Annotated in this window: 52 protein-coding genes (2 of these 52 only partly in view); 24 read left to right on the top strand and 28 right to left on the bottom strand. The window is 50.9% G+C overall.

Features of this window, described 5'->3' with window-relative positions; genetic code table 11:
- Positions 1-1298: the 5' portion of an LPS biosynthesis-modulating metalloenzyme YejM gene (gene yejM / locus ACK8NJ_RS08310; protein ID WP_000256203.1), read on the bottom strand. It extends 463 nt beyond the left edge of the window; the window shows 1298 of its 1761 coding nt (coding positions 1-1298); the start codon lies at positions 1296-1298; the stop codon falls past the left edge of the window.
- A gap of 19 nt (positions 1299-1317) precedes the next feature.
- Complete coding sequence (locus tag ACK8NJ_RS08315) at positions 1318-1545, bottom strand: YejL family protein (protein ID WP_001135667.1); 228 nt, start codon at positions 1543-1545, stop codon at positions 1318-1320.
- A 181-nt stretch (positions 1546-1726) separates the two neighbouring features.
- Between ACK8NJ_RS08315 and yejK the strand changes: the two genes are divergently transcribed.
- Complete coding sequence (gene yejK / locus ACK8NJ_RS08320; RefSeq protein ID WP_000050789.1) at positions 1727-2734, top strand: nucleoid-associated protein YejK; 1008 nt, start codon at positions 1727-1729, stop codon at positions 2732-2734.
- A 138-nt stretch (positions 2735-2872) separates the two neighbouring features.
- Here the strand turns inward: yejK and rplY are convergent, their stop codons facing one another.
- Together rplY and ACK8NJ_RS08330 are read right to left on the bottom strand one after the other, a co-directional pair.
- Entirely contained in the window at positions 2873-3157 is a 285-nt protein-coding gene (gene rplY, locus ACK8NJ_RS08325; protein ID WP_000494186.1) for a 50S ribosomal protein L25, read from the bottom strand.
- A gap of 124 nt (positions 3158-3281) precedes the next feature.
- Positions 3282-5042 (bottom strand): DEAD/DEAH box helicase, encoded by a 1761-nt coding sequence (locus ACK8NJ_RS08330; RefSeq protein WP_328180728.1) that lies wholly within the window; start codon positions 5040-5042, stop codon positions 3282-3284.
- Positions 5043-5191: 149 nt separating this feature from the next.
- On the opposite strand from ACK8NJ_RS08330, the gene rsuA reads away from it, so the two are divergent.
- From rsuA to ACK8NJ_RS08345, 3 genes are all read left to right on the top strand, one after another.
- Entirely contained in the window at positions 5192-5887 is a 696-nt protein-coding gene (gene rsuA, locus ACK8NJ_RS08335) for a 16S rRNA pseudouridine(516) synthase RsuA (RefSeq protein ID WP_001234850.1), read from the top strand.
- 27 nt (positions 5888-5914) lie between these two features.
- Entirely contained in the window at positions 5915-7105 is a 1191-nt protein-coding gene (gene bcr, locus ACK8NJ_RS08340; RefSeq protein WP_411962338.1) for a multidrug efflux MFS transporter Bcr, read from the top strand.
- Positions 7106-7437: 332 nt separating this feature from the next.
- Complete coding sequence (locus ACK8NJ_RS08345; protein ID WP_000202798.1) at positions 7438-7782, top strand: YejG family protein; 345 nt, start codon at positions 7438-7440, stop codon at positions 7780-7782.
- A 3-nt stretch (positions 7783-7785) separates the two neighbouring features.
- On the opposite strand, the gene yejF is transcribed toward ACK8NJ_RS08345, so the two are convergent.
- The 10 genes from yejF to yeiP all read right to left on the bottom strand — a co-directional run bounded on the left by yejF (position 7786) and on the right by yeiP (position 20225).
- Complete coding sequence (gene yejF, locus ACK8NJ_RS08350; protein ID WP_000194914.1) at positions 7786-9375, bottom strand: microcin C ABC transporter ATP-binding protein YejF; 1590 nt, start codon at positions 9373-9375, stop codon at positions 7786-7788.
- A gap of 1 nt (position 9376) precedes the next feature.
- Complete coding sequence (locus tag ACK8NJ_RS08355) at positions 9377-10402, bottom strand: ABC transporter permease (RefSeq protein ID WP_000088901.1); 1026 nt, start codon at positions 10400-10402, stop codon at positions 9377-9379.
- Entirely contained in the window at positions 10402-11496 is a 1095-nt protein-coding gene (locus tag ACK8NJ_RS08360; RefSeq protein WP_000501604.1) for a microcin C ABC transporter permease YejB, read from the bottom strand. The genes ACK8NJ_RS08355 and ACK8NJ_RS08360 overlap by 1 nt, the downstream gene beginning before the upstream one ends.
- Positions 11497-13311 carry an extracellular solute-binding protein gene (locus tag ACK8NJ_RS08365; protein ID WP_001590365.1) on the bottom strand — a complete coding sequence of 605 codons (1815 nt, stop codon included), beginning with the start codon at positions 13309-13311 and terminating at the stop codon, positions 11497-11499. It abuts the gene before it with no gap.
- Positions 13312-13392: 81 nt separating this feature from the next.
- Positions 13393-14949 carry a cyclic di-GMP phosphodiesterase gene (locus tag ACK8NJ_RS08370; RefSeq protein ID WP_000470598.1) on the bottom strand — a complete coding sequence of 519 codons (1557 nt, stop codon included), beginning with the start codon at positions 14947-14949 and terminating at the stop codon, positions 13393-13395.
- Positions 14950-15129: 180 nt separating this feature from the next.
- Complete coding sequence (gene mepS / locus ACK8NJ_RS08375; protein ID WP_000241011.1) at positions 15130-15696, bottom strand: bifunctional murein DD-endopeptidase/murein LD-carboxypeptidase; 567 nt, start codon at positions 15694-15696, stop codon at positions 15130-15132.
- A 411-nt stretch (positions 15697-16107) separates the two neighbouring features.
- A complete protein-coding gene (lpxT, locus tag ACK8NJ_RS08380) occupies positions 16108-16821 on the bottom strand; it encodes a Kdo(2)-lipid A phosphotransferase (RefSeq protein ID WP_001468970.1) in 714 nt (237 codons plus the stop codon).
- Between the two features lie 38 nt (positions 16822-16859).
- Positions 16860-17846: a zinc-binding GTPase YeiR gene (gene yeiR, locus ACK8NJ_RS08385; RefSeq protein WP_000198813.1), complete on the bottom strand. Its 987-nt coding sequence runs from the start codon at positions 17844-17846 to the stop codon at positions 16860-16862.
- A gap of 117 nt (positions 17847-17963) precedes the next feature.
- Positions 17964-19430 carry a mannitol dehydrogenase family protein gene (locus tag ACK8NJ_RS08390; protein ID WP_411962340.1) on the bottom strand — a complete coding sequence of 489 codons (1467 nt, stop codon included), beginning with the start codon at positions 19428-19430 and terminating at the stop codon, positions 17964-17966.
- 222 nt (positions 19431-19652) lie between these two features.
- The gene (gene yeiP / locus ACK8NJ_RS08395) at positions 19653-20225 is read right to left on the bottom strand and encodes an elongation factor P-like protein YeiP (RefSeq protein ID WP_001136827.1); all 573 of its coding nucleotides are present in this window, start codon (positions 20223-20225) and stop codon (positions 19653-19655) included.
- 154 nt (positions 20226-20379) lie between these two features.
- Between yeiP and ACK8NJ_RS08400 the strand changes: the two genes are divergently transcribed.
- A complete protein-coding gene (locus tag ACK8NJ_RS08400) occupies positions 20380-20634 on the top strand; it encodes a YkgJ family cysteine cluster protein (RefSeq protein WP_000389030.1) in 255 nt (84 codons plus the stop codon).
- Here the strand turns inward: ACK8NJ_RS08400 and setB are convergent.
- Positions 20631-21812 (bottom strand): sugar efflux transporter SetB, encoded by a 1182-nt coding sequence (gene setB, locus ACK8NJ_RS08405; RefSeq protein ID WP_000551973.1) that lies wholly within the window; start codon positions 21810-21812, stop codon positions 20631-20633. The genes ACK8NJ_RS08400 and setB overlap by 4 nt on opposite strands.
- A gap of 367 nt (positions 21813-22179) precedes the next feature.
- Between setB and fruB the strand changes: the two genes are divergently transcribed.
- The 6 genes from fruB (at position 22180) to ACK8NJ_RS08435 (ending at position 29591) form a co-directional block, all read left to right on the top strand.
- Positions 22180-23310 carry a fused PTS fructose transporter subunit IIA/HPr protein gene (gene fruB, locus ACK8NJ_RS08410; RefSeq protein WP_000487246.1) on the top strand — a complete coding sequence of 377 codons (1131 nt, stop codon included), beginning with the start codon at positions 22180-22182 and terminating at the stop codon, positions 23308-23310.
- On the top strand, positions 23310-24248 hold the full coding sequence (gene fruK / locus ACK8NJ_RS08415) for a 1-phosphofructokinase (protein ID WP_000091263.1): 939 nt from the start codon (positions 23310-23312) through the stop codon (positions 24246-24248). The genes fruB and fruK overlap by 1 nt, the downstream gene beginning before the upstream one ends.
- 16 nt (positions 24249-24264) lie before the next feature.
- Positions 24265-25956 carry a PTS fructose transporter subunit IIBC gene (fruA, locus tag ACK8NJ_RS08420; protein WP_000854453.1) on the top strand — a complete coding sequence of 564 codons (1692 nt, stop codon included), beginning with the start codon at positions 24265-24267 and terminating at the stop codon, positions 25954-25956.
- Between the two features lie 423 nt (positions 25957-26379).
- Positions 26380-27321, top strand: a complete 942-nt coding sequence (locus ACK8NJ_RS08425; RefSeq protein ID WP_097342749.1) for a pseudouridine kinase — start codon at positions 26380-26382, stop codon at positions 27319-27321.
- Positions 27309-28247, top strand: coding sequence for a pseudouridine-5'-phosphate glycosidase (psuG, locus tag ACK8NJ_RS08430; RefSeq protein WP_062875539.1), 939 nt, complete (start codon positions 27309-27311; stop codon positions 28245-28247). The genes ACK8NJ_RS08425 and psuG overlap by 13 nt, the downstream gene beginning before the upstream one ends.
- Positions 28248-28340: 93 nt before the next feature.
- Positions 28341-29591 carry a NupC/NupG family nucleoside CNT transporter gene (locus ACK8NJ_RS08435; RefSeq protein ID WP_000353878.1) on the top strand — a complete coding sequence of 417 codons (1251 nt, stop codon included), beginning with the start codon at positions 28341-28343 and terminating at the stop codon, positions 29589-29591.
- Between the two features lie 67 nt (positions 29592-29658).
- Here ACK8NJ_RS08435 and ACK8NJ_RS08440 read toward each other — a convergent pair whose 3' ends face one another.
- Positions 29659-30357 carry a transcriptional regulator YeiL gene (locus ACK8NJ_RS08440; RefSeq protein WP_328117016.1) on the bottom strand — a complete coding sequence of 233 codons (699 nt, stop codon included), beginning with the start codon at positions 30355-30357 and terminating at the stop codon, positions 29659-29661.
- 129 nt (positions 30358-30486) lie between these two features.
- On the opposite strand from ACK8NJ_RS08440, the gene rihB reads away from it, so the two are divergent.
- On the top strand, positions 30487-31428 hold the full coding sequence (gene rihB / locus ACK8NJ_RS08445) for a ribosylpyrimidine nucleosidase (RefSeq protein WP_328117014.1): 942 nt from the start codon (positions 30487-30489) through the stop codon (positions 31426-31428).
- 99 nt (positions 31429-31527) lie between these two features.
- On the top strand, positions 31528-32778 hold the full coding sequence (locus tag ACK8NJ_RS08450) for a NupC/NupG family nucleoside CNT transporter (RefSeq protein ID WP_000382942.1): 1251 nt from the start codon (positions 31528-31530) through the stop codon (positions 32776-32778).
- A gap of 55 nt (positions 32779-32833) precedes the next feature.
- Here the strand turns inward: ACK8NJ_RS08450 and ACK8NJ_RS08455 are convergent, their stop codons facing one another.
- The 3 genes from ACK8NJ_RS08455 to ACK8NJ_RS08465 all read right to left on the bottom strand — a co-directional run bounded on the left by ACK8NJ_RS08455 (position 32834) and on the right by ACK8NJ_RS08465 (position 35905).
- Positions 32834-33922: a sugar kinase gene (locus ACK8NJ_RS08455; protein ID WP_328117012.1), complete on the bottom strand. Its 1089-nt coding sequence runs from the start codon at positions 33920-33922 to the stop codon at positions 32834-32836.
- Positions 33923-33924: 2 nt separating this feature from the next.
- A complete protein-coding gene (gene nfo, locus ACK8NJ_RS08460) occupies positions 33925-34782 on the bottom strand; it encodes a deoxyribonuclease IV (RefSeq protein ID WP_000873876.1) in 858 nt (285 codons plus the stop codon).
- Positions 34783-34855: 73 nt separating this feature from the next.
- Complete coding sequence (locus ACK8NJ_RS08465; protein ID WP_411962341.1) at positions 34856-35905, bottom strand: YeiH family protein; 1050 nt, start codon at positions 35903-35905, stop codon at positions 34856-34858.
- 98 nt (positions 35906-36003) lie between these two features.
- On the opposite strand from ACK8NJ_RS08465, the gene yieE reads away from it, so the two are divergent.
- The 3 genes from yieE to cirA all read left to right on the top strand — a co-directional run bounded on the left by yieE (position 36004) and on the right by cirA (position 40831).
- Positions 36004-36885 (top strand): DNA-binding transcriptional regulator YeiE, encoded by an 882-nt coding sequence (yieE, locus tag ACK8NJ_RS08470; protein ID WP_411962342.1) that lies wholly within the window; start codon positions 36004-36006, stop codon positions 36883-36885.
- A gap of 204 nt (positions 36886-37089) precedes the next feature.
- On the top strand, positions 37090-38559 hold the full coding sequence (gene lysP / locus ACK8NJ_RS08475; RefSeq protein ID WP_411962343.1) for a lysine-specific permease: 1470 nt from the start codon (positions 37090-37092) through the stop codon (positions 38557-38559).
- 292 nt (positions 38560-38851) lie between these two features.
- A complete protein-coding gene (gene cirA, locus ACK8NJ_RS08480) occupies positions 38852-40831 on the top strand; it encodes a catecholate siderophore receptor CirA (RefSeq protein WP_000489254.1) in 1980 nt (659 codons plus the stop codon).
- 30 nt (positions 40832-40861) lie between these two features.
- Here cirA and yeiG read toward each other — a convergent pair whose 3' ends face one another.
- Positions 40862-41698: an S-formylglutathione hydrolase gene (gene yeiG / locus ACK8NJ_RS08485; protein WP_275877600.1), complete on the bottom strand. Its 837-nt coding sequence runs from the start codon at positions 41696-41698 to the stop codon at positions 40862-40864.
- A gap of 257 nt (positions 41699-41955) precedes the next feature.
- On the opposite strand from yeiG, the gene folE reads away from it, so the two are divergent.
- The 6 genes from folE to mglC all read left to right on the top strand — a co-directional run bounded on the left by folE (position 41956) and on the right by mglC (position 48865).
- Positions 41956-42624: a GTP cyclohydrolase I FolE gene (folE, locus tag ACK8NJ_RS08490; protein ID WP_001139613.1), complete on the top strand. Its 669-nt coding sequence runs from the start codon at positions 41956-41958 to the stop codon at positions 42622-42624.
- 16 nt (positions 42625-42640) lie between these two features.
- Positions 42641-43798: a DUF418 domain-containing protein YeiB gene (gene yeiB / locus ACK8NJ_RS08495; protein WP_001551362.1), complete on the top strand. Its 1158-nt coding sequence runs from the start codon at positions 42641-42643 to the stop codon at positions 43796-43798.
- A gap of 141 nt (positions 43799-43939) precedes the next feature.
- Positions 43940-44980, top strand: coding sequence for an HTH-type transcriptional regulator GalS (gene galS, locus ACK8NJ_RS08500; protein ID WP_000628658.1), 1041 nt, complete (start codon positions 43940-43942; stop codon positions 44978-44980).
- Positions 44981-45259: 279 nt separating this feature from the next.
- Positions 45260-46258, top strand: coding sequence for a galactose/glucose ABC transporter substrate-binding protein MglB (gene mglB / locus ACK8NJ_RS08505; protein ID WP_001036964.1), 999 nt, complete (start codon positions 45260-45262; stop codon positions 46256-46258).
- A 60-nt stretch (positions 46259-46318) separates the two neighbouring features.
- On the top strand, positions 46319-47839 hold the full coding sequence (mglA, locus tag ACK8NJ_RS08510) for a galactose/methyl galactoside ABC transporter ATP-binding protein MglA (RefSeq protein WP_000255032.1): 1521 nt from the start codon (positions 46319-46321) through the stop codon (positions 47837-47839).
- Between the two features lie 15 nt (positions 47840-47854).
- Complete coding sequence (mglC, locus tag ACK8NJ_RS08515; protein ID WP_033869760.1) at positions 47855-48865, top strand: galactose/methyl galactoside ABC transporter permease MglC; 1011 nt, start codon at positions 47855-47857, stop codon at positions 48863-48865.
- 70 nt (positions 48866-48935) lie between these two features.
- Here the strand turns inward: mglC and preA are convergent, their stop codons facing one another.
- The 8 genes from preA to ACK8NJ_RS08555 all read right to left on the bottom strand — a co-directional run bounded on the left by preA (position 48936) and on the right by ACK8NJ_RS08555 (position 55976).
- Positions 48936-50171 carry an NAD-dependent dihydropyrimidine dehydrogenase subunit PreA gene (gene preA, locus ACK8NJ_RS08520; protein ID WP_000956070.1) on the bottom strand — a complete coding sequence of 412 codons (1236 nt, stop codon included), beginning with the start codon at positions 50169-50171 and terminating at the stop codon, positions 48936-48938.
- Positions 50165-51403, bottom strand: a complete 1239-nt coding sequence (preT, locus tag ACK8NJ_RS08525) for an NAD-dependent dihydropyrimidine dehydrogenase subunit PreT (protein ID WP_033869761.1) — start codon at positions 51401-51403, stop codon at positions 50165-50167. Before preT ends, preA begins: the two co-directional genes overlap by 7 nt.
- 318 nt (positions 51404-51721) lie before the next feature.
- Positions 51722-51961, bottom strand: a complete 240-nt coding sequence (locus ACK8NJ_RS08530) for a DUF2542 family protein (RefSeq protein ID WP_000383096.1) — start codon at positions 51959-51961, stop codon at positions 51722-51724.
- Positions 51962-51963: 2 nt separating this feature from the next.
- Positions 51964-52683 carry an outer membrane permeability protein SanA gene (gene sanA, locus ACK8NJ_RS08535; protein ID WP_000920064.1) on the bottom strand — a complete coding sequence of 240 codons (720 nt, stop codon included), beginning with the start codon at positions 52681-52683 and terminating at the stop codon, positions 51964-51966.
- 149 nt (positions 52684-52832) lie between these two features.
- Entirely contained in the window at positions 52833-53717 is an 885-nt protein-coding gene (cdd, locus tag ACK8NJ_RS08540) for a cytidine deaminase (protein WP_000553553.1), read from the bottom strand.
- Between the two features lie 129 nt (positions 53718-53846).
- Positions 53847-54542 (bottom strand): CidB/LrgB family autolysis modulator, encoded by a 696-nt coding sequence (locus tag ACK8NJ_RS08545; protein ID WP_000968208.1) that lies wholly within the window; start codon positions 54540-54542, stop codon positions 53847-53849.
- Positions 54539-54937, bottom strand: coding sequence for a CidA/LrgA family protein (locus ACK8NJ_RS08550; RefSeq protein WP_001295452.1), 399 nt, complete (start codon positions 54935-54937; stop codon positions 54539-54541). Before ACK8NJ_RS08550 ends, ACK8NJ_RS08545 begins: the two co-directional genes overlap by 4 nt.
- A 130-nt stretch (positions 54938-55067) precedes the next feature.
- Positions 55068-55976: a LysR substrate-binding domain-containing protein gene (locus ACK8NJ_RS08555; protein WP_000024648.1), complete on the bottom strand. Its 909-nt coding sequence runs from the start codon at positions 55974-55976 to the stop codon at positions 55068-55070.
- 126 nt (positions 55977-56102) lie between these two features.
- On the opposite strand from ACK8NJ_RS08555, the gene mhbT reads away from it, so the two are divergent.
- The gene (mhbT, locus tag ACK8NJ_RS08560) at positions 56103-57461 is read left to right on the top strand and encodes a 3-hydroxybenzoate transporter MhbT (RefSeq protein WP_000194234.1); all 1359 of its coding nucleotides are present in this window, start codon (positions 56103-56105) and stop codon (positions 57459-57461) included.
- A gap of 11 nt (positions 57462-57472) precedes the next feature.
- Positions 57473-57671: the 5' portion of a gentisate 1,2-dioxygenase gene (gtdA, locus tag ACK8NJ_RS08565; protein WP_000131693.1), read on the top strand. The gene runs 830 nt beyond the window's last position; only the first 199 of its 1029 coding nucleotides appear in the window; the start codon lies at positions 57473-57475; the stop codon falls past the right edge of the window.

Below are 57671 nucleotides of genomic sequence, written 5' to 3' on the forward strand. Positions count from 1 at the left end.
GCATTGAGCACGCGGTTGATCTGGTCATCGACATTGCCTGCCGCCCGGCTATATTTCCGTGCAAATGCCTGCTGATTGCTGTCGTCAATGTTAGTGCCATTGAAAGAAACCCACGAGAACCAGCGGTTATCTTCTTGTGCGTAGCGGCCCAGCCAGTTGATCCACTGCGTGGCGGTCTGCTCGTCGGATTGGGTGCGTACGCTCGGCATCGAGAAATCTGACAATAATGCCTGACGATACAGCGGGCTGGTAAAGCCATCTGACGAGAATAACCCCAGCTGATAGCCTTGCTGATTAAGCGCAGTAATTAACGCCGCAGGCGTACGGGTCGACAGAATACCGTCCATATAGCTCGGCGAGATGCCATAGAACAGGCCAAAGATGCCGTTGTCTGTAGTGTTGCCGGAGCTCATATGGCGCGTGAACGAAATATTTTGCTCAGCAAAACCTGCCAGCGCAGGCATCTGCTTCTCGAAGCGTGAGTAGTTCAGGCCATCGACAGTAATCAACAGCACATTCTGCCCGGTGCCCATATCGCGATAGCGCAGTTCGCTTAACGGATACTGAACGGAAACGGCGTCTGGATTACCCTGCTCAATGAGACGGCGTTGATATTCCTGCGCATCAAGCAGGCCATGCTTCTCAAGAAAACGTCGCGCCGTCATCGGGTACGAAAGCGGCAGGTTAGCGCGCTGCATGGTGATCGGGCGATAGAAGTTGGCATCGGCCCAGATATACACCACATGCGAGGCGATAAAGGCGATAAATAAGAATGCGGCCAGCGGGCGCGCGAAGCGTCGACGACGCGTCAGGCTTCGCAGCTTTTGCCAGCTCCACGTCGCAAACACCAGTTCAAGCAATAAAATAACCGGCACGCTGATGAACATCAGCTGCCAGTCGCGCGCCATCTCATTTTCGTCAGGGTTGATAACCAGCTGCCAGACGATGGGATTAAGATGGAGATGGAAACGAGTAAAGACTTCGCTATCGATCAGTAATAGCGTCATTCCCGCCGTTGCCAGAATGACGGACAAAAACCTCATCAGCCTCTGGGAGCCGACGATAAAGGTCAGCGGGAAGAGGATCAGCAAGTAGGTGGCGAACACCAGGAAGCTGAAATGGCCGATAATGCTTACGTAGGAATAAATGCGACCAGCAAGCGTTGTCGGCCAGTCGGCGATAAACAGGTAACGGCTGCCAATGACGAGCGAAAGCAGAATATTGAACAGTGCAAACCAGTGCCCCCAACTGACCATCTGGGAGACTTTTTCACGGTAGCGCTGACGATGAGTTACCATAACCTGTTATCTGTTTCCCTTAGTGCGCTTTGTCTTCGTTGATAGAGGACTGTAAGGCGCGGGCAAAAGAGTTGGCAATTGCCTGGCGTTGGGCCGGGGCAATGCTGGTGTTGATAAGGTTAGTGACCATGTTGCCTAACACCATCAGGGAAAGGTCGGTCGGAGCCTTATGTTTTTCCAGTACGTTGAGCAGCTCTGCGAGCAATTGTTCAACCTGTTCATCACTGTAGCGGGAAATTTGTGGCATAAATCGAAATCAGTTAGTTGATGAAAGGGCAACATATTACCGTAGCAACGGTTTTTTTTCTGCTTTTTTATGCGTTAAATCATTCTCGTTACGCCGCCTTCTGTAAAATGACCGCCATCTTTTATTGCGTCGCTTAACCGGCGGTGGTTGAATACCGCCCGGTCTTAAAGGAGAGTTTATCATGAGTCTGGATATCAACCAGATTGCTCTGCACCAGCTTATCAAGCGTGATGAGCAGAACCTTGAGCTGGTGTTGCGCGATTCATTGCTGGAACCGACAGAAACCGTCGTTGAGATGGTGGCAGAACTGCATCGGGTCTATAGCGCCAAAAATAAAGCTTACGGCTTGTTTAGCGAAGAGAGTGAACTGGCGCAGACGCTGCGCTTACAGCGTCAGGGCGAAGAGGACTTTCTGGCATTTAGCCGCGCGGCAACCGGTCGCCTGCGTGACGAATTAGCGAAATATCCTTTTGCTGACGGTGGATTCGTGCTGTTTTGCCACTATCGCTATCTGGCGGTGGAGTATCTGCTGGTGGCAGTCCTGAGCAACCTGAGCAGTATGCGCGTTAACGAAAATCTCGACATCAACCCAACCCATTATCTTGATATCAATCATGCAGATATTGTTGCGCGTATCGATTTAACCGAATGGGAAACCAATCCAGAGTCGACCCGCTATCTCACTTTCCTGAAAGGGCGAGTAGGGCGCAAAGTGGCAGATTTCTTTATGGATTTCCTCGGTGCCAGCGAAGGGTTAAACGCGAAAGCGCAAAACCGTGGGCTGTTGCAAGCGGTCGATGATTTCACTGCCGAAGCACAACTGGATAAAGCAGAGCGACAGAACGTGCGCCAGCAGGTTTATAGCTACTGTAATGAGCAGCTACAGGCAGGTGAAGAGATTGAACTGGAATCGCTGTCGAAAGAGCTGGCAGGCGTCAGCGAAGTGAGCTTCACGGAGTTTGCGGCTGAAAAAGGCTACGAACTGGAAGAGAGCTTCCCGGCAGACCGTAGCACACTGCGTCAGTTGACGAAGTTTGCCGGTAGCGGCGGTGGCTTGACTATTAACTTTGATGCGATGCTGTTAGGTGAACGCATCTTCTGGGATCCAGCAACCGATACCCTGACCATTAAAGGCACGCCGCCGAACCTGCGCGATCAATTGCAGCGCCGGACGTCCGGCGGCAATTAATCGGTTTTGTGATCTGAATGCCAGATGCGGCGTGAACGCCTTATCTGGCCTGCAAAAAATAGCAATACCGTAATCAGGCATAATTTGCAGAGACAAAAAACCCCGCCGGAGCGGGGTTTTTTACAACTTATTCAGCAATTAAGCGCGAACGAAGTCGATGTGCAGCAGCTTCGGTTTGTACGGGTGACGCTGTACGTCCTGAGCTTTAACTTTGATTTCTTTACCGTCAACAACGATGGTCAGAACTTCGCTGTAGAATTCAGCTTTAACTTGCATGTTCATGACTTTGTCGTGATCCAGTTCGACAGCCAGCGGCGCTTCTTTGCCACCGTAGATGATTGCCGGGAACTTGTTAGCGGCACGCAGGCGGCGGCTCGCACCCTTACCCTGCTCTTTACGTACTTCTGCGTTGATAGTAAACATTTCTTTCTCTCTTAAATTAATCCTGCTACAGGCGACCCAGCAACAGGTAAGTGATCTGCTTTGCGTATGCAAAAGCGGGCGAGATTCTATACTCAATCGCCTTATACATCAATCAAAACTACCATTAACCGCGTAATTCGTGCGCCCGACGAAAACGACCTTCGTAATCGAACACTTTTTCACGCACTTGCCAGTACTGACCTTTCATGCGGGCGACGACAAAATCCGGGTGTCGCAGTAATGCTTGCTGGGCGAGGATATCAGCGGCGGTGATCCAGCGCAGAGGGATGCCCGGTGTGCGCGTATGCGGGCGGATAAAAAGCTGCTCGAAGGCGGTACGCTGGGCGGGCGTTTGCAGACGGAAACGCTCACTCACATCCGCGCCGTCTTCATCGTAATAGGTGATTTTCAACCATTCGCCTTTCTCGTCGTGCCCATGCTGCAAAGACATGCCGCTACAGCGTAATACCAGCGCGTCTTTCAGTCGTAGCGCCGCTTTTAACATATCATCCGGATCAACCAGTACGGTGTCACATTCGCGGCAGCGGCGGGCGGCAATATCGTTTTCCGCGTTACATTGCGGGCAATTTTTAAAACGGAAACGGAAGTCACATTGTTCGCGATGACCGTCGTCATCTTCAAACCATCCCTGACAACGACGACCAAAGTGTTCAATCAATGTCCCGTCGGCGGTCGTTTTCCCCCAAAAGGTGTTGGCAAAACCGCAGGCAGGGCAGAAAACTTGTACCGGGACGTTGTCACTTTTGCCTTTCGGTGTACCAACTTCCGGCGCGTAGAGATCGTGAGGATTACCCGCATAATCAAGAATTAAGCAATCAGTCTTGCCAGGAGCGAGACGCAGACCGCGCCCGACAATTTGTTGGTAAAGACTCACTGATTCGGTAGGGCGCAGAATGGCGATAAGATCGACGTGCGGGGCGTCAAATCCGGTGGTCAGTACCGCGACGTTGACCAGATAGCGAAAACACTGGGCTTTAAAATCTTCAATTAACACATCGCGCTCAGCGCCGGGTGTGTCGCCAGTAATCAGTGCTGCATCTTCGGCAGGCAGCAGTCCCACTATCTCCTTGGCGTGTTCAACGGTGGCGGCGAAAATCATCACTCCTTTACGCTTTTCGGCGAACTCCATAATCTGGCTGATGATGTGCGGGGTAATACGTTGCTGTTTTTTCAGCTCGCGGTTGAGATCGGCTTCGCTGAAAAGCCCGTTACTCTGTGCCTGCAAGCGGCTGAAATCGTATTGCACTACCGGCATATCCAGCCGTTCTGGCGGCGTCAGATAGCCGTGTTTAATCATATAACGCAGCGGCAGCTCATAAATGCAGTCACGGAAAAGGGCTTTCTCATCCCCGCGTACCATGCCGTGATAATGGAACTGATAAATCCAGCCTTTGCCCAGTCGAAAAGGCGTGGCAGTCAGCCCCAGCAGGCGTAAGTGGGGATTCACTTTGGTCAGGTGAGTGAGGATTTGCTGATACTGGCTCTCTTCATCGTCACCAATACGGTGACATTCATCGACAATCAACAGCGAGAATTCACCCTGAAAGGCATCAAGATTACGGGCGACCGACTGCACGCTGCCAAATACCACTTTACCGTGGCTCTCTTTGCGCTTTAGCCCGGCGGCAAAAATATCGGCTTCCAGCCCCAGCGCCTGATATTTTGCATGGTTTTGCGCCACCAGTTCTTTAACGTGTGCCAGCACCAGCACGCGACCACGAGCCAGCCGCGCCAGTTCCGCTATCACCAGGCTTTTACCTGCACCGGTGGGCAGCACGATGACGGCAGGGGTTTTATGACGACGAAAATGGTTGAGCGTGGCATCCACGGCTTCTTGCTGATATGGGCGGAGTGTAAAAATCATGGTCTCGCGTAGGTAGATTATTCTGCTAATAGTATGCCACGGATCTTTTTCCCTTGAGGGAAGTTATTAGACCGCTATACTGGGCAGACAACAGTTCAGATTTTCGGGTCATTACCCGACCTCCGTTTTTTACAGGCAAAATCACACACATGCGACTTGATAAATTTATCGCACAGCAACTCGGCGTTAGCCGTGCTATTGCCGGGCGTGAAATCCGCGGCAATCGTGTCACGGTCGATGGCGAAATCGTCCGTAATGCAGCGTTCAAACTGCTCCCTGAACATGATGTCGCTTACGATGGCAACCCGCTGGCGCAGCAACACGGTCCACGTTACTTCATGCTCAATAAGCCTCAGGGCTATGTTTGCTCCACGGACGACCCGGATCACCCAACGGTGCTCTATTTTCTGGATGAACCGGTAGCGTGGAAACTGCACGCCGCAGGGCGTCTGGATATCGATACCACCGGTCTGGTACTAATGACAGATGATGGTCAGTGGTCGCACCGCATTACTTCCCCGCGCCATCATTGCGAGAAGACCTATCTGGTGACGCTGGAATCACCCGTAGCTGACGATACGGCAGAGCAATTTGCTAAAGGCGTGCAGCTGCATAACGAAAAAGATCTCACTAAGCCGGCGGTGCTGGAAGTGATTACCCCAACGCAGGTTCGTCTGACCATCAGCGAAGGGCGTTATCATCAGGTGAAACGTATGTTCGCCGCCGTGGGTAACCATGTGGTTGAGCTGCATCGTGAACGTATTGGCGGCATTACGCTGGATGCTGATTTAGCCCCCGGTGAATATCGTCCGTTAACTGAAGAAGAAATTGCCAGCGTCGTCTAACTTTTCAATGACTTTCAGGAGCCCGTTGTGACCACCCGACAGCATTCGTCGTTTGCTATTGTTTTTATCCTTGGCCTGCTGGCCATGTTGATGCCGCTGTCGATTGATATGTATCTGCCTGCGCTACCGGTAATTTCAGCTCAGTTTGGCGTACCGGCGGGCAGTACGCAGATGACCCTCAGTACTTATATTCTGGGCTTTGCGTTGGGGCAGTTAATCTACGGGCCGATGGCAGACAGCTTCGGGCGTAAGCCGGTGGTTCTTGGCGGTACGCTGGTGTTTGCCGCCGCCGCGGTGGCGTGTGCGTTGGCACAAACTATCGAGCAGCTGATTGTGATGCGTTTCTTCCACGGACTGGCGGCTGCTGCGGCCAGCGTGGTTATCAACGCTTTAATGCGTGATATCTACCCGAAAGAAGAGTTCTCGCGGATGATGTCGTTTGTCATGCTGGTGACGACCATTGCACCGCTGATGGCACCGATAGTTGGCGGCTGGGTACTGGTGTGGCTGAGCTGGCATTACATCTTCTGGATCCTCGCCGTGGCGGCGATTCTGGCTTCGGCAATGATCTTCTTTCTGATCAAAGAAACCTTACCACCGGAGCGTCGCCAGCCTTTTCACATTCGTACCACTATTGGTAACTTTGCGGCGCTGTTCCGTCATAAGCGTGTCCTGAGTTATATGCTGGCCAGCGGTTGCAGCTTTGCCGGGATGTTCTCGTTCCTGAGCGCCGGACCGTTTGTCTATATTGAAATTAACCACGTCGCTCCGGAAAACTTTGGTTATTACTTTGCGCTAAACATTGTTTTCCTGTTCGTGATGACCATCTTTAACAGCCGCTTCGTCCGCCGAATTGGCGCGTTAAATATGTTCCGCTCGGGGTTGTGGATACAGTTTATTATGGCGGCGTGGATGGTCATCAGTGCGCTGCTGGGGCTGGGATTCTGGTCGCTGGTGGTTGGCGTTGCGGCGTTTGTGGGCTGCGTGTCGATGGTGTCATCTAATGCGATGGCGGTCATTCTTGATGAGTTTCCCCATATGGCGGGAACGGCATCTTCGCTGGCAGGAACCTTCCGTTTCGGCATAGGGGCAATTGTTGGCGCATTGCTTTCTCTTGCGACCTTTAACTCTGCATGGCCGATGATTTGGTCAATTGCATTCTGCGCAACCAGCTCCATTCTCTTCTGTCTGTACGCCAGTCGGCCGAAAAAACGGTGATCTATTGCACAACGAGGAAGCTAAAAGGCTTCCTTTGTTGATGCATGTCAACCACAAATCTATCATTCCCCCGATATATGTTTATTTTATGTAAAATCAATTTATGTAAAAAGTCACATCATTGTAGTTAAAAAGGTTGAGTTAGATCGCAGAAACGGGTACATATAGCCCCGCAAACGTGACCACGCCTGCAGATATTATTTAAATCAGAGCCATAGAGGCCACGCAGGCGAGGCATCAATCTTTACGATCTGTATAAAGACGGATTGTTGATGATGTGTTAAAATTGATGTAAATAAATTGTGAAGTAAATGTGCTTCCGGGGAAAATAAGTGACTTCATTACAACTCTCAATCGTCCATCGACTGCCGCAGAACTATCGCTGGTCTGCTGGTTTCGCAGGTTCGAAGGTTGAACCGATTCCGCAAAATGGACCGTGCGGTGACAACAGCCTGGTGGCGCTTAAATTGCTTAGCCCGGATGGTGATAATGCATGGTCGGTGATGTACAAACTAAGCCAGGCGTTAAGCGACATCGAAGTTCCATGTTCGGTGCTGGAGTGTGAAGGTGAGCCGTGCCTGTTTGTAAATCGCCAGGACGAGTTTGCAGCAACATGCCGATTGAAAAATTTTGGTGTGGCAATTGCCGAACCCTTCTCAAACTACAATCCTTTTTAAGCGTCAGCTCAACGCCAGTAGCTGACGCGTATACTCCTGCTGCGGTGCGGCAAACACGCGCGCGCACGGTCCTTGTTCCACTACTTCCCCTTGTCGCAGTACGATAACCTGATGACATAACGCGCGGACAACGTGCAAATCGTGGCTGATAAACAAATAGGCCAGTTGATGCTTTTGTTGCAATGATTTCAATAGCGTCAATATTTGCGCCTGTACCGTTTTGTCGAGCGATGATGTTGGTTCATCAAGAATGATCAGCGAGGGCTTAAGAATTAACGCCCTGGCAATCGCAATACGTTGCCGCTGACCACCAGAGAACTCCGCCGGATAACGGTGGCGTGTTTCAGGATCTAATCCCACTTCATGCATCACGGCTATCACTTGTTGTTCGCGTTGTGCGGCAGAAAGCGTCGGCTGGTGAACCCGTAAGCCTTCCTCAATAATCTGCAAAACGTTGAGTCGTGGGTTGAGCGAGGAGTTTGGATCCTGAAATACCACCTGAATGCGATGACGAATAGGTAACAGCTGGCGACGATTTAAATTTTGCAGTGGCTGACCGTCAAAGATAATGCTGCCCTGAGAGTTAATCAGTCGCAGCAGCGCCAGTCCCGTCGTGCTTTTCCCGGAACCTGACTCGCCTACTAAACCCAGTGTTTCACCCGCTCGTAGCGTAAAACTGATGTTTTTCACCACCACATTATGATCCACAATGCGCTTCAAAATCCCTTTGCGAATGGGGAAGGCAACCTGAAGCTGTTCAACATCCAGCAACGTTGAGGCAGGTTCTGGCAATGGTACCGGGTCGCCTGACGGTTCACTGTTGAGTAGCTTTTGTGTGTAAGGATGAGTGGGTGAGGCAAATAGCGTAGCGGCGTTATTTTGCTCGACACAGCGACCGTTTTGCATTACCGCCACGCGATGGGCCAGTTTTCTGACAATGCTGAGGTTATGAGTAATAAACAGCATACCCATATTCAGCTCGCCTTGCAGTTCGCGCAACAGCTGTAAAATCTGCGCCTGGACAGAGACGTCCAGTGCGGTGGTTGGTTCATCGGCAATTAATAATTCCGGTCGCGTTAACAGCGCCATCGCAATCATCACCCGCTGGCGTTCGCCGCCGGAGAGCTGATGCGGATAATCTGTCAGCCGTTTTGCCGCCTGGCGGATACCGACGCGATCAAGGCAGTTAAGAATTTCGCCACGAGCCGCTTCCCGACGCATCCCGCGGTGGAGTGAAAGCACTTCATAAAGCTGTTTTTCCAGGGTATGCAATGGATTTAATGACACCATCGGCTCCTGAAAAATCATGGCGATCTTATTACCGCGTACACCGCGCAACGTTTGATCGCTGGCATGAAGCAGCGATTCGCCATGAAAACGAATATCGCCGGAGAGATATTCAACCGGCGGGGAAGGGAGCAGGCGTAAAATTGACAGCGCGGTAACGCTCTTACCTGAACCAGACTCACCCACCAGCGCCAGCGTTTCGCCAGCCTCAATCTGTAGTGAAACATCATTGACTACTGTGCGTACGGTTTGCTGATGGCGAAAACCCACCGACAAATTTTCAATCGCTAACAGAGTTTGCGTCATGCTACACCGCCTTATTAGGATCAAATGCGTCGCGGACGGCTTCACCAATAAAGATCAGCAAAGACAACAATATCGCCACCGACAAGAAGGCGGTGATCCCAAGCCACGGGGCCTGAAGGTTATTTTTCCCTTGTAACAGCAGTTCACCGAGTGACGGTGAACCGAGCGGCAGACCGAAGCCGAGGAAATCGAGCGAGGTCAGGGTGGTGATCGAACTACATAAAATAAACGGTAAAAAAGTGAGGGTAGCGACCATGGCATTTGGCAACATATGACGCAGGATGATACTGCGATCGCTGACGCCAAGCGCCTGCGCCGCGCGGATGTAGTCGAAATTACGGGTACGTAAAAACTCCGCCCGCACCACGCCGACCAGACTCATCCAACCAAACAAGACGGTAATTGCCAACAGCCACCAGAAGTTAGGCTGTACGACGCTGGAAAGTAAAATAATCAAAAACAGCGTCGGCATCCCCGACCATACTTCAATAAAACGTTGCCCCCAGAGATCGACTTTACCGCCGTAATAGCCTTGTAGCGCCCCCGCCAGCACGCCCATCACGCTGGAGCAGAGGGTCAGCATCAGGCCAAACAGAACTGAGATCCGCGTGCCATAGAGAATGCGCGCCAGCACATCGCCGCCATTGGCATCCGTTCCCAGCCAGTTTTGCCGGGAGGGTGGGGAGGGGAAGGGCTTGTCGGTAGAAAAGTTGATACTGGTAGCGCCAAAGCGAATCGGTGCCCACAGTACCCAGCCTTTATCTTCCAACCGCTGTTTCAGCCACGGGTCCTGATAATCAGCCTGGCTTGCCAGCGGGCCGCCAAAATCGCTTTCGCTGTAGTTTTTCAACAACGGGAAATACCAACTGCCGTCATAACGCACCAGCAACGGTTTATCGTTGGCGATCAGTTCAGAACACAAACTCAAACCAAACAAAACGAGGAAAATCCATAACGACCAGTAGCCGCGACGGTTATGACGAAAACGCGCCCAACGGGCCTGATTGACGGGGCTGAGTCGCGACATTAACGTCCCTCAAAATCTATACGCGGATCGACCAGCGTATAGCTGATATCACTGACAATATTCAGCAGCAGGCCAATCAGGGTGAAAATATACAAAGTACCAAACATTACAGGATAATCGCGCGAGACGGTCGCTTCGTAGCCCAGTAAGCCAAGACCATTGAGCGAAAACATTACTTCAATCAGCAGCGAGCCGGTAAAAAACATGCTGATAAACGTCGCCGGAAAACCGGCAATCACCAGCAGCATGGCGTTGCGGAACACATGTTTCCAGAGAATATTTTTTTCACTTACCCCTTTCGCACGGGCGGTCACCACGTATTGCTTGCGCACTTCATCAAGGAATGAGTTTTTTGTCAGCATGGTCAGCGCCGCAAAGCCGCCAATCACTGTCGCCAGCACCGGCAGCGTGATATGCCACAGATAATCGGTGATTTTCTGATACCACGGCAGCGAATCAAAGTTAGCGGAAACCAGGCCGCGCAGAGGGAACAGGTCGAAATAGCTGCCTCCCGCGAAGAAGACAATCAGCAGGATGGCAAACAAAAAGGCCGGAATGGCGTAGCCGATGATGATAAATGCACTACTCCAGACGTCAAAGCGGCTACCATTATAAACAGCTTTGCGAATGCCTAACGGAATCGACACCAGATAGATAATCAGTGTGCTCCACAATCCGAGGGTGATGGAAACCGGCAGACTGTCTTTAATCAGCGTCAGCACTGAGGCGCTGCGAAACAGGCTATCGCCAAAATCAAAGCGGATGTAGTCCCAGAGCATTTTGAAGTAACGTTCGTGGATCGGCTTATCGAAACCGTAGCGATGAGTGATCTCGGCGATCACTTCTGGATCTAATCCGCGTCCACCACGGTAATTACTGTCGCTGATATTGCCGACGCCCGTTTGCGCATGGCTGGCGCGAACACCTTCACCGCCTGCGCCGGGTAATACTCCGGCATTACCAAACTCAATGGCGGCGATAGCCTGGTCGACCGGACCGCCAGGCGCAATTTGCACGATGAAAAAGTTGATAGTGATAATCGCCCATAACGTTGGGATCACCAGCAACAGACGGCGAATCAGATAAGCGCCCATCTACTCTCCCTGTTGTCTGGCTGACGGCAGTTTGGCCGCTTTATTAACGTCATACCACCAGGTATCGATACCCAGGCTGTAAACAGGGCGCACTGCGGGTTGAGAGAATTTATCCCACCAGGCGAGACGGTCTTCCGCCATATACCACATTGGCAGCATGTAATAATTCCACGTTAATACGCGATCCAGTGCTCGCCCCAACGGCAGTAATTTTTCTTTATTTCCCTGCGCGGCAATAATTTGGTTGATCAGCGAGTCGATAACCGGGCTTTGCACGCCGGGGGCATTATAAGTGGAATTGATATATTCCGATGACCAGGATATCTGTAAATCGGAACTGGGCCACGGCATCGCCCGCCATACGCGCGGCATCATGTCATAGTCGCGACTGCGCATGCGGTTGGTGATTTGCGAGTTATCCACTTTGCGAATGTCCATGTTGATACCCAGCCGTTGCAGGCTGTGCTGGAACGGCAATACCCACTGACTATTGCTGCTCGAAGGTAGCAATAACTCAAAGCTGAGCGGCTGACCCGTTGTGGCATTTACGCGTTGCTGACCCTTCAGCACCCAGCCCGCTTCGTTGAGAAGTTTGTCGGCTTTTAACAGGTTGTCACGATCGTAGCCATCGCCTTTGGATACCGGCGGCTGGTAGATTTGTGTGAAGACTTCTGGCGGTAGATCTTTTTTCATTGGTGCCAGAAGCACCAGCTCCGCGGCGTCGGGGTAATTTCTGGCCGCGTATTCGGTATTCTGAAAATAACTGTTCGTGCGACTCCAGGCATTGTAAAACAACGCTTTGTTCATCCATTCAAAGTCAAAGGCGAGAGTGATCGCTTCCCGCACCCGGCGATCGCTGAATACCGGACGTTGGATATTAAACGCCAGCCAGCGCGTATCCTGGGCTGATTCGTTCTTTTGCTCATCTTTGATGATGTATTTCTTATCGAAATTTTTACCGGTATAGCGCGTGGCCCAGTTTTTGGCGTCGTTTTCCATACGCAAATCAAAGGCACCGGCTTTAAACGCTTCAAAGGCGACATTATCATCGAGGTAATAATCGTAGCGAATGGTGTCGAAATTCCAGCGTCCACGGTTTACTGGTAAGTTTGCTGCCCAGTAATCTTTCACGCGGGAATAGACAATATTTTGCCCCATTTTCCAGGACGTAATTCGGTACGGACCACTGGCAAGCGGAGGCGTGGCGAGCGGGTCGCTAAGTTTGTGATCCTTCCAGTACTTTTCTGGAAAGACCGGCAGCGAAAACAGACTCAGCATATCTTCTTTGCCGGGTTTAGCTAACTCAATGCGCACGGTTAACGGCGCAATGGCTTTGACGGTGGTGCCTTTGTAGACCAGACGAAATTGCGGCACGCCTTCGGTCATAAATTTTTGAAAAGTAAACTCTACATCGCGGGCAGTAATGGGCGAACCATCATGAAAACGGGCGAGCGGATTAATAGCGACCTCCACCCAGGAATAATCGTCAGCATAGCGTGCACTTTCAGCAATCAGCGGGTAATAACTGCCTGGTTCGTCATCGGAAGTCGTAAATAGCGTGTCGTACAGCTGCTCGGTGCGTGCGCCCGGGTTGCCGCGCAGCGCATAGCGGTTGAAATTATCGAAGGTACCGAGGGCTGACAACGTTATCTGCCCACCTTTTGGTGCGGCGGGGTTCACATAATCAAAATGGTTGAAATTAAACGCGTACCGGGGTTCGCCCAGCACGGCAAAGGCATAGCTTTCCTTGATAGCCTGCGCCTGCGCACCGAAGGTGAACAGAGCGATAAACAGCAGCAGTATGCGCACAATCATCTGCAACGGATTTCCTTTTACTCATCATTAGCCGCAATCCGGCATGCTTTCACTATGAATAATAAGGGACGTAAGCACACCTTACCACTGCGGCGTATACGGTTTCTTCAGCCAGCGGACAAAATCGTCCAGCGGTAACGGGCGACTAATCCAGTAGCCTTGCATGAAATTAACGCCGCGTTCGCTTAGCCATCGCGCCTGTTCCGGCGTTTCGACCCCTTCAGCAACCGTAAGCATATTGAGACGTTTCGCCAGCGTCAGCACCGCGTCAAGTACGGGTGAAGTGATCGTTTCCGTACCGATGGCGTTGATAAATCCACGGTCAATTTTCAGATAATCGAGCGTAAAACGCTCAAGGTAGATAAGCGCGCTGTGCCCGGTACCGAAGTCATCAATAGCAATTTCTATGCCGACCGAGTGTAGCCAGGCAAAGAGTTGCGTGGCTTCTTGCTCTTTCAGCATATCGCGCTCGGTAATTTCCAGCACAATCTGGAAGTGGTGCGCGGGTAGGGAAGTGAGCAGTTTCTGGATATCTGCTTTAAAGCTTTCGCTGTGCAGATGGTCCGGCGCAATGTTAATGCCAAATTTGACGCCTACCGGCAGTACTTTTTCTAATTCTGCGGCATCGCGGGCAATCAACTCAAACAGGTGCTGAGTCAGTGGCACAATCATCTTTTGCGATTCGGCAAAGTTAATGAAGGCATCCGGGGGTATTTCTCCCGCGACAGGATGCCGCCAGCGTAGTAGTACTTCCAGGCCCGTTACTCGCAAAGATTGTGTATCCACCACCGGTTGATACGCCACGTAAAATTGTTCGCGCTTGATGGCGGTCATGATTTCTCTGCCGGGGCGCATACGTACGCTCATCAGGTAATAGCAGAGCAGGCCAACGACAGTTCCACTCATGCCGCCCAGTAAAAATGCGTACCACACATCGTTCCATGTCCAGTCATCTGCATAAAGCCGAACGGTCAGAGGAATGCCCGCAATTTTAGTTTCACGGACCGGCATGTCGGTTAATTCATTAACATTCATCAAACGTGACGAAAAGGTAGATAGCGCAGTATTACCAATAATGAGGGCGACACCATCGTAATCTTCCTGCCGTGAGCTATAGAAGAGTGAAGGCGTCAGATTGAGATTCAGCGCGGCAAACACGCCGCTATTTTTCAGCAAAGGGTTGCGATACCAGATGACGATTGCGGGTTTGTTCGGCACCATCGGCGTGCCGGGTAAGATCGCCATATCGACGTTTTTATTAATGTCGAGCGCCGGAATCAATTCATTGAGTGGAATGTCCATCTCACCGGTCGCAGATGAACAGAATGTTTTTTTATCTTTCACCAGCACAAACGTACGGACATTCATGCTAAACGCCGCGCGGGCAGTCAGTTCGGGGTTAGCCTGCTGGCAGGTATCTAAGGTCAGCGGCTGGAGCCGGTCAGTAGTGGATTTCAGGTCGGCAAAATAGGTATCGAGATACTTTTGTACGTCGGTAATCAGTGTGTCGTATTTGACTTCGTGCTTATGCCAGGCCACTAAAAACTGAAGGCAGCTCACCAGTATCGCAATCATCACGCCTGCAACAATGCAGGTAAGCAGGAGCTTACGTCCAGAATTGGGAGCGCGTATGAACATGATTCCGTTAATTTCCTGAAATTACGACAACATTTAAAAGATAACAATGACCGGACTATAGCCTGGATCAAGACGCGGAAACATCATTTTCTCTGATGAATGAAAACAAAAAAGCACTGCCTAAGCAGTGCTTTCAGTTAACTCGTCAGGATAGCCAAGGGATTGCATCCAAACGGTTTATTAGCTGCGGCTGAGAACCCGGCGTGCTTCGTTGTAACGCTTCTTCCAGTACGGTTCATTCATGCTGGAAATAATAACACCACTGCTGGTGGAAGCATGGACAAACTGATTGTTGCCGATATAAATACCGACATGGCGTCCTGTTGAACCGGCACGGAACAGAACTAAATCACCCGTACGCAAATTACTGCGGGAAACAGATTTACCCATTTCCTGCTGTTCGTAAGTCGAACGCGGAAGTTCTAAGCCAAATTGCTCACGGAATGTACGCTGTACGAAACCAGAACAATCGATACCTTTTTTAGTGCTGCCGCCCAGACGATAGCGTACGCCTTTCCAGTCAGCATACTGATCCATAATTCGCGATTTTACGTCGACATTACGAACCAGGTTTTCAAATTCATCCTGAGAAGCTTGCAGTGATGATGTTTCACTACCCACTGCACGTGTCTCAGGATGCATATTCTTTGCGGTGTTATTTGCACTACATGCAGAAAGCAGAACCGCTACTGCAATCGCGGGAATCCCGCGCAAGATATATCTCAAAATCGGTTGAGATTTGACCATGTTGTTTGTTTTCCCTTGAAGTCCTTAACGACAAATATCGTTATAAAAAAATGCCAAGCGACACGAGACTAATTACCTGGGCATGTTGAAACAATTCCTTAAGGCCAAATCTGTGGACTAACGCACAAAATTATATGCTGTGAGGATAATCTACCGCCGAGGCAAAACGAGTTCGAGATTACCCGATTGGTGCGGTCTTGGCGAGCGGTTTTACATGATTTTTTATAAGAAAAAGTGATACAGAAAGTTAATAAACGGGATTGGTCAATTAAAGTACGATTGAGTGAAACGCATGCAATCCATTCATTTACTTAGAGAATGATTTTTGCGCGCGATGGATGAAAGCACGGTGCGCATCATCAGGATTATCCTCACTATAAAAATAACCCTGATGATGTTAATTACTGTGAGTTATTTGTTTTGGAAATGTTTGTTTTTTCCCGGTAGTGATTTGTCAAAAAAGGTGATTAATCGATCACTTAATGGCGTCAGCAACACCCAGGGCAAACCGATCAATATCACGGTCATCGAACCGACAATGATGTCAGTAAACCAGTGTGCGCCAATCATTACTCTGGGAAACGCAAAAACCACAAAAATAATAAGGGCGATAAGGCCTGCAACTTTGCCGAAATAACGCCACATGAATGCCGAAAAAATAAGCAGCATCATACCATGATCGCCGGGAAAGCTATCTCGTGAGGCATCTTTAGTGGGAACAGAGAGCAGTTCGCTGACGCGGTTAATATCGGTAAAAGTCAATGTTGGGCTGGCCCGTTTTACAGGAATTAATGCCTGACCCAGCTGGTTTAATGCCACTGCAGTTAATAGCATGACCAGACCAATAATCACGATACGTCGTCTGCCTGGGGCGTTTTCTTTCAGCCAGAAACTCAGCATCAACATTCCCATCGCCAGCAGTGAACAACCGTCGAAAGCGCGATTGTTGGTCAATGCAACCAGCCACAAAAAGGCCTTACTTTCGACCAGTTTCTGATTAAAAAAATAAAAAATATCCGCATCAATCGGCAACCAGAATCCATGATTAACGGGTATATACCAGGAAAGAAACAGCGCGAGGCCGACAATATTCAACAACACTATTTGCGGCAAATTTTTAATCATATTTTCTCTAATTATCTTACTGAAAAACGCAGGCAACCTTACGCGGTAGTCGCTAAACGAAGCTTCAACAGCGCGCTCTGCAAGGCATTCCAGTCAGCTTCGCTGCTGGAAATCAGCTCAATACGACTGTCCGGTGGCGCAACGTTTTGCGTTTCAATGTGCAGGTCATCGCCCTGACGGTTGATTCGCACCAGCCCTTCGGGAATACGCATCACGCCTTTGACGCGTTCCACCGGTGCAAGTCGCGCCCATTCCAGAATGCCAATGGTGTCGAATACCGTATCAGCGTCGAATATCCAGCCACAGGCCTGATGCCCTTGTCCGCTGTTCAGACTGCGACGCCAGCGTTGATGCTCTGGCAGGCTTAACGCTGCTAACCCTTTTTTCACGACATGCTGATGAGAATGCGCGGCGCTGGCGGGCAACTCGGCTAAATTGCGACGCGGCAAATCCAGAAGATGACCGTCAATTTTCCCATGCTCGCTGTGAATCAATTGCCGATCGCCACCATTTTGCTGCCACCAACGCTGTAGCGCTTGCTCACTTTCGGGCGTCGCACGGTCGGATTTATTGGCGACAATAATGTCTGCGGCAGCCAGCTGGTCACGGAAGTTTTCATTGCTGGCGCTTTTTTCGTCCAGCAGCAGGCGTGGATCGAGAATGCACAACGTGGCGCGTAGATCTATCCACGGTTCATAGACTGGTGCGGTTAAGAGATCTAGGATCTGTTTCGGATGCCCCAGTCCGGTCGGCTCTATCAACAAGCGGTCTGGTTTTCCCTGACGCAGTAAGGTATTCAATCCTACCTGCATGGGTAAACCATTAACGCAGCACATGCAGCCGCCGGGGATCTCTTTCAACAATGCGCCGCTATCGGCGAGCAAAGCACCATCAATTCCGACTTCCCCAAATTCATTAACCAGTACCGCCCATTTTTCGTTGGGATCTTTATGGGCTAACAGATGAAGAATCGACGTGGTTTTCCCGCTGCCGAGAAAACCGGTGATGAGGTTGGTCCTGGTCACAACGGCTCCGCAATACTCTTAAAAGTTAACTGAGCGTTAATCCTGGCTAAAAAAGGCAGAAAAGAGAAGGGGGGAGCGGACGAAGGCGAGCTTCATCCGCTTTAACCGCAGAAATCGTTAAATTTTGAGGGTGTTTAATAGCGCCTGATGCGCGCCGAATTGTGCGATTTGTTGCCAGGCTTGTTCGATGGCCTGCACAAAATGCGGGTTATCTGGCAGATCATCACCGAAAACTTCACGCAGGGAAAGCAGGGCGGTGACGCGTTGTTCACTGCTGCTGCCCGCAACAAGTTCGCGAATTTTATCGCTAAGCGGATCGCGAACATCAATGGCATTTCCGGCATCATCAACGCCGCTGACGTAACGCATCCAGCCTGCAACGCCTAATGCCAGCATCGACCAGTCCGTTTCGCGCCCCAGATGTATGCGAATACCTGCCAGCATGCGTTGCGGTAATTTCTGGCTACCATCCATCGCGATTTGCCAGGTCTTATGTTTCAGCGCCGGGTTAGCAAAACGTGCAATTAACTTATCCGCATATTGTGTTAAATCGACATCTTTAATTCGCAGTGTCGGCGCTTGCTCATCCAGCATTAATGCTCTGGCGGCATGGCGAAATGCGCGATCCTGCATGCAATCACTGATGTGCGCGAATCCTGAGAGGTAACCCAGATAAGCGAGAAAAGAGTGGCTGCCATTAAGCATCCGCAGTTTCATCTCTTCCCATGGCAGGACATCATTCACCATTTGTACACCTGCGACTTCCCAGGCAGGACGCCCAGCGACGAAGTTATCTTCCACCACCCACTGGATAAACGGTTCGCAGCTAATCGCGCAGGGATCATTCACCCCCAGATGCTGGCTGATTTCCGCCAGTGATTCGTCGGTTGCAGCCGGAACAATACGGTCGACCATGGTTCCCGGAAAACTGACGTGTTCTTTTATCCACCCGGCGAGTTCTGGCGAACGTTTTTCTGCCATTCCCAGCACCGCGTTTTTCACCACATGGCCATTGTCGGGAATATTGTCGCAGGAGAGCACGGTAAACGGTGTAAGGCCGCGTTCACGGCGGCGTTTCAGTGCTTCGACGAGAATACCCGGCGCGGAGTGAGGTTCTTCAGGATTTTGAAGATCGTGACTAATCCGCGGATTGCTGGTGTCGAGTGCACCGGTGGCTGGGTCAATACAATAGCCTTTTTCGGTAATCGTCAGGGAAACAATTGCCACCTGTGGCTCGCAAAATTTCTCAATAATTGCCGCTAAGGAATCCAGTTTTGCATTCAGGCATTCGTGAACGGCACCGACAATTATCGCCTGATTGCCGTCCGCACCTTTCTCCAGCACGGTATATAAATGGTTCTGTGCGCGGAGCTGGCTCATCAGTTGATCGCCGCTGAACAAGCTGATCTCACAGATCCCCCAGTCGCTGCCCTGGGCATTCAATACACGATCGGTCAGTAACGCCTGATGAGCGCGGTGAAAGGCTCCAAAGCCAAAATGAACGATACGTGATTGCAACTGCTGGCGATCGTAGCGTGGAGCGTGTACATGATGCGGGAGCGTAGCGGAGGCGATTGTATTCATAGGAGTCACGTCTTAGTAACGATTGATTAACAATGACAGTGTAAAGTTATATGACAGCAATTGAAATTGGTCTGGATTGTTAATGCAATGAAGTGTGAGGGCGATCAATCAACGAGTGAAAATTGAGGACGTAAGGTGTTCAGGAAGCGCAAAATAGAAGATTGGTATAATAAATTAAAAAAGGGACAGCCTGAGCTATCCCTTTTCTGCATGCGGCTGAAGTTAGTCAGCACGACCCATATAACGGCGTTCTTCGATATGGATACGAATTTTTTCGCCCGGGCTTAAGTATTCTGGTACCTGAATCACCAGACCAGTGCTCAATGTCGCCGGTTTGTTACGGGCGCTGGCAGATGCCCCTTTGATGCCTGGTGCGGTTTCAACGATTTCCAGATCAACGGTCTGCGGCAGCTCAAGCGCCAGCAGTTGACCGTCCCAGGTCAGCACCTGCATGTCCGGCATGCCGCCCTCAGGCATAAACAGCAACTCTTCTTCAATCTGATCTTTGGTGAAGGTATACGGGGTATAGTCTTCTTTATCCATAAAGACATATTCGTTGCCATCGACATAGGAGAAGTCAACGTAACGGCGGGTCAGCGTCACGGTGTCAACGATATCATCACCTTTGAAACGCTCTTCTACTTTCAGCCCGGTACGGACATCAGAAAAACGCATTTTGTACAGCGTAGCGGCACCGCGGGCAGTGGGCGACTGAATATCAATGTCCTTAACCAGCAGCAGTTTGCCGTTGTAATTCAGTACCATACCTTTTTTAATTTCGTTCGCTCTTGGCATCGAAAAATTCCTGTAGTCGAAAATGTCAAAAATATCGCGACAAAGTACTCGCGACGGGCCTTTCGGGCAAGTGGTATTCGCACTTTTGCTGGTGCAAAAAAGGTGGTACTGTGCGCGCTCATCAATCCGGTGGTTAACCTTAAGAGAACAACGTATGGAATGCCGTCCGGGTTGCGGGGCGTGTTGCACCGCCCCTTCAATTTCCAGCCCTATTCCCGGTATGCCAGATGGCAAGCCCGCCAATACGCCCTGCATTCAGCTTGATGAACAGCAACGCTGTAAAATTTTCACCTCGCCACTGCGGCCGAAAGTCTGTGCAGGCTTACAAGCCAGCGCTGAAATGTGCGGTAACTCGCGTCAGCAGGCAATGACCTGGCTTATCGATCTGGAAATGCTGACTGCGCCTTAAACATCTTTAATCCGCAGTAAGCAAAACAGAGTGGCGATAATCATCACCATCGCAAACCAGAACACAGCGTGATAATTCCAGATCTCGGCGACGATGCCCGCCACTGATCCTGCGATGATCCAGCCCACGCGCGAAGTGTTGGTATAGAGCGTGGTGGCTGAACCTGCCTGACCGGGCATCAAATCCTGAAAATAGAGCATCCCGATGCCGCCCAGAATGCCAATAAAAATAGCATTTAGCAGCTGCAAGCCCAACAGAATGGCAGGTGAATGCGCCATCAGCATTCCTGCGTAAAAACAGACGCCACCCACGGCAGCAACGCGCATTAAGAAGCGCTTACCCAGACGTTTGGCAAAATATCCGGCAATCAACATGGTCGGGATTTCCAGCCCGGCGGCGGTCCCCATCATCACGCCTGCCAGTTTCTCGGGAAGATGCAGTTCGTTGATTATAAATAGCGGCATGTTGATGATGTACAGACTGTTCGAGCCCCACATCAATGTACAAATGACAAACAGCAGCAGCGTATCGCGACGGTTACGGCGCGGCGCTTCAACCGTGCCGGTCGCCAGCGGAAGCTCTTTTTGCATCGACGGTAAAAACAGCCACACCATCACGCCGCAAACAATAAACGCTACTGCTGCGCTCAGATACATTACCGTAAAGCTGAAACCCATCGCTAAGGCATAAGCCAGCGGCGGGCCAATGACCCATGCCAGTGAAACCTGAGCGCGTAAAAAAGAGCTGAACATCACCGCTTCACGTCCGGTTTTGTCAGCATGTTCACGGGCGAGGGCAAACATTTGCGGGTTAGCAGTCGAGCCAAAGCTGCTAAGAAAGACGCCAACGAATAGCAAAACAAAGTAGTTGCGATTCCAGGCAAAAAGAGTGCAAGCCAGCACGCCTAACAGGCAGCAAAAGACAATCAGCGATTTGCGATCGCCGCGCTTATCAGAGCGCCCGGCGAGAAACTGACTTACCAGAATCCCAATGACAGCGCTGCCGGTAAAGAAGAATCCCACCATCGCCGGGCGGGCATGTACTTCATCAGTAAGAAAAATACTGAGTGTCGGGGTTTGCAGAGCGCCCGCAATACCGGTGAGAAAGGCAACGATTAAAAACGCCGTCGAGGTCAGGTCAAACGATTTCGCGCTGGAGACTGCGGGGGAGTTATGCATGCTGGTCGATCACTGGAAGAGGAAGACGCGGAGTTTACGCTGCTTGTCAGAAAATAAACAGACAGCGAAATCAAAAGCGCCACGAATAATCAAAATGCCATTTCACTGTTGCTGATTGGCTGCTGACGCTGCTGAAATGAAATTGCTGATAACGGATTTTCCCATCAGCAATTAGGAAAAATGACAAAAAATTGTGCAGCACATCAAACTTTTGCTTATAACTTTACGGCTTTCCTTGCGTGCTGAAACAGAAGTATTATGCTTTCTTGAAACGTTTCAGCGCGATCTTGTCTTTAACCCTAAGCCAGGTTGGCGCTTTTTTTCTCATAGAGGCTGAATCGTTTCAATTCAGCAAGAGAGGAGAACTATGTTCCAGTTATCCGTACAGGACATCCATCCGGGCGAAAAGGCCGGAGACAAAGAAGAGGCTATTCGCCAGGTCGCTGCGGCGCTGGTGCAGGCCGGTAATGTAGCTGAAGGCTACGTCAATGGCATGCTGGCGCGCGAACAGCAAACCTCTACGTTCCTCGGCAATGGTATTGCTATTCCACACGGCACTACCGACACCCGCGATCAGGTGCTGAAAACCGGCGTTCAGGTATTTCAGTTCCCGGAAGGCGTCACCTGGGGTGACGGCCAGGTAGCGTACGTGGCGATCGGTATTGCTGCCAGCTCGGATGAACATTTGGGCCTGCTACGCCAGCTGACCCACGTACTGAGCGATGATTCCGTTGCTGAACAACTGAAGTCAGCAACAACAGCAGAAGAACTTCGCGCATTGCTGATGGGCGAAAAGCAGAGTGAGCAGCTGAAGCTCGACAACGAAATGCTGACGCTGGATATCGTCGCCAGCGATCTGCTGACTCTTCAGGCGCTGAACGCTGCTCGTCTGAAAGAGGCGGGGGCAGTTGACGCCACTTTCGTCACCAAAGCTATCAATGAACAACCGCTGAACCTCGGACAGGGTATCTGGCTGAGCGATAGCGCCGAAGGCAATCTGCGTAGCGCGATTGCGGTAAGCCGTGCGGCAAATGCTTTTGATGTGGACGGCGAAACGGCAGCCATGCTGGTGAGTGTGGCGATGAATGACGATCAGCCCATTGCGGTTCTTAAGCGTCTCGCTGATTTGTTACTCGACAATAAAGCTGACCGCTTGCTGAAAGCGGATGCGGCAACGTTGCTGGCGCTGCTGACCAGCGATGATGCGCCGACCGACGACGTGTTAAGCGCGGAGTTTGTGGTGCGCAATGAACACGGCCTGCATGCTCGTCCAGGTACCATGCTGGTCAATACCATTAAACAATTTAACAGTGATATTACCGTGACAAACCTTGATGGCACCGGCAAACCGGCAAACGGACGTAGTCTGATGAAAGTTGTGGCACTTGGCGTTAAGAAAGGTCATCGCCTACGCTTTACCGCCCAGGGTGCAGATGCTGAACAGGCGCTGAAAGCCATTGGCGACGCTATCGCTGCTGGTCTTGGGGAGGGCGCATAATGAGCAGACGTGTTGCTACTATCACCCTTAATCCGGCTTATGACCTTGTTGGTTTCTGCCCGGAAATTGAACGCGGCGAAGTGAACCTGGTGAAAACCACCGGTCTGCATGCGGCGGGTAAAGGCATCAACGTGGCCAAAGTATTAAAAGACCTGGGAATTGATGTCACCGTTGGTGGCTTCCTCGGTAAAGACAATCAGGATGGTTTTCAGCAACTGTTCAGCGAGCTGGGCATTGCCAACCGTTTCCAGGTTGTACAGGGGCGCACCCGAATTAACGTTAAGCTGACGGAAAAAGACGGCGAAGTGACCGACTTCAACTTCTCGGGTTTTGAAGTCACTCCCGCCGACTGGGAACGCTTTGTGACTGATTCTCTGAGCTGGCTCGGTCAGTTCGATATGGTCTGTGTCAGCGGAAGCTTACCGTCAGGCGTCAGCCCGGAAGCGTTCACCGACTGGATGACTCGCCTGCGTAGTCAGTGTCCTTGCATTATCTTTGATAGTAGCCGTGAAGCGTTAGTAGCAGGTTTGAAAGCGGCACCGTGGCTGGTGAAACCTAACCGCCGCGAGCTGGAAATCTGGGCAGGCCGTAAACTGCCTGAAATGAAAGATGTGATTGAAGCTGCGCATGCGCTGCGTGAACAAGGTATCGCGCATGTCGTTATTTCACTGGGTGCCGAAGGCGCGCTTTGGGTTAATGCCTCCGGCGAATGGATCGCCAAACCACCGTCAGTCGATGTCGTAAGCACCGTTGGCGCAGGGGATTCTATGGTTGGTGGCCTGATTTATGGCTTGCTGATGCGTGAATCCAGTGAACACACACTGCGTCTGGCGACAGCTGTTGCAGCCCTGGCGGTAAGTCAAAGCAATGTGGGTATTACCGATCGTCCGCAGTTGGCCGCAATGATGGCGCGCGTCGACTTACAACCTTTTAACTGACAGCAGGAGAGGCATAATGAAAACGCTGCTGATTATTGACGCTAATCTCGGTCAGGCACGCGCCTATATGGCGAAGACCCTGCTGGGCGCGGCGGCGCGAAAAGCAAAACTGGAAATCATCGACAATCCGAACGACGCTGAAATGGCGATTGTTCTCGGTGATTCCATCCCGAACGACAGCGCGCTGAACGGTAAAAATGTCTGGCTGGGCGATATTTCCCGGGCAGTTGCGCACCCTGAGCTGTTCCTGAGTGAAGCCAAAGGCCATGCGAAACCTTACACTGCGCCGGTCGCTGCGACAGCACCGGTTGCCGCCAGCGGTCCGAAACGCGTAGTTGCGGTGACTGCTTGCCCGACTGGCGTAGCACACACCTTTATGGCGGCTGAAGCCATTGAAACCGAAGCGAAAAAACGTGGCTGGTGGGTGAAAGTTGAAACCCGTGGTTCTGTTGGCGCGGGTAATGCAATCACTCCCGAAGAAGTCGCAGCAGCGGATCTGGTGATTGTGGCGGCAGATATCGAAGTGGATCTGGCGAAATTTGCTGGTAAACCGATGTATCGTACCTCTACCGGTCTGGCGCTGAAGAAAACCGCGCAGGAACTGGATAAAGCGGTTGCTGAAGCAACGCCGTATGAACCGGCGGGCAAAACTCAAACAGCGACCACTGAAGGTAAGAAAGAGAGTGCAGGCGCTTACCGTCACTTGCTGACGGGCGTCTCTTACATGCTGCCGATGGTCGTTGCCGGTGGTCTGTGTATCGCGCTTTCTTTTGCTTTTGGTATCGAAGCGTTTAAAGAGCCGGGTACGTTGGCTGCGGCGCTGATGCAGATTGGTGGTGGTTCAGCCTTTGCGTTGATGGTGCCGGTACTGGCGGGTTATATTGCCTTTTCCATTGCCGATCGTCCGGGTCTCACGCCGGGTCTGATTGGCGGTATGCTGGCGGTCAGCACCGGTTCTGGCTTCATTGGCGGTATTATTGCGGGCTTCCTGGCTGGTTACATTGCGAAGTTAATCAGTACGCAATTGAAACTGCCACAGAGTATGGAGGCGCTGAAACCGATTCTGATCATTCCGCTAATTTCCAGTCTGGTGGTCGGTCTGGCGATGATCTACCTGATCGGTAAACCGGTTGCTGGCATTCTCGAAGGGTTGACTCACTGGCTGCAGACCATGGGGACTGCGAATGCGGTTCTGCTGGGGGCGATCCTCGGTGGCATGATGTGTACTGACATGGGCGGTCCGGTAAACAAAGCAGCGTACGCGTTCGGTGTGGGTCTGCTGAGTACTCAAACCTATGGCCCGATGGCGGCGATTATGGCGGCAGGTATGGTGCCACCGCTGGCAATGGGTCTGGCAACAATGGTAGCGCGTCGCAAATTCGACAAGGCGCAGCAGGAAGGTGGCAAAGCCGCTCTGGTACTGGGACTGTGCTTTATTTCGGAAGGTGCAATTCCGTTTGCTGCCCGTGATCCGATGCGAGTGCTGCCGTGCTGTATCGTGGGTGGGGCGCTGACTGGCGCAATCTCAATGGCGATTGGTGCGAAACTGATGGCACCGCACGGTGGTCTGTTTGTTCTGCTGATCCCTGGCGCGATTACGCCGGTATTGGGTTACCTGGTAGCCATTATTGCCGGTACGCTGGTGGCGGGTTTGGCCTATGCCTTCCTGAAACGTCCGGAAGTGGACGCAGTAGCGAAAGCAGCGTAATAAAAGGTGTGTTACAGGGCAGAAATTTCCTGCCCTGTAACATTTGATGCGCGCAAAGAGAATGACCGGTTTGTGAATGTAATTTTATGAATTTAAATGGTTTTATCTTTTAGTAGAAACCTGAAACCTTCATCAAACACTAAGGTTATTTCCTCAATGGCAGATTAATTTCTGCCCTTTTTTATTGTTCCTGTTCTGTGCATCCCGTCACAAATTCCCCGTTTTTATAATTCAGGCATTTAATCGCGTTTTGTGAGCCTGCTCAAATCTGCCCATTTTGCCTCTCTGGCGGTAATTTACTTTACGTAAAACATGCATACTATGAGCACATGTTTAAATATGAACACATGTTTAAACCGTCTTTGCAGTATCAATATTCTTGTGGATTGACAGGGTTGGTAATTTTTTACCAGAGGACGTGCTATGCGCGAAAAGGATTATGTCGTAATTATAGGTTCGGCGAATATTGATGTCGCCGGATATTCACATGAATCATTAAATTATGCGGATTCAAATCCAGGTAAAATAAAGTTTACGCCTGGTGGAGTAGGGCGCAATATTGCACAAAACCTGGCGTTGCTGGGGAATAAAGCCTGGCTACTGAGCGCAGTAGGCAGTGATTTTTATGGTCAATCGTTGCTAACGCAAACCAATCAATCTGGTGTTTATGTCGATAAATGCCTGATTGTGCCGGGAGAAAATACGTCAAGCTATTTATCATTACTCGATAATACCGGTGAAATGCTGGTTGCTATAAATGACATGAATATTAGCAACGCTATTACAGCTGAATATCTCGCACAGCACGGTGAATTTATTCAGAGGGCAAATGTCATTGTCGCAGACTGTAATATCAGTGAAGAGGCACTGGCATGGATTCTGGATAATGCCGCCAATGTACCTGTATTTGTCGATCCGGTTTCGGCATGGAAATGTGTCAAAGTGCGCGACCGTCTAAATCAGATCCACACCCTGAAGCCAAACCGCCTTGAAGCGGAAACCCTGAGTGGGATTGCGCTGTCAGGGCGTGAAGATGTGGCAAAAGTTGCTGCCTGGTTCCATCAACATGGCCTGAACCGACTGGTATTGAGCATGGGCGGCGACGGCGTTTATTACAGTGATATCAGCGGTGAAAGTGGTTGGTCTGCGCCGATCAAAACCAATGTCATTAATGTTACCGGAGCGGGCGATGCCATGATGGCTGGACTTGCTTCGTGTTGGGTAGACGGAATGCCGTTTGCCGAATCTGTTCGTTTCGCACAGGGATGTTCGTCAATGGCGCTCTCCTGTGAATACACCAATAACCCCGATTTATCGATTGCCAACGTTATATCGTTAGTGGAGAACGCAGAATGTCTGAATTAAAAATTTCCCCTGAATTATTACAAATTTCCCCGGAAGTGCAGGACGCTTTAAAAAACAAAAAACCGGTTGTGGCGCTGGAATCGACCATTATTTCTCACGGGATGCCGTTCCCACAAAATGCCCAGACCGCAATTGAAGTTGAAGAAACTATTCGTAAACAGGGCGCTGTACCTGCCACTATCGCCATTATTGGCGGCGTGATGAAAGTGGGTTTAAGCAAAGAAGAAATTGAATTGCTGGGTCGTGAAGGGCATAACGTGACCAAAGTTAGTCGTCGCGATTTACCTTTTGTTGTTGCCGCCGGAAAAAATGGCGCAACTACCGTTGCTTCAACGATGATTATTGCGGCGCTTGCCGGAATTAAAGTATTTGCCACTGGGGGAATTGGTGGAGTGCATCGCGGGGCGGAACATACCTTCGATATTTCTGCCGATTTGCAAGAGCTGGCAAATACTAATGTCACCGTTGTTTGTGCCGGGGCGAAATCTATTCTCGATTTAGGATTAACCACTGAGTATTTAGAAACTTTCGGTGTACCGCTAATTGGCTATCAGACCAAAGCGCTGCCTGCGTTTTTCTGCCGCACCAGCCCGTTTGACGTCAGCATTCGTCTCGACAGCGCCAGCGAAATTGCCCGTGCAATGGCGGTGAAATGGCAAAGCGGGCTGAACGGTGGCCTGGTGGTGGCAAATCCGATCCCGGAACAGTTTGCGATGCCGGAGGAATCTATCAATGCAGCCATAGATCAAGCCGTTGCCGAAGCCGAAGAGCAGGGCGTTATTGGTAAAGAAAGCACACCGTTCCTGCTGGCTCGTGTTGCTGAACTGACTGGCGGTGACAGCCTGAAATCCAACATCCAACTGGTGTTCAACAACGCCATTCTGGCGAGCGAAATTGCCAAAGAATACCAGCGTCTCGCGGGTTAATTTCTGACGGGCAGAAAGCCGTCGCCCGTACTGATCATACATACCAAAACCTGGCGCTGACGCCGGGTTTACTGGCATGAAGGGAAAATCATTATGGATATAATGAGAAGTGTTGTGGGGATGGTGGTGTTACTGGCAATAGCATTTCTGTTGTCAGTGAATAAAAAGAGCATCAGTTTGCGCACGGTTGGAGCCGCGCTGCTGCTACAAATCGCCATTGGCGGCATCATGCTCTATTTTCCACCAGGAAAATGGGCGGTAGAGCAGGCGGCATTAGGCGTTCATAAAGTGATGTCTTACAGTGATGCCGGTAGCGCCTTTATTTTTGGTTCATTGGTCGGGCCGAAAATGGATGTCCTGTTTGATGGCGCGGGCTTTATCTTCGCCTTTCGCGTACTCCCGGCGATTATCTTCGTCACTGCGCTCATCAGCCTGCTGTACTACATTGGCGTGATGGGGCTGCTAATCCGCATTCTTGGCAGTATTTTTCAGAAAGCCCTCAACATCAGCAAAATCGAATCTTTTGTTGCGGTTACCACTATTTTCCTCGGGCAAAATGAGATCCCGGCGATCGTAAAACCGTTTATCGATCGCATGAATCGCAACGAGCTATTTACGGCAATTTGTAGCGGGATGGCGTCCATTGCCGGTTCGATGATGATTGGTTATGCCGGAATGGGCGTACCAATTGACTACCTGTTAGCGGCATCGCTGATGGCGATCCCTGGTGGTATTTTGTTTGCACGTATTCTTAGCCCGGCCACCGAGCCTTCGCAGGTCACATTTGAAAATCTGTCGTTCAGCGAAACGCCGCCAAAAAGCTTTATCGAAGCGGCGGCGAGCGGTGCGATGACCGGGCTCAAAATCGCCGCTGGTGTAGCGACGGTGGTAATGGCGTTTGTCGCAATTATTGCGCTGATCAACGGCATTATCGGCGGAATTGGCGGCTGGTTTGGTTTCGCCAATGCCTCTCTGGAAAGTATTTTTGGCTATGTGCTGGCACCGCTGGCGTGGATCATGGGTGTGGACTGGAGTGATGCCAACCTGGCGGGTAGCCTGATTGGGCAGAAACTGGCGATTAACGAATTCGTCGCTTACCTGAGTTTCTCCCCATACCTGCAAACGGGCGGCACGCTGGAAGTGAAAACCATTGCGATTATCTCCTTTGCGCTTTGTGGTTTTGCTAACTTTGGTTCTATCGGTGTTGTCGTTGGCGCATTTTCGGCTATTTCGCCAAAACGTGCACCGGAAATCGCTCAGCTTGGTTTACGGGCGCTGGCAGCAGCAACGCTTTCCAACCTGATGAGCGCGACCATTGCCGGGTTCTTTATTGGTTTAGCTTGAGTTTCATTGCCGGATGTACGCCTTATTAAGCGTTGCATCCGGCAATCGCGCTATTGCAGATTATTTTTTACTGCATCATCCCGGAGAATTTATTCTCCGGATCCATCTCCAGCGCCAGTCCTGACAACTGCTTTCTGTTTTTAATTAGATATCCTTTCTTGCTTTTAATTAATGAACCGTCGTGAATGAATTGCGCGAGAACATATAAAAGATGTCGATAAGAAACGCCTAAATACTCTGCCGCTTGCGTATGCTTTTCGTGATAAAGATCACCTTCTTGTGAGAGTAATATAAAAGCTGCCAGGCGATTCACTAACGGAAATGATTGATTCTGAGTTAAAGAAACAATATTACGGTAATTTTTATGACTTAAGGTGACGCAGAGTTTTCGTAAAAATAGCGTGTCGTTTAATAACAGCGGGCGGTAATGTTTCATAGGGAGCGCAAGGCACCAACACTCTTCAATAGCCTGCACCGCACGCGGTTCATGGTCTTTGTCGATTAACTCAATCTCGCCAATAAAACAGGGAGCGGCAAAGAAATCGATCAGCGACACGCGACCATTAGCAAGCGTGGCGTAAAGCCTGGCGCGGCCTCGCGTCAGGTAAAACAGCCAGGACGGCTGTTGCCCTTCCTGCACAATGTAGTCACGCGCTAAAAAATGAAACAGCCGCGTATTGGCTGAAACATCCGTTGAAAAGCAATCCTTAAACGCAGATTCACTCATCAATTGCTGCTTAAGGTCATTATTGTGGATTTCTTTCACGATGTTTATCCGCTATGAGATTTCTCATATTTAGCATACGTACGCTGTTGTTAAGATTCAATCATCGGCCCGGTCGAATTTTCTTTGCTGTAGAAAAAATAACGCAACTGGAAATAGAGGAAATAAACAATGGAAAAGAGAAAAATTATTCTGGATTGTGATCCGGGTCATGATGATGCTATTGCCATAATGATGGCAGCGAAACATCCGGCAATAGATTTATTAGGCATCACCATTGTGGCGGGTAATCAGACGCTTGATAAAACATTAATTAATGGCCTGAATGTTTGCCAGAAACTGGAGATTAATGTTCCGGTTTATGCGGGGATGCCACAGCCCATTATGCGTCAACAAATCGTTGCCGATAATATTCACGGTGAAACCGGACTGGATGGCCCGGTATTCGAGCCGCTGACCCGCCAGGCAGAAAGCACTCATGCGGTGAAATATATCATCGATACCCTGATGGCAAGCGATGGCGATATCACTCTGGTGCCGGTTGGTCCACTTTCAAACATCGCGGTGGCAATGCGTATGCAACCCGCGATCCTGCCGAAAATCCGTGAAATTGTGCTGATGGGCGGCGCTTACGGTACTGGCAACTTTACGCCATCCGCCGAGTTCAACATCTTTGCTGACCCGGAAGCGGCACGCGTGGTGTTCACCTCCGGCGTTCCATTAGTGATGATGGGCCTCGATCTCACCAACCAGACCGTTTGCACACCGGACGTGATTGCTCGGATGGAAAGGGTAGGCGGCCCCGCCGGAGAGCTGTTCAGCGACATCATGAATTTCACTCTAAAAACGCAGTTCGAAAACTACGGCCTGGCTGGCGGCCCGGTGCATGACGCCACCTGCATCGGTTATCTGATTGACCCTGATGGCATTAAAACCCAGGAGATGTACGTCGAAGTGGATGTTAACAGTGGCCCTTGCTATGGGCGTACCGTCTGCGACGAGCTGGGCGTTCTTGGCAAGCCAGCCAATACCAAAGTCGGCATCACTATTGATACCGACTGGTTCTGGGGCTTAGTCGAAGAGTGCGTGCGCGGCTACATCAAAACCCATTAAGTGTTGATAACAAGCCGGGTCAGTATCGCAAGATGCAGGCCCGGCTATTTCTGATGGGCAGAAAGCCGTCGCCCAAAATGACATGAAGAGATAATAACTATGGATGTCATGAGAAGTGTTCTGGGAATGGTGGTATTGCTGGCAATTGCGTTTTTGCTGTCAGTAAACAAGAAGAAGATCAGCCTGCGTACCGTTGGCGCGGCGTTAGTGTTACAGGTCGTGATTGGCGGCATTATGCTTTGGTTACCGCCAGGGCGTTGGGTCGCTGAAAAAGTCGCTTTTGGCGTGCATAAAGTGATGGCGTACAGCGACGCGGGTAGCGCATTTATCTTTGGTTCTCTGGTCGGACCGAAAATGGACACCTTATTTGATGGCGCAGGATTTATCTTTGGTTTCAGGGTATTACCGGCAATTATCTTCGTTACAGCACTGGTGAGTATTCTCTACTACATCGGTGTGATGGGGATCTTAATTCGCATTCTCGGCGGTATATTCCAGAAAGCATTGAATATCAGCAAGATTGAGTCATTCGTCGCGGTCACTACCATTTTCCTCGGGCAAAACGAAATTCCGGCAATCGTCAAACCCTTTATCGATCGTCTGAATCGCAATGAATTATTTACGGCTATTTGTAGTGGCATGGCCTCGATTGCTGGTTCGACAATGATTGGTTACGCCGCACTGGGCGTGCCTGTGGAATATCTGCTGGCGGCATCGTTAATGGCGATCCCCGGCGGGATCTTGTTTGCCCGCCTGTTAAGCCCGGCTACGGAATCTTCGCAGGTTTCCTTTAATAACCTCTCTTTCACCGAAACACCGCCAAAAAGCATTATTGAAGCCGCCGCTACAGGGGCAATGACCGGACTGAAAATCGCCGCAGGTGTGGCGACAGTGGTGATGGCATTTGTTGCAATAATTGCGTTGATTAACGGTATTATCGGCGGCGTTGGCGGCTGGTTTGGTTTTGAACATGCCTCGCTGGAGTCCATTTTAGGTTACCTGTTGGCCCCACTGGCGTGGGTGATGGGGGTTGACTGGAGTGATGCGAATCTTGCCGGGAGTTTGATTGGACAGAAACTGGCGATTAATGAATTTGTCGCTTACCTCAATTTCTCACCTTATCTGCAAACAGCTGGCACTCTGGATGCTAAAACCGTGGCGATTATTTCTTTCGCGTTGTGCGGTTTCGCTAACTTTGGTTCTATCGGGGTGGTGGTGGGGGCGTTTTCTGCGGTTGCGCCACACCGTGCGCCGGAAATCGCCCAGCTTGGTTTACGCGCGCTGGCGGCGGCGACACTTTCTAACCTGATGAGTGCCACCATTGCAGGATTCTTTATTGGCTTAGCGTAGTGCGCGAGTTATGAGCCGGATAAGACGCGGTCAAGCGTCGAATCCGGCAACATTGTTACACCATCGGCACTAATGAAAGCGCGTTATCGGCAGACAGGGTAGGGTTGTTTAAGCTGCCGCTGGCGCGTGAAATTGCCGCGCAGGCCATCGCAAAACGGGCGCTGTCACGGAAATAGTTTCCTTCCAGAAAGCTATATACCAGGCCCGCCATAAAACCATCGTCAGCACCAAAACTGTCTACTGTCGTATGCGCTGGTGCGGTCAGCAAAAATTGTTCTCCATCCTTTTCGCTGCAATAAACAGACTCATCGGGCAAATAAACAAACAGTTGCTGAACACCTTGCTGATGTAATGCATTCACTGCGGCATTACGGTCAGCATCGCTGGTGATCGCCTGTCCCCATAAAATTTCCAGCTCCGGTAAAGTGGGTTTCAGGGTGTGAATATGCGCCAGCCAGTGTTTGATTTTGCCCGCTTTGAATTCTGAAACGGTATCGACAAACACCGGGATTTCATCAGCGAGGGTAAAGACCCACTCCAGCGCCTCGGCTGTCAGGTTACAATCTGCCAGTACCACGCCCGCATGACGAAGTAAATCGCGCGACCCGTTCAGTAGTTGCGGTGTCAACTGTTCCAGCAGATGGGTATCGTTAATCGCCAGCACGATTTGATCGTCTCGATTGGCAATTGCCAGATACGTCGATGTGCTTTGACCATGTAAACGAACGCAGCCGGAGACATTCACGCCGGCGCGGCGCGTTTCTTCCAGGAGCATTTCGCCATAAAAGTCATCGCCAATCACTGAAAGCAAATGGACGTCGCGGCCTAACAGCGCCAGATTGTGGGCGATATTGCGTCCAACGCCGCCTGCCGAGCAATGAATTGTACCGGGATGAGAAGCCGCTTGTGGGTAACGGATATCCGCCATCCCGCGAATATCCATATTGATTGTCCCCACCACTACGCAGTATTCCTGCTCGGTGAGAATGTAACCTTTGCCTTTAATCCGGCCTTTGCGCATTAAATCCATAATATGCGCCGCAACGCGCGAACGGCTGATTTGCAGCATGTCCGCAATTTCGTTCTGCTGAATCAGCGGGTTACGCCGTAAAATTGCAAGGATCTCCTTTTCCCGGTTATTCATCTTCAGGCTACCGCTTTTTCAGTTTGTTGCGCTTTCAGCCAGGCGATCTCTTCTGCCCAGATATCCGGGTTGATGGTTTCAAGGATCAGCGGAATGCCGTCGAAACGGTCGTCCTGCATGATCCAGCGGAACGCATCATGACCGATATTGCCTTCACCGAGGCTATGATGGCGGTCAACGCGGCTGCCAAAGGTGCTTTTCGCATCGTTAAGGTGCATCCCGCGCAGATACTTAAAGCCAACAATACGGGCAAAATCCGCGAACGTTTTCTCGCATTCGGCAGAAGTACGCAAATCATACCCGGCAGCGAAAGCATGGCAGGTATCAATGCAGACGCCGACGCGGGATTTATCTTCCACGCCGTCGATAATCGCCGCGAGATGTTCGAATTTAAACCCTAAGTTACTGCCCTGACCGGCGGTGTTTTCAATCACCGCTGTCACACCATGAGTTTTATCCAGCGCAATGTTGATGGATTCGGCAATACGCGCAAGGCAATCCTCTTCTGAAATTTGCATCAGATGGCTGCCAGGGTGGAAGTTGAGCAAAGAAAGCCCCAGCTGTTCGCAACGCTGCATTTCATCTATAAACGCATCGCGCGATTTTTCCAGAGCTTCAGCGACCGGATGTCCGAGGTTAATCAGATAACTGTCGTGGGGAAGAATTTGCGCCGATGTGTAGTGATATTTTTCACAGGCGGCTTTGAATTCATCGATGGTTTGCGTCGTGAGCGGTGCGGCACGCCACTGACGTTGGTTTTTGGTGAACAAGGCAAACGCGGTTGCGTCGATTTCGGCGGCGCGAATTGCGGCATTTGCCAGACCGCCAGCAGCACTAACGTGCGCTCCAATGTATTTCATGCGAGGACTCCTGTTAAACCCGCTGGAGGAAAACGGTAATGATAGCGGGTTAACAGGAGCAAGATGTAGTGGTTTATGCGATGACGCTTTGAATCACATAGTTAATCGCACCACCACCAACAATCAGCCAGGCAAACAGTACCAGTGCCATCAGCAGAGGTTTCGCCCCGGCTTTTTTCAGCGCGCTGACGTGAGTGGTCAGACCCAGCGCCGCCATCGCCATTGCCAGCAGGAAGGTATCCAGCGTTACCAGCATGTTCACCACGCTCTGCGGTAACAGGTGGAACGAGTTAAAGATGGCAACTACGATGAACAAGATGGCAAACCACGGAATAGTGATTTTGCTTTTCTCGCCGCTGTTCGCCCCAGACAGCTGTTTAACACGCGCCGCCAGCAGGATGAGGAACGGAGCTAGCATCATCACGCGCAGCATTTTGGAAATAACTGCTGCGTTTTCTGCATCCGGGCTGATGGCATGACCTGCCGCCACCACCTGCGCCACTTCGTGCACAGTAGAACCAATGTAGATACCGAAAGTTTCCGGACTAAACCATTGAGACATCAGCGGATATATCGCCGGGTAGAGGAAAATCGCCACGGTCCCGGAGATAACAACGGTTGCAACAGCCACGGTTACTTTACTGGCTTCCGCTTTCACTACCGGCTCAGTCGCCAGTACCGCGGCAGCACCACAGATACTGCTACCGGCACCGATCAACCAGCTGGTGTGCTTATCCAGACCAAACACTTTCTGCCCCAGGAAGCAAGCCAGCAGGAAGGTACTGGACAGCGTCAACACGTCAATGATGATCCCACTGATACCGACATCGGCAATTTGCGAGAACGTCAGACGGAAGCCATAAAGAATGATACCCAGACGTAATAAATATTGCTTGGCAAACAGCACACCACCGTCACAGCTTTTCCAGATGTGCGGATAGATGGTGTTGCCTAAAACCATCCCCAACAAGATTGCGAGGGTGAGGGCACTAAACCCGGCACCCGCAACCGCGGGAATGGAACCACCCCACAGGGCGACCCCGGTGATAACTGCACTCAGGGCTAACCCCGGAATAAAATGCCACAGTGTACGATGTTGTTTCTGTAAGGTGATATTCGTCATAACCCTCTCCTTTAACCGGGCATAAGGTTACGACTAACTGGTTTAAAAATAAAATTTATTATATATTTATAATTAATCTTTATAAGTGGTAAGCGACTATGCACATCACCCTCCGGCAGTTGGAAGTTTTTGCAGAAGTATTGAAAAGTGGATCAACCACCCAGGCGTCGGTGATGCTGGCGTTGTCGCAATCAGCAGTGAGCGCAGCCTTGACCGACCTGGAAGGGCAGCTTGGCGTGCAACTGTTTGATCGCGTGGGGAAAAGACTGGTTGTTAATGAACACGGGCGACTGCTCTATCCGCGCGCGTTGGCACTGCTTGAACAGGCGGTTGAAATCGAACAACTGTTTCGCGAAGACAACGGCGCGATTCGTATCTATGCCAGTAGTACTATCGGTAACTACATTCTGCCTGCAGTCATTGCCCGTTATCGCCATGATTATCCGCAGTTGCCGATTGAACTTAGCGTTGGGAACAGCCAGGACGTGATGCAAGCGGTGCTGGATTTCCGCGTTGATATTGGCTTTATTGAAGGACCGTGCCACAGCACTGAAATCATTTCTGAACCGTGGCTGGAAGACGAGCTGGTGGTTTTCGCCGCGCCGACTTCGCCATTGGCTCGTGGTCCGGTCACCTTAGAACAGCTGGCCGCTGCGCCGTGGATCCTGCGTGAACGCGGTTCCGGCACGCGGGAGATTGTCGATTATCTGTTGCTGTCACATTTACCGAAGTTTGAGATGGCGATGGAATTAGGTAACTCCGAGGCTATCAAACATGCGGCGCGTCATGGGTTGGGAATTAGTTGCCTGTCGCGACGGGTGATTGAAGATCAATTGCAGGCAGGCACATTAAGTGAAGTTGCGGTCCCTCTGCCGCGCCTGATGCGTACGTTGTGGCGTATACATCATCGGCAAAAACACCTTTCCAACGCGCTACGGCGCTTTCTGGACTATTGCGATCCCGCGAATGTACCGCGTTAAGTTGCTGTACAAGAACATGCTGGTGCTGTGTCGATTTCGTGACGCAGCGCCCTCAGCATGCATTCGCCAGAAAAGAGATTGGCTGCTTTACTTATAATCCCTGGGCGATCATGAAGGTGTCTTATAACCGTGTATTTCTGCCGGAAGGATTGCCAATCGTCTGCTACAATCGCGCCTCATTTTTAAGATGGATAGCATTTTTGTATGGTTTCCGAAACTAAAACCACAGAAGCGCCGGGCTTACGCCGTGAATTAAAGGCGCGTCACCTGACGATGATTGCCATTGGCGGTTCCATCGGTACAGGTCTTTTTGTTGCCTCTGGCGCAACGATTTCTCAGGCAGGTCCGGGCGGGGCATTGCTCTCGTATATGTTGATTGGCCTGATGGTTTACTTCCTGATGACCAGTCTCGGTGAACTGGCTGCATATATGCCGGTTTCCGGTTCGTTTGCCACTTATGGTCAGAACTATGTTGAAGAAGGCTTTGGCTTCGCGCTGGGCTGGAACTACTGGTACAACTGGGCGGTGACTATCGCCGTTGACCTGGTTGCAGCTCAGCTGGTCATGAGCTGGTGGTTCCCGGATACACCGGGCTGGATCTGGAGTGCGCTGTTCCTCGGCGTTATCTTCCTGCTGAACTACATCTCAGTTCGCGGCTTTGGTGAAGCGGAATACTGGTTCTCACTGATCAAAGTCACGACAGTTATTGTCTTTATCATCGTTGGCGTGCTGATGATTATCGGTATCTTCAAAGGCGCGCAACCTGCGGGCTGGAGCAACTGGACAATCGGCGAAGCGCCGTTTGCTGGTGGTTTTGCGGCGATGATCGGCGTAGCTATGATTGTCGGCTTCTCTTTCCAGGGAACCGAGCTGATCGGTATTGCTGCAGGCGAGTCCGAAGATCCGGCGAATAACATTCCACGCGCGGTACGTCAGGTGTTCTGGCGAATCCTGTTGTTCTATGTGTTCGCGATCCTGATTATCAGCCTGATTATTCCGTACACCGATCCGAGCCTGCTGCGTAACGATGTTAAAGACATCAGCGTCAGTCCGTTCACCCTGGTATTCCAGCACGCGGGTCTGCTCTCTGCGGCGGCGGTGATGAACGCAGTTATTCTGACGGCGGTGCTGTCAGCGGGTAACTCCGGTATGTATGCGTCTACTCGTATGCTGTACACCCTGGCGTGTGACGGTAAAGCGCCGCGCATTTTCGCTAAACTGTCGCGTGGTGGCGTGCCGCGTAATGCGCTGTATGCGACGACGGTGATTGCCGGTCTGTGCTTCCTGACCTCCATGTTTGGCAACCAGACGGTATACCTGTGGCTGCTGAACACCTCCGGGATGACCGGTTTTATCGCCTGGCTGGGGATTGCCATTAGCCACTATCGTTTCCGTCGCGGGTACGTATTGCAGGGACACGACATTAACGATCTGCCGTACCGTTCAGGTTTCTTCCCACTGGGGCCGATCTTCGCATTCATTCTGTGTCTGATTATCACTTTGGGCCAGAACTACGAAGCGTTCCTGAAAGATACCATTGACTGGGGCGGCGTAGCGGCAACGTATATTGGTATCCCGCTGTTCCTGATTATTTGGTTCGGCTACAAGCTGATTAAAGGAACACACTTCGTACGTTACAGCGAAATGAAGTTCCCGCAGAACGATAAGAAATAAGTTTCCTCCCTTCCTTGCTAAGCCCTCTCAACCGAGAGGGCTTTTTCAATTCCATTTCCCTGACAAATCATGCGGATATAAAATTTAACATTTGGATTGATAATTGTTATCGTTTGCATTATCGTTACGCCGCAATCAAAAAAGGCTGACAAATCAGAGGCTGGTCCGGCTTTCTGGGATGATCACCTGCATACAAATAAGTCCACCGCGATGCTGCCGTACGCAAGGGGACGTGAAGAAGATGTGAGCGATAACCCATTTTATTTTCGTAGTTACCTCATGGAGATATGGAATGTTTAGGTTGAACCCTTTCGTACGGGTCGGGCTGTGTTTGTCCGCTATTTCTTGTGCATGGCCTGTGTTAGCGGTCGATGATGATGGCGAAACGATGGTTGTCACTGCATCTTCCGTTGAACAAAACCTTAAAGATGCACCTGCCAGTATCAGCGTCATTACCCAGGAAGACCTGCAGCGAAAACCGGTACAGAATCTGAAGGATGTCCTCAAAGAAGTGCCTGGCGTACAACTGACGAACGAAGGGGATAACCGTAAGGGCGTTAGTATTCGTGGTCTGGACAGCAGCTACACCCTGATTCTCGTCGACGGTAAACGCGTTAACTCCCGCAATGCCGTCTTCCGCCACAATGATTTCGATCTGAACTGGATCCCGGTCGATTCCATCGAACGTATTGAAGTGGTCCGTGGCCCGATGTCGTCGCTGTACGGTTCCGATGCGCTCGGCGGTGTAGTGAATATCATCACCAAAAAAATCGGTCAGAAATGGTCGGGTACCGTTACCGTCGATACCACCATTCAGGAACATCGCGATCGCGGTGATACCTATAACGGTCAGTTCTTTACCAGCGGACCATTAATTGACGGCGTGCTGGGAATGAAAGCTTACGGCAGCCTGGCAAAACGTGAAAAGGATGACCCGCAAAACTCAACGACCACCGATACCGGAGAAACGCCGCGTATTGAAGGATTCTCCAGCCGCGACGGCAATGTGGAATTTGCCTGGACACCGAATCAAAATCACGATTTTACTGCCGGATACGGTTTCGACCGTCAGGATCGTGATTCCGACTCGCTGGACAAAAACCGTCTGGAACGCCAGAACTACTCCGTCAGCCATAATGGGCGTTGGGATTACGGCACCAGCGAACTGAAATACTACGGTGAGAAAGTCGAGAACAAAAACCCTGGCAACAGCAGCCCGATAACTTCCGAAAGCAATACGGTCGACGGCAAATACACGTTGCCGCTGACGGCGATTAATCAGTTTCTCACGGTTGGCGGTGAATGGCGTCACGACAAACTTAGCGATGCGGTGAACCTGACTGGGGGAACCAGCTCCAAAACGTCTGCCAGCCAGTACGCGCTGTTTGTGGAAGATGAATGGCGGATCTTCGAGCCGCTGGCGCTGACGACCGGCGTACGTATGGACGATCATGAAACCTACGGTGAACACTGGAGTCCGCGTGCCTACCTGGTTTATAACGCCACCGACACCGTAACGGTAAAAGGGGGCTGGGCGACGGCATTTAAAGCACCTTCTCTGTTGCAACTTAGCCCTGACTGGACGAGCAATTCTTGCCGTGGCGCATGTAAGATTGTGGGTAGCCCGGATCTGAAACCAGAAACGAGCGAAAGTTGGGAGCTGGGGCTTTACTACATGGGTGAAGAAGGCTGGCTGGAAGGGGTTGAATCCAGCGTTACCGTTTTCCGTAACGATGTGAAAGATCGTATCAGCATCAGCCGTACGTCTGACGTCAATGCTGCACCAGGCTACCAAAACTTTGTTGGTTTTACAGCGAACGGTGTGCCGGTATTTAGCTACTACAACGTTAACAAAGCTCGTATTCAGGGCGTGGAAACCGAACTGAAAATTCCGTTCAACGATGAATGGAAACTGTCACTCAACTACACCTACAACGATGGTCGTGATGTCAGCAACGGCGAAAATAAACCTTTATCCGATCTGCCGTTCCATACCGCTAACGGTACGCTGGACTGGAAACCGCTGGCGCTGGAAGACTGGTCATTCTATGTTTCTGGTCACTATACCGGGCAGAAACGCGCCGACAGCGCGACGGCTAAAACACCGGGCGGTTATACCATCTGGAATACCGGTGCGGCCTGGCAGGTGACTAAAGACGTCAAACTGCGCGCAGGCGTGCTGAACCTTGGCGACAAGGATCTCAGTCGTGACGACTACAGCTATAACGAAGACGGACGTCGTTACTTTATGGCAGTGGATTATCGCTTCTGACAGGAAGATGCCCGGCGAACCGGGCAGACTTTACTTCAGTAAATGTTGCGCATGGAAGCGCAAATGATCCTCTATAAAAGAGGCGATGAAGTAGTAACTGTGATCATATCCCGGCTGAATACGCAGCGTCATCGGCCACGCTTTCTGGCGGGCGGCTTCTGCCAGCACTGCGGGTTGCAGCTGGTCGGCAAGAAACTGATCATTATCACCCTGATCGATAAGCGTCGGGATCGCATCCTGCGCGTTACTGGCATACATCAGCGCACAACTGTCCCATTCCAGCCATGCATTTTTGTCCTCACCTAAATAGGTGCTAAACGCTTTAATGCCCCAGGGTACGCTGCACGGATTCACAATTGGCGCAAAGGCGGAAACGCTGGTGTATTTGCCCGGGTTTTTCAGCGCCATAATCAGCGCACCGTGACCACCCATTGAATGACCGCTAATAGCGCAGCGGTCGCTGACATTAAATTGCGACTGAATCAGCGCCGGTAATTCATCGCGCAGATAATCATACATCCGGTAATGCGTCGCCCAAGGCGGTTGCGTGGCATTAAGATAAAAGCCTGCGCCCTGGCCTAAATCGTAGCCATCATCGTTGGCAACCTGTTCGCCGCGCGGGCTGGTGTCTGGCATTACCAGTACAATCCCCAGTTCTGCCGCCACGCGCTGGGCACCCGCCTTGGTGGTGAAGTTCTCGTCATTGCAGGTTAATCCGGAAAGCCAGTACAGCACTGGAGGCGGGGTGTGATCACGAGGTGGTGGGAGAAAGATACTGAACGTCATCGGGCAGTTTAAGGTACTGGAGTCGTGTCGCCAGCGTTGCTGCCAGCCTTCAAAACAGCGGTGCTCTTCGAGCATTTCCATGCGTGGCTCCTTGTTGTGTTGTTTGCAATTTCTTCATCATACCGTTTATTCAATGTGCTGTGAGTAACTTTCACTTCCGTATTTGCATAACGATGTTTTAACATCTGCTGATGAAAGGCAGCGGCAATTACAATAATTATCGCTGTGAATACTGGATTATGTGCGCCGCCTCACGCACAATAATCAGGCTGTAAATCAGCTTAATAACTTTGCCCCCACGCAGGGCGGAGGCGTCACACCTGCAGGAGAAATCATAAATGCCATCACTCAGTAAAGAAGCGGCCCTGGTTCATGAAGCGTTAGTTGCGCGAGGACTGGAAACACCGCTGCGCCCGCCCGTGCATGAAATGGATAACGAAACGCGCAAAAGCCTTATTGCTGGTCATATGACCGAAATCATGCAGCTGCTGAATCTCGACCTGGCTGATGACAGTTTGATGGAAACGCCGCATCGCATCGCTAAAATGTATGTCGATGAAATTTTCTCCGGTCTGGATTACGCCAATTTCCCGAAAATCACCCTCATTGAAAACAAAATGAAGGTCGATGAAATGGTCACCGTGCGCGATATCACCCTGACCAGCACCTGTGAACACCATTTTGTTACCATAGATGGCAAAGCGACGGTGGCTTATATCCCGAAAGATTCGGTGATCGGTCTGTCAAAAATTAACCGCATCGTGCAGTTCTTTGCCCAGCGTCCGCAGGTGCAGGAACGTCTGACCCAGCAAATTCTCATTGCGCTACAAACGCTGCTGGGCACCAATAACGTGGCTGTCTCTATCGACGCGGTGCATTACTGCGTGAAAGCGCGTGGCATCCGCGACGCAACCAGTGCCACAACAACGACCTCTCTTGGTGGATTGTTCAAATCCAGTCAGAATACGCGCCACGAATTTCTGCGCGCTGTGCGTCATCACAACTGATTAAAAGGCAGGAACCATGGAGCGCAACGTCACGCTCGATTTTGTTCGCGGCGTCGCCATTCTGGGGATCCTGCTATTAAACATCAGCGCCTTTGGGCTACCAAAGGCGGCTTATCTCAATCCCGCCTGGTACGGCGCTATTACGCCGCAGGATGCATGGACCTGGGCATTTCTCGATCTCATCGGCCAGGTGAAATTCCTCACGCTTTTTGCGCTGCTGTTTGGTGCTGGCCTGCAAATGTTGCTGCCCCGTGGCAGACGCTGGATCCAGTCGCGGTTAACGCTGTTAGTCTTGCTGGGCTTTATTCACGGTTTATTGTTCTGGGACGGCGATATTCTGCTGGCTTACGGGCTGGTGGGCTTAATCTGCTGGCGGCTGGTGCGCGATGCGCCATCAGTAAAAAGCCTGTTTAATACAGGCGTCATGCTTTATCTGGTGGGGCTTGGCGTTTTGATGTTATTGGGGCTGATTTCCGACAGCCAGACCAGCCGCGCCTGGACGCCGGATGCATCGGCTATTTTGTATGAAAAATACTGGAAGCTTCACGGCGGCGTTGAAGCGATCAGTAATCGTGCCGACGGTGTTGGCAACAGTTTACTGGCACTGGGCGCACAGTATGGCTGGCAACTGGCAGGGATGATGCTCATTGGTGCGGCGCTGATGCGCAGCGGCTGGCTGAAAGGGCAGTTCAGCTTACGTCACTATCGTCGTACTGGTTTTGTGCTGGTGGCGATTGGGGTGACCATTAACCTTCCTGCCATCGCCCTGCAATGGCAGCTGGACTGGGCGTATCGCTGGTGTGCCTTCTTACTTCAAATGCCGCGGGAACTGAGTGCGCCGTTTCAGGCGATTGGCTATGCGTCGCTGTTTTATGGTTTCTGGCCGCAATTAAGCCGCTTTAAGCTGGTGCTTGCGATCGCCTGCGTCGGACGGATGGCGCTGACCAACTATCTATTGCAAACGCTGATTTGTACCACGCTTTTTTACCACCTCGGTTTGTTTATGCATTTTGACCGCCTGGAGCTGCTGGCGTTTGTTATTCCGGTATGGCTGGCGAATATCCTCTTCTCTGTTATCTGGCTGCGTTACTTCCGCCAGGGGCCGGTGGAATGGCTCTGGCGTCAGTTAACTTTGCGTGCTGCCGGACCGGCAATATCTAAAACATCAAGATAACGTTCTGGATCACATTCGTTAACAAAACGGCTGTAACCGTTTCCATTGCTGTGACTCGATTCACGAAGTCCTGTATTCAGTGCTGACAAAATAGCCGCCAGCAAGCAGTCATTTACTGCAATCTCATAACAGGTAGTGAATATGATCACCATTCGTGATGTAGCGCGTCAGGCTGGCGTCTCTGTGGCAACGGTTTCCCGAGTGCTCAATAACAGTACGCTGGTCAGTGCCGACACGCGTGAAGCAGTAATGAAAGCCGTTAGTGAGCTGGATTATCGACCAAATGCCAATGCCCAGGCGCTGGCAACTCAGGTTAGCGACACCATTGGCGTGGTGGTGATGGACGTTTCTGATGCGTTTTTCGGCGCGCTGGTAAAAGCGGTGGATCTGGTCGCCCAGCAGCATCAGAAATACGTGCTAATCGGCAATAGCTATCATGAAGCGGAAAAAGAGCGTCACGCCATTGAGGTGTTAATTCGCCAGCGTTGTAATGCATTGATTGTTCACTCAAAAGCATTGAGTGACGATGAGCTGGCACAATTTATGGATAACATTCCCGGTATGGTATTAATTAACCGCGTTGTGCCGGGGTACGCCCATCGTTGCGTTTGCCTGGATAATCTCAGCGGTGCCCGAATGGCGACGCGCATGTTGCTGAATAACGGTCATCAACGTATTGGTTATCTTTCTTCCAGTCACGGCATTGAAGATGACGCCATGCGTAAAGCAGGCTGGATGAGTGCGTTGAAAGAGCAGGATATTATTCCGCCGGAAAGCTGGATTGGCACTGGCACGCCGGACATGCCGGGTGGTGAGGCGGCGATGGTTGAACTGCTGGGGCGCAATCTACAACTTACCGCTGTATTTGCTTATAACGACAATATGGCCGCTGGCGCACTGACAGCATTAAAAGATAATGGCATTGCGATTCCGTTACATCTCTCCATCATCGGTTTCGATGATATTCCCATCGCCCGTTACACCGACCCGCAATTAACGACCGTACGTTATCCCATTGCTTCAATGGCGAAATTAGCCACCGAACTGGCCTTGCAGGGGGCAGCAGGCAATATTGATCCTCGTGCCAGCCACTGTTTTATGCCGACGTTAGTGCGTCGCCATTCTGTCGCAACACGCCAGAATGCGGCGGCGATCACTAACTCAACAAATCTGGCGATGTAACCGCTTTCAATCTGTGAGTGATTTCACAGTATCTTAACAATGTGATAGCTATGATTGCACTGTTTTAACGTTGTAACCCGTATGTAACAGTGAATAATCACTTTCACCGAGGTAATAGCGTCATAACAACAATTAAAGCCGTTTTCTGGAGCGTTACCGGGCATGGAAGAACGAATTTTAAAAAGTGAGCTTCGGCGTTCAGTAACACTTCATTAACTCTACTGCCCCGCCGAGCATTTATCTCAAGCACTACCCTGCATAAGAAAAACCGGAGATACCATGAATAAGAAGGTGTTAACCCTATCTGCTGTGATGGCCAGCATGTTATTCGGTGCCGCTGCACACGCTGCTGATACTCGCATTGGTGTAACAATCTATAAGTACGACGATAACTTTATGTCTGTGGTGCGCAAGGCTATTGAGCAAGATGCGAAAGCCGCGCCAGATGTTCAGCTGCTGATGAATGATTCTCAGAATGACCAGTCCAAGCAGAACGATCAGATCGACGTATTGCTGGCGAAAGGGGTGAAGGCACTGGCAATCAACCTGGTTGACCCGGCAGCTGCGGGTACGGTGATTGAGAAAGCGCGTGGGCAAAACGTGCCGGTGGTTTTCTTTAACAAAGAACCGTCTCGTAAGGCGCTGGATAGCTACGACAAAGCCTACTACGTTGGCACTGACTCCAAAGAGTCCGGCATTATTCAGGGCGATTTGATTGCTAAACACTGGGCGGCGAATCAGGGGTGGGATCTGAACAAAGACGGTCAGATTCAGTTCGTACTGCTGAAAGGTGAGCCGGGCCATCCGGATGCAGAAGCACGTACCACTTACGTGATTAAAGAATTGAACGACAAAGGCATCAAAACTGAACAGTTACAGTTAGATACCGCTATGTGGGATACCGCTCAGGCGAAAGATAAGATGGACGCCTGGCTGTCTGGCCCGAACGCCAACAAAATCGAAGTGGTTATCGCCAACAACGATGCGATGGCAATGGGCGCGGTAGAAGCACTGAAAGCACACAACAAGTCCAGCATTCCGGTGTTTGGCGTCGATGCGCTGCCAGAAGCGCTGGCGCTGGTGAAATCCGGTGCACTGGCGGGCACCGTACTGAACGATGCTAACAACCAGGCGAAAGCGACCTTTGATTTGGCGAAAAACCTGGCCGATGGCAAAGGTGCGGCTGATGGCACCAACTGGAAAATCGACAACAAAGTGGTCCGCGTACCTTATGTTGGCGTAGATAAAGACAACCTGGCTGAATTCAGCAAGAAATAAGACTGATTGGGCGCAGTCGTTTACTGCGCCCTTATTGTATGGCCAACAAGGTAAAATTATATGGTCAGCTCAACGACTCCGTCTTCCGGGGAATACTTGTTGGAAATGAGCGGTATCAACAAGTCTTTTCCTGGTGTTAAGGCACTTGATAACGTTAATTTAAAAGTCCGGCCACATTCTATCCATGCATTAATGGGGGAAAACGGCGCAGGAAAATCAACATTATTAAAATGCCTGTTTGGTATTTATCAAAAAGACTCCGGCACCATTTTATTCCAGGGTAAAGAGATCGATTTCCATTCTGCCAAAGAAGCGCTGGAAAATGGTATTTCGATGGTACACCAGGAGTTAAACCTGGTATTACAACGTTCGGTGATGGATAACATGTGGCTGGGGCGATATCCCACCAAAGGCATGTTTGTCGATCAGGACAAAATGTACCGCGAAACCAAAGCGATTTTTGATGAACTGGATATTGATATCGATCCGCGTGCGCGCGTCGGCACATTATCCGTTTCGCAAATGCAGATGATCGAAATCGCCAAAGCGTTTTCCTATAACGCGAAAATTGTGATTATGGATGAACCGACTTCTTCGTTGACCGAAAAAGAGGTCAATCATCTGTTCACTATTATTCGTAAATTAAAAGAGCGCGGCTGCGGTATTGTTTATATCTCGCATAAAATGGAAGAAATCTTCCAGTTATGTGATGAAGTTACCGTATTGCGCGACGGTCAGTGGATCGCTACCGAACCGCTGGCAGGGCTGACGATGGACAAGATCATCGCCATGATGGTTGGGCGTTCTCTTAACCAACGTTTCCCTGACAAAGAAAACAAGCCGGGCGAAGTGATCCTCGAAGTGCGTAACCTGACGTCACTGCGCCAGCCGTCGATTCGCGATGTCTCGTTTGATCTGCATAAAGGGGAGATCCTCGGTATTGCCGGTCTGGTGGGGGCGAAACGTACCGATATTGTTGAGACGTTATTTGGTATTCGCGAGAAATCGGCTGGCACCATTACGTTGCACGGCAAAAAGATCAATAACCATAATGCCAACGAAGCCATAAACCACGGATTTGCACTGGTAACTGAAGAGCGCCGCTCAACGGGAATTTATGCCTATCTGGATATCGGTTTTAACTCGTTAATTTCCAATATTCGCAACTACAAAAATAAAGTTGGTTTACTGGATAACTCGCGGATGAAAAGCGATACCCAGTGGGTGATTGATTCGATGCGGGTAAAAACACCGGGGCATCGGACGCAAATTGGTTCGCTCTCCGGCGGTAATCAGCAAAAGGTGATTATTGGTCGCTGGCTACTAACGCAACCAGAAATATTAATGCTCGATGAACCGACGCGCGGTATTGATGTCGGAGCGAAGTTTGAGATCTATCAGTTAATTGCCGAACTGGCGAAGAAAGGCAAAGGGATTATTATTATCTCCTCTGAAATGCCTGAGTTGTTAGGGATAACAGACCGTATTCTGGTTATGAGCAATGGTCTCGTTTCTGGAATTGTCGATACAAAAACAACAACGCAAAACGAAATTCTGCGTCTTGCGTCTTTGCACCTTTAAGATTAGGGGCTTCCCATGAGTGCGTTAAATAAGAAAAGTTTTCTTACTTACCTGAAAGAGGGCGGTATTTACGTCGTTCTTTTAGTTTTGCTGGCGATTATTATTTTCCAGGACCCAACATTTTTAAGTCTGTTGAACTTAAGTAATATTCTCACCCAGTCATCGGTGCGTATTATTATCGCGCTCGGTGTGGCAGGGTTAATTGTCACCCAGGGGACCGACCTTTCTGCGGGGCGTCAGGTAGGGCTGGCGGCAGTGGTGGCAGCGACATTATTGCAGTCCATGGATAACGCCAACAAAGTGTTCCCGGAAATGGCGACGATGCCGATTGCGCTGGTTATTCTGATTGTCTGTGCCATTGGTGCGGTGATCGGTTTGATTAACGGCCTGATTATCGCTTATCTCAACGTGACGCCATTCATTACCACGCTCGGTACGATGATCATCGTCTATGGCATCAACTCGCTCTATTACGACTTTGTCGGGGCGTCGCCGATTTCTGGTTTCGACAGTGGCTTCTCTACCTTTGCTCAGGGCTTTGTCGCGCTGGGGGGTTTCCGTCTCTCTTACATCACCTTCTACGCGTTGATTGCGGTGGCGTTCGTCTGGGTGTTGTGGAACAAAACCCGCTTCGGTAAGAACATTTTTGCCATTGGCGGTAACCCGGAAGCGGCAAAAGTATCTGGTGTCAACGTCGGCCTGAACCTGCTGATGATCTACGCGTTGTCTGGCGTGTTCTATGCCTTTGGCGGGATGTTAGAAGCCGGACGTATCGGCTCTGCCACCAACAACCTCGGCTTTATGTATGAGCTGGATGCTATCGCGGCGTGTGTGGTGGGCGGTGTATCGTTCAGCGGCGGTGTGGGGACGGTGATTGGTGTGGTGACCGGGGTGATTATTTTTACCGTCATCAACTATGGCCTGACGTACATCGGCGTAAACCCATACTGGCAGTACATCATCAAAGGGGCGATTATTATCTTCGCCGTAGCGCTGGATTCACTGAAATACGCGCGTAAGAAGTGATGTGATTGTGGGTATTGCCGGATGCGTCGCATCCGGCAATCGGTGCCAAATGCCGGATGCGTCGCTGGTTTTACAACGTTACCGGGTGTTCTTTCTCTCCCTTCTTAAACTTCACTTCCCCAAGATCAATACAACCCACCGGGCAGACGTGACCGCAAAGCAGACAACCGACGCATTTCTCGGTATTACAATGCGGCGTGCGGGTTTTCTCGCTCCATTCCATCGCCTGGTGACCGCCGTCGTAACAGGAAATATAACAGCGTCCACAGCCAACACATTTATCGAGATTGATACGGGGATAGACAATATAACTGCGGTCTAAATCTTCCGCAGGGACAATATTGTTATTCGCCAGACCTACCATCTCCTGCAACGAATCAAACCCCTGATCGGCAAGATAATGTGACAACCCGCTCGCCATATCTTCCACTATCCGATACCCGTACTGCATAATGCCGGTGGTCACCTGCAACGTCGCTGCACCGAGCAATAAAAACTCTGCCGCATCTTCCCAGGTTTCAATACCGCCGATACCGCTGATCGGGAAATCGCGCAGCTCTGGATGGGTGCGCATTTGCTGAATAAAGCGCAGGGCGATCGGTTTTACCGCTTTACCGGAATATCCGGAAATACTCGATTTACCGTTAACGATCGGCATACCAATTTTCTGATTAAGATCGATATTGGTGATGGATTTAACGGTGTTAATCGCCGCAATGCCATCTGCACCGCCGCGTTTCGCCGCCAGCGCCACTTCGCACATATCACCGATATTCGGCGTCATCTTCGCCAGCATTGGCAGCGTGGAACCACGTTTCACTGCCCGACAATATTTTTCTACCAGCTCCGGGCTTTGCCCGACATCGCTACCCATCGCATGAGAAGTCATTTGCGGACAGGAGAAGTTACACTCGATCATATCGGCACCAGCTTCTTGCACCAGGCGCGCCAGCTCTTCCCACTGCTGCTCATTTTCCCCCATGATTGAAGCTATCAATACTTTGTCCGGGTAGTCTTCTTTCAGCCGACGCAGGGCGGCCAGATTCTCTTCCAACGGATGTTCAGCAATTTGCTCCATATTTTTGAAGCCGATAAAACCGGTATCTTCTTTCACCAGATGATCAAAACGCGGTGAGACTTCGTTGGCGATAAAAAAGCCGATCGTTTTAAACACCACGCCGCCCCAGCCAGTGTCGTAGGCTTTGGCACACATCTCATAGCAGTTGCCTACCGGCGAAGAAGAGAGGCAGAACGGGTTGGGAAACTTCACGCCGCAAAAAGTAATCGAAAGATCTTTCGTTAACATGAGCAAGCTCCCTCTAAATAATGATGAATCGCCTCGGCGGCTTCTTTCCCGGTTTTCACGGCATAGACCACGGTTTTGTCACCCTCAACAATATCGCCAGCAGCAAAGACTTGCGGGTCGCGGGTCTGGTAATTTTGTGTATTGATGGTGTTACGCTGCGGCTCTAACTCCGCAAAGGCATCCAGTCTGGCATGCTGACCGACGGCGAGAATAATTTTATCTGCCGCCATCGTCAGTTCGCCCGGTAACCGTACATGCTTAAACGTGACTTTATTGCCTTCCACGGCTACTGGCGTGAATCCATCAATGATCGAAACGCCCAGCTCCCGGGCGCTGGCAAACTCTTTTTCGCTTGCCGGAAACTCATCTAACTCTTCACGCGCTACGCAAGTTACTGCCTGACAGCCGAGAACTTTCAGCGTGCTGGCTACGTCCATCGCGACATCACCGCCGCCGATAATTAATGCGCTTTGTGGAATGCTGATATCGCCTTGCGCCTGTCGTGCACGTTGCAAGAAGTCGACGGCAATCTCAACGTCGCTATGCTCAAACAGTGGTAGCCCGGAACCGCTAGATAACCCCACGGTGACCAGTACCGCGCGGTTTTCCGCTTTCAGCTGCTCCAGGGTGAGTGTTTTACCGATTTCGTTATTGCACTTAATGGTCACGCCCATTTTTTCAATACGGGCGATTTCTGCATCCAGTACTGATTGCGGTAACCGGAATTGCGGAATGCCGTTACGCAACCAGCCACCGGGTTGTGCTTCTTTCTCATAGATCGTGACGTCATAACCCAGGTTTGTCAGCGTCACACTGGCCTGCAATCCGGCAGGACCTGCGCCAATAATGGCGACTTTGCCGAGCGTTTTAGTACCGGGCTGATAAATTTCCATCCCAGTTTGTTGTTCAAAATCAGTAACAAAACGCTGTAAGCGACCGATATCAATGGGAGTATCAACACCGGCACGGGTACAACCGCTTTGGCATAATTTCTCCGTCGGGCACACTCTGGCACAAACGGCACCGAGGGCATTATTTTCACGAATTGTCTCGGCAGCGCCTTTAAAATTACGAAAGTAGATTGAGCGAATAAATTTCCCCGGATCGGTCTGTGCCGGGCAAGCCTGACTACAGGGAGCGTCATGACATAATAAGCAGCGAGAGGCTTCTTTAATCGCCAGTAAAGGCGTAAAAGCCGGAGTGAGTTCATCCAGATAATTTTGTTGCGGCATGTGATCTTCCTTAATGCTATGAGTAATTAAGGCGAACGCTAAATATACTCGTCATACTTCAAGTTGCATGTGCTGCGTCTGCGTTCGCTCACCCCAGTCACTTACTTATGTAAGCTCCTGGGGACTCACTCACTTGTCGCCTTCCTGCAACTCGAATTATTTAGAGTATAAATATTGCGTGCTGATATTAAGGCTATGCGCGTGGGGAAATTTAAACTGTGAAAGGATTCACAAATAGCTGCGGTTCAGAATGTTATATCCGCAGCTTATTGAGTGAAGTAATAATTATTCTCAATAATTAACAGAAAAGAGAAAATATTAACGATAGAAAATAAGATAAACAATCATGCCGATAGATAAAATTCCGAAGCCGATATATGCCACCATATAAGCGAAGAAGAGTCCGGGATTTTTTGCTCGCCAGACATACACCGGTTCCGGTGCATTTTTAACCCGTTTATCAATCGCGCCTGCGCGCCAGCCTTTCCATGCTTCGCGGAAACAAAATATCGGGATAAGGAAAAAAACGGCAACGACAAAAAACTGCTGTACATCCATAACTACTTTCCTTGTTTCTTTTGTAATTCAAGTAACTGTTCGGGCGTGACGGCGGGATACCCCTGCGCATCTTCCGGCACCTGGTGCATAGCCGGAATAGGGACCAGCGGCCCTAAAAAACGCGGTTCACGTTTAAAAATATAAAGGTCGGCCAGCGCTCCGAAACGGGCGGCAAATTCGCGAATACGTACTGACAGCATATCTTTCGGTGACGGTACGGCATAACACTGAGCCTGAATCCCCATATGCAGCGCAATAAATAATGCCCGCTCACAGTGGAAACGTTGGGTGATAATAATGAAATCATTAGTATCGAAAACTTTGCGTGTACGCACGATGGAATCCAGCGTACGAAAGCCTGCGTAATCGAGAACAATATCTGATGGGTCGACACCAGCAGCGATTAAATCTTTGCGCATGGTCATCGGCTCATTATAACTTTGCAATGCGTTATCGCCGCTCAGTAATAGATAATTTACCTTACCGCTGTTATAGGCATTAATCGCTCCTTGAATGCGGTAGCGATAATACTGATTAATTACGCCAGTACGATAATATTTTGCTGTTCCGAGCACCACACCGACCTGGCGGTAGGGGAGATCCTGCAATTCGTCGTAGATATAAGGCGCGGTTTTCCAGCTCATCCAGCGATCGAGGCCGAGCACAGTCAACAGCAGCAAGCCGATCAGGACTAACAGGCTGAGGAACACGCGCTTTAACATGCAGGAGACTCGATCTAAGGAAAATTTCCATCAGGCTACTTTACCCGCTGGTTTTGCGCAAGAAACGGCAAACTGTTTGCCGGGATTTTCGACACCAGGAGAGGGCTGGCAAGCCGGACAAGGCGTTCACGCCGCATCCGGCACCAGGCTTAAGCGAGAAGCACGCGGTCGATATTGTGACAGCCGAGAGCTTTCAGCGTTGCGGAGGTGGCATCCCACTGAATCAACGGCGCATCGGCTTTTTCTGCCAGAACCGCGCGCTGGATATCCGGGTAATCATAACCCTTGAGATTCAACAGAATTAACGCCCCCTGCAACGGTGGCAGAGTCGGGTTGAATGCGGCGTTTTCAGCGTAGCTGCCGCTGAAAATACGACCGTCTTTACATTCCAGCGCGACACCGCTTGGCGACTTACTGTAAGGCATGTGCGAACGGTTTGCCGCTGCAATCGCCGCCTGAGAAAGCGCATCACCCGTCAGCGCATAGCCGTGATCCTGCTCGTCCATCAGCAGCGTTTTAATCTCCAGATCTTTCGGCCCAAAGGCATCCGGCAGATAGTCACGCAGCGCGTGTGCCTCGCGGCCCGGCAGATGAATACGCAGATCCAGACCGCTGTTTAGTTCATTCATAAACTGACGGCAGTGACCACAAGGCGTGTAGTTAACGGTGATGGCTGCAAGCGCTTTTTCACCACTCAACCAAGCGTGGCTGATCGCGCTTTGTTCGGCATGAACGGTTTGCTGCATTGTCGCACCAATAAATTCCATATTGGCACCAAAATACCAGGTTCCGCTCACACCGCGCGCAATTGCGCCAACATTAAAATTCGACAATGGCGTACGCGCACAGGCCGCCGCCAGCGGAAGTAGTGCGAATGCCAGCGCGTCTTCGTCCAGCCCCGTTGCGCTCTTTAGCGATGAGACTTGCTCCCCGGTCAACAAAGCGGGGAAGTACTTGTCTGCCAGAATAGGTTCCAGTGCAGATTGCAAGTTATCCGCAAGTTGGGCAAAAGCGGTTTGAAAACGTGGATGCATGGCGTTGCCTCATAATCATGTAATGGGATAACAGTTTACGAACCCGTTATGGCTTTATATGTGATCTGAATCTCATTAATTATGCAACGCGTGAAACTTACATCAAAAATGCGCGACGCATCGCAAATTTTAGCCCATTACTGCCAGAATAATCGGGAAAAGGAACGGTGCGATCAGCGAAGTAATAATCCCGCATAACACCAGTGCCAGCGAACTAAACGCACCTTCCTGATAATCCAGCTCGGCGCAGCGCGCCGTACCGAGGGCGTGCGAGGCTGTCCCCATCGCCAGACCGCGCGCAGCTTTGGTACGAATACGCATCGCATTAAGCAATGTATGGCCAAACACAGCGCCGAGGATGCCGACGAAAATGACGCAAACTGCGCTGATTGCCGGAATACCGCCAATACTGCCGCCAACCGCCATTGCAATAGGCGTGGTGACTGATTTCGGCAGGATTGACGCGGCGATTTCCGGAGAAGCGCCCATCAACAATGCCACGGAAGTCCCCGTCACCATCGCAACCACGCTGCCGATAAAACAGATGGTGATGATCGATTTCCAGCGCGCGCGGATCTGGTGTAGCTGCTCATATAAAGGATAGGCCAGCGCGACGACCGCCGGTTGCAGCAGATCGTTTAGCACTTCGCTACCTTTAAAGTAGCTGTCGTAGGAGATGCCGGTCAGCATTAAAAAAGGAATGATCACCACCATTGCTACCAGCAACGGGTTAAGCAAGGGAAACTTATACCGTGCCGCCAGTTTGCGGGCGGCAAAAAAGACAATCAATGTCAGCGGTAATGACCACCAGATATTCGCCATCATTCTTCTGATCCTTTCTGACCTACGACTTTACGTTCACCATGCACCAGTTGCGAACTCCAGCTCACCACCAGAAAAACCACCAGCGTACTGACTGCACAGGAAACCACTACCGGGCCAAACTGTGCGCGGAGCAAATCAAAATATTGCATGACGCCTACGCCAATCGGCACAAACAATAGCGCCATATAGCGAATCAGTACGTAGCACCCCGGATTGACCCATTTCGCCGGAAGTATTTGCAAGGCCAGCAGGACAAACAGGATTAGCATCCCGATGATGCTGCCCGGAATGGTTACCGGTAGCAGTGAAGCAATGAAAATGCCTGCATACAGGCAGGCATAAATCAGGACGAAAGCGCGTAAATATTGCCAGATAATGTTCAGTGTCTTACTCATAATCAACACCCCAGATGAGATGGATTCATCATACAATTAATTCGTAAAACGTGCTACCGATCACATTAAGAATTCTCAGCATAGTTGAATTTTAGGGACGTAACCTCGGGCGAGCGCCCAGTTCAGCACACTAATTCTGCTGTAAAAAGTGCAGAAACTGACTTAAAGCATAAGAAGGCGTTTCGTTATTGCGCCAGAACACACCGACGCTGCCTTTCTGTTCTATCTTTGGCAGGTTGAGGATCACCAGTTGTCCCTGGCTGGCATAACGTTGCGCCAGGCGTAATGACAAAATAGAGATCATATCGCTGCTTTGTAACAGGTTGGTACTGACGTTCATCGACGCCGACTCAATCGTGTTTTCTGGCAGCATCACGCCGTGGTCTACCAGCGCATTATCAATACTGATGCGAATGGGGGTACCTGTCGGCCAGACTATCCACCGCCAGTTAGCAAGATCATTCCAGCTGAGGGTGGCGTATTTCGCCAGTGGATGCTCAGCACGGGCGACAAAACACACCGGCTCGGTGTAGAGCACCTTATAATTCAGTGGCAGCTGCAAGGCGCGACCGCCAATTCGCCCAACGACCACGTCGACAGAACCTGCCAACAGATCTTGCAGCAATGGGGTCATAACCTTCTCTTCAATATTCAGATGTAGAGTTGGCATCTCCTTGAGCAAATGCAAAATCGCCTGGGATACGCAGTCAGTGGCGACGGGAGAACAGCCAATTTTCAGACTGCCGACCAGCCCACCTTGTTTAAAACGGGCCAGTTCATGTTGCGAGCGCTCCATGTCATTGATTAACCGCTGGGCATGTTGCAATAACAATCTACCGCCTTCGGTAGGGCGTAACCCTTTGCTGTGCCGCTCAAAGAGTGTGAGGCCGATCTCATCTTCGAGTTGTGACAACCATTTCGACAGCGCAGGCTGGGTGATATTCATCATCCGCGCGACATGGGTCAGATTGCCCTGTTCACCCAGCGCCACCAGCATTTGCAGATGATGAAGCTTTAGTTTCTGCGCCCAGTTTGCCATTTGCCATAACCTCCAGGTTATCTCTCTGCCCGAAATGCCATTGTACATTTCATCTCTTTAATCACAATATCGCAACATACATAAAACAAAAGAAACATCTACCTTACCTGCACTGAGGCATTTACTATGACTCAACGACGTGATTTACAAGCACTGATCGATGCTGCTCCGGTCGGCAAGATGCAGTGGCGCGTTATCATCTGCTGTTTTCTGGTGGTAATGCTCGATGGTTTTGACACCGCGGCTATCGGCTTTATCGCCCCTGATATTCGCACTCACTGGCAACTCACCGCAGGCGATCTCGCCCCGCTTTTTGGCGCGGGTCTGCTGGGGTTAACCGCAGGCGCACTGCTTTGTGGTCCGTTGTCCGATCGCTTTGGCCGCAAACGGGTGATTGAGCTGTGCGTCTTTTTGTTTGGCGCGTTAAGCCTCGCCTCGGCTTTCTCACCGGATCTGCAAACGCTGGTATTCCTGCGTTTCCTCACCGGCCTTGGGCTGGGTGGCGCGATGCCAAACACAATTACCATGACCTCGGAATATCTGCCTGCCCGCCGCCGCGGCGCGCTGGTGACGCTGATGTTTTGCGGCTTTACCCTGGGGTCGGCGTTTGGCGGGATTGTCAGCGCGCAGCTGGTGCCGGTGATTGGCTGGCACGGGATCCTGGTGTTGGGTGGCGTATTACCGCTGATGCTGTTTGTTGCACTGCTGGTGGTTCTGCCGGAATCGCCACGCTGGCAAGTGCGCCGCCAGCTACCCCGGGCGGTGATTGCGAAAACCGTCAGCGCCATCACCCGCGAGCGTTATGTCGATACCCACTTTTATCTCATTGAATCAGCCTCCGTTACAAAAGGCAGCATTCGTCAACTGTTTATGGGGCGTCAGTTACCCATCACGTTGATGCTGTGGGTGGTGTTCTTTATGAGCTTGCTGATTATTTACCTGCTCTCAAGCTGGATGCCAACGCTGCTCAACCATCGCGGCATCGACCTGCAACATGCCTCCTGGGTTACCGCCGCGTTCCAGATTGGCGGTACGTTGGGCGCGCTGGCGCTGGGCGTGCTGATGGATAAGTTCAATCCTTTCCGCGTACTGGCGCTGAGCTATGCCATAGGCGCTGTATGCATCGTGATGATTGGCTTAAGCCAGGACGGATTATGGCTAATGGCGCTGGCGATTTTCGGCACCGGCATTGGCATCAGCGGATCGCAGGTGGGGCTGAATGCGCTGACCGCAACACTTTATCCAACACAAAGTCGCGCCACGGGCGTGAGCTGGTCAAACGCCGTGGGCCGCTGCGGCGCGATTGTTGGCTCGCTGTCTGGCGGCGTGATGATGGCGATGAATTTCTCTTTCGACACCCTGTTTTTCATTATCGCTGTGCCCGCGGCGATCAGTGCGGTGATGTTAACCCTGCTGATCACCGTGGTTCGCCAGTCGACCTCTGTCCCTGACTCACTGCCTCACGCAGGTGTTGTGAACGAATAAGGAGCATCCCAATGACTGATAACAATCAAAATAGCCGCGAGCAATTTTATCAGCATATTTCCGGGCAAAACCTGACCCCGCTGTGGGAGTCACTGCACCATCTGGTGCCAAAAACGCCCAACGCTAACTGTGCGCCAGCGTACTGGAATTATCAGGAGATCCGCCCGCTGCTGCTGGAGAGCGGCAGCCTGATTGGCGCGAAAGAAGCCG

Source organism: Escherichia sp. F1 (assembly GCF_046764225.1).
GTDB lineage: Bacteria > Pseudomonadota > Gammaproteobacteria > Enterobacterales > Enterobacteriaceae > Escherichia > Escherichia coli.

Coding starts and splice junctions, on each gene's coding strand:
- mglC (WP_033869760.1), top strand. CDS start 47,855: ATGAGTGCGTTAAATAAGAAAAGTTTTCTTACTTACCTGAAAGAGGGC.
- ACK8NJ_RS08555 (WP_000024648.1), bottom strand. CDS start 55,976: ATGGCAAACTGGGCGCAGAAACTAAAGCTTCATCATCTGCAAATGCTG.
- mglB (WP_001036964.1), top strand. CDS start 45,260: ATGAATAAGAAGGTGTTAACCCTATCTGCTGTGATGGCCAGCATGTTA.
- mglA (WP_000255032.1), top strand. CDS start 46,319: ATGGTCAGCTCAACGACTCCGTCTTCCGGGGAATACTTGTTGGAAATG.
- cdd (WP_000553553.1), bottom strand. CDS start 53,717: ATGCATCCACGTTTTCAAACCGCTTTTGCCCAACTTGCGGATAACTTG.
- rplY (WP_000494186.1), bottom strand. CDS start 3,157: ATGTTTACTATCAACGCAGAAGTACGTAAAGAGCAGGGTAAGGGTGCG.
- preT (WP_033869761.1), bottom strand. CDS start 51,403: ATGCCGCAACAAAATTATCTGGATGAACTCACTCCGGCTTTTACGCCT.
- ACK8NJ_RS08545 (WP_000968208.1), bottom strand. CDS start 54,542: ATGATGGCGAATATCTGGTGGTCATTACCGCTGACATTGATTGTCTTT.
- ACK8NJ_RS08455 (WP_328117012.1), bottom strand. CDS start 33,922: ATGAATAACCGGGAAAAGGAGATCCTTGCAATTTTACGGCGTAACCCG.
- fruK (WP_000091263.1), top strand. CDS start 23,310: ATGAGCAGACGTGTTGCTACTATCACCCTTAATCCGGCTTATGACCTT.
- ACK8NJ_RS08330 (WP_328180728.1), bottom strand. CDS start 5,042: ATGATTTTTACACTCCGCCCATATCAGCAAGAAGCCGTGGATGCCACG.
- yieE (WP_411962342.1), top strand. CDS start 36,004: ATGCACATCACCCTCCGGCAGTTGGAAGTTTTTGCAGAAGTATTGAAA.
- ACK8NJ_RS08425 (WP_097342749.1), top strand. CDS start 26,380: ATGCGCGAAAAGGATTATGTCGTAATTATAGGTTCGGCGAATATTGAT.
- fruB (WP_000487246.1), top strand. CDS start 22,180: ATGTTCCAGTTATCCGTACAGGACATCCATCCGGGCGAAAAGGCCGGA.
- nfo (WP_000873876.1), bottom strand. CDS start 34,782: ATGAAATACATTGGAGCGCACGTTAGTGCTGCTGGCGGTCTGGCAAAT.
- yeiP (WP_001136827.1), bottom strand. CDS start 20,225: ATGCCAAGAGCGAACGAAATTAAAAAAGGTATGGTACTGAATTACAAC.
- yejF (WP_000194914.1), bottom strand. CDS start 9,375: ATGACGCAAACTCTGTTAGCGATTGAAAATTTGTCGGTGGGTTTTCGC.
- yejK (WP_000050789.1), top strand. CDS start 1,727: ATGAGTCTGGATATCAACCAGATTGCTCTGCACCAGCTTATCAAGCGT.
- ACK8NJ_RS08400 (WP_000389030.1), top strand. CDS start 20,380: ATGGAATGCCGTCCGGGTTGCGGGGCGTGTTGCACCGCCCCTTCAATT.
- ACK8NJ_RS08390 (WP_411962340.1), bottom strand. CDS start 19,430: ATGAATACAATCGCCTCCGCTACGCTCCCGCATCATGTACACGCTCCA.
- ACK8NJ_RS08550 (WP_001295452.1), bottom strand. CDS start 54,937: ATGAGTAAGACACTGAACATTATCTGGCAATATTTACGCGCTTTCGTC.
- cirA (WP_000489254.1), top strand. CDS start 38,852: ATGTTTAGGTTGAACCCTTTCGTACGGGTCGGGCTGTGTTTGTCCGCT.
- ACK8NJ_RS08370 (WP_000470598.1), bottom strand. CDS start 14,949: ATGTTCATACGCGCTCCCAATTCTGGACGTAAGCTCCTGCTTACCTGC.
- folE (WP_001139613.1), top strand. CDS start 41,956: ATGCCATCACTCAGTAAAGAAGCGGCCCTGGTTCATGAAGCGTTAGTT.
- rsuA (WP_001234850.1), top strand. CDS start 5,192: ATGCGACTTGATAAATTTATCGCACAGCAACTCGGCGTTAGCCGTGCT.
- psuG (WP_062875539.1), top strand. CDS start 27,309: ATGTCTGAATTAAAAATTTCCCCTGAATTATTACAAATTTCCCCGGAA.
- ACK8NJ_RS08360 (WP_000501604.1), bottom strand. CDS start 11,496: ATGGGCGCTTATCTGATTCGCCGTCTGTTGCTGGTGATCCCAACGTTA.
- ACK8NJ_RS08530 (WP_000383096.1), bottom strand. CDS start 51,961: ATGGATGTACAGCAGTTTTTTGTCGTTGCCGTTTTTTTCCTTATCCCG.
- ACK8NJ_RS08465 (WP_411962341.1), bottom strand. CDS start 35,905: ATGACGAATATCACCTTACAGAAACAACATCGTACACTGTGGCATTTT.
- fruA (WP_000854453.1), top strand. CDS start 24,265: ATGAAAACGCTGCTGATTATTGACGCTAATCTCGGTCAGGCACGCGCC.
- ACK8NJ_RS08435 (WP_000353878.1), top strand. CDS start 28,341: ATGGATATAATGAGAAGTGTTGTGGGGATGGTGGTGTTACTGGCAATA.
- ACK8NJ_RS08365 (WP_001590365.1), bottom strand. CDS start 13,311: ATGATTGTGCGCATACTGCTGCTGTTTATCGCTCTGTTCACCTTCGGT.
- setB (WP_000551973.1), bottom strand. CDS start 21,812: ATGCATAACTCCCCCGCAGTCTCCAGCGCGAAATCGTTTGACCTGACC.
- rihB (WP_328117014.1), top strand. CDS start 30,487: ATGGAAAAGAGAAAAATTATTCTGGATTGTGATCCGGGTCATGATGAT.
- preA (WP_000956070.1), bottom strand. CDS start 50,171: ATGTTAACGAAAGATCTTTCGATTACTTTTTGCGGCGTGAAGTTTCCC.
- yeiG (WP_275877600.1), bottom strand. CDS start 41,698: ATGGAAATGCTCGAAGAGCACCGCTGTTTTGAAGGCTGGCAGCAACGC.
- lpxT (WP_001468970.1), bottom strand. CDS start 16,821: ATGATTAAAAATTTGCCGCAAATAGTGTTGTTGAATATTGTCGGCCTC.
- lysP (WP_411962343.1), top strand. CDS start 37,090: ATGGTTTCCGAAACTAAAACCACAGAAGCGCCGGGCTTACGCCGTGAA.
- mhbT (WP_000194234.1), top strand. CDS start 56,103: ATGACTCAACGACGTGATTTACAAGCACTGATCGATGCTGCTCCGGTC.
- ACK8NJ_RS08315 (WP_001135667.1), bottom strand. CDS start 1,545: ATGCCACAAATTTCCCGCTACAGTGATGAACAGGTTGAACAATTGCTC.
- galS (WP_000628658.1), top strand. CDS start 43,940: ATGATCACCATTCGTGATGTAGCGCGTCAGGCTGGCGTCTCTGTGGCA.
- ACK8NJ_RS08355 (WP_000088901.1), bottom strand. CDS start 10,402: ATGTCGCGACTCAGCCCCGTCAATCAGGCCCGTTGGGCGCGTTTTCGT.
- sanA (WP_000920064.1), bottom strand. CDS start 52,683: ATGTTAAAGCGCGTGTTCCTCAGCCTGTTAGTCCTGATCGGCTTGCTG.
- yeiB (WP_001551362.1), top strand. CDS start 42,641: ATGGAGCGCAACGTCACGCTCGATTTTGTTCGCGGCGTCGCCATTCTG.
- ACK8NJ_RS08450 (WP_000382942.1), top strand. CDS start 31,528: ATGGATGTCATGAGAAGTGTTCTGGGAATGGTGGTATTGCTGGCAATT.
- mepS (WP_000241011.1), bottom strand. CDS start 15,696: ATGGTCAAATCTCAACCGATTTTGAGATATATCTTGCGCGGGATTCCC.